The organism is Rhizorhapis sp. (genome assembly GCF_035276005.1).
Lineage (GTDB): Bacteria > Pseudomonadota > Alphaproteobacteria > Sphingomonadales > Sphingomonadaceae > Rhizorhapis.
On sequence record NZ_DATEMB010000059.1, the window covers coordinates 1 to 56338 of the forward strand.

The window sequence follows — 56338 nt, forward strand, 5'->3', positions numbered from 1 at the left end:
GATACATGCCATCCGATGAGTAATAGCCGTCGGCAATGCCGTCGCCATCCCGGTCGGCAGCTACCGAACCTGCGATGGCGCCCGGACCGACTGGCGGGGCAGGAACGACTTCTTCTTCCTGATTGGTTGCGCAGGCGCCCAGGGTCAGCGTGCCTGCCATCAAAATCGCCAGATGCTTGTATTTCATATCTCTCTCCTGGAGATTGCGGCTGGGCTCCGGCAGCCCATGCTTCGCAGATGACCGAACGAAGTTGCGGCAGAATCGTTCCACTGGAGAAACAGCACCTGAAAAACGACGGTTGCCGGATTTCCGGACGTGAATTCGGGTAGGCAACAATATTGGTTTTCATCATGATTTTTAACGCTTTTTCCGGATAAGTGGGCGACCCCGGCCGGCCTCTCCTTATCGCCGGCTGAGCGCAGGCTGCCTCATTGTGTCAATTTGTGACAGCTTCTTCTTCGATGAAGTCTTCTGGAATTGCGGTAATTAAAGGTGAGGGCGTTCACCAACTCCCGAAGCCGGGCGCTTCGCCATTTTGGCCCTGGATCAGGCGCCGGGGCCGTTTCCAACCGATGACCGGCCGCTTGCGGAGGCGCAAGGTCGGCCATTGACCATTGTCGATGCGGTCGGCCAGGCGCACGCCCTGTTTGCGGTAGGCCGACAACACCGCTTCGGCCTGCGACTGGAGCAATCCGGCAAGGATCAGCGTGCTGCCTTCCGCCAATATTGCGGACAATGCGGGAGCAAGCTCTATGAGTGGGCCCGCCAATATATTGGCGATGACCAAATCATAGGGGGCCCGCCGATCAATGGTGGGATGGTCGGCTCCCGCCGCTGCTACCAGCGTAAGCCTTCCAGGAGTCCGGCCCAGCAGGACTGCATTGGCCGCCGCATTTTCAGCGGTGACGGCCACGGCAACAGGATCGATGTCCGAAGCGGTGGCATAGGCGCGCGGCCAGAGGTGCATGGCAGCGAAGGCGAGAATGCCGGTGCCGGTGCCGATATCGCAAATATTCTCATGCCGCTCGCCCAGCCGTTTCAGGCGGTCGAGCATCAGCAGGCATCCCTCTGTCGTCTCATGCTGGCCAGTGCCAAAGGCTTGGCCTGCCCGGATCAGAAAGGCCTTCTTGCCCGGAGGAAGCGGATCATCGGGCATGTTGTGGACGAAGAAGCGGCCGGCGGTCACTGGTTCCAGCCCCTGCTGGCTCAGCGTCACCCAATCCTCGTCCGGCAGCTTCTCAAGTGTTGGCTGAGCATTGGCTGCGCTCGGGGCCAATGCGCCGACCGCCTCAATGGCTTCTTTAGAGGGCCGGCCTTCAAAATAGGCCTCTAGAAGCCATTGTGCGGGTCGGCTTTCGTCGGGCTCGCTGGTCATCAGAACGGGCGGAGGGTCAAGCTGGATCAACGGCTCCATGTCGAGCGTCAGCGCCTCGGCCTCTTCCCTCGTGCAGGGGAGGGTGAGCTTCCAGCTTTCGGTTGTCCTTGGACCGGGCGTATTCGTCATGCCGCCCGATTAGCCGAGCGGCACGCGAAGTCAAATTCGATCAGGCAACGCGCCTGCTGAACTCGGCCGATGCCTCACGCAGGCTTGCAAGCTTGCCTTCCACGCTCTTGAAGCCACGTTCCAGCTCGTCGATCTCGGATGCCACGACGTCCGTGTCCTGGCGAATTGCCGAGATGGTGGCGGACATTGAGTCCGCGGCGAGGGCCGTTTCATCCACGGCTGCGGTGATCATGGTCACGGTCTGCGCCTGAGCATCCATCGCCTTGCGGATCTTGTTGGCCGACGTCTGCACTTCGTCGACCGTTTCGCGAATGCGCTCATTGGTATCGACGGAAAGCGCCGTGGCAGACTGGATCGTGCTGATCTTGGCCGCTATGTCGTCGGTCGCGCGGGCGGTCTGGTTGGCGAGGCTCTTCACTTCCTGCGCAACGACCGCAAAGCCGCGGCCGGCATCACCCGCCCGTGCCGCTTCAATGGTGGCGTTGAGGGCCAGCAAATTGGTCTGCCCCGCAATGTCGCGGATAAGGCCAAGGATGGATTCGATCGACTGGGCGTGCTCCGACAGGGTAGCCGACATGGCCACGGCTTCGCCGGCCTGGCTGGAGGCGCGGGCGGCCACTTCAGCCGCGCTTTCGACTTCCGTCCGGGCATCTTCGATGGCGCGAATAAGACCCGCCGAAGTCTGCGCCGCTTCCCGCATGGCAAGCGCCGACTGTTCGGCGGCGGCCGCTACTTCCGACGCCTTGCCCAGCATGCCCCGCGTGGCGGCAGAGGCATCCTTGGCCTGCTCGCGAAGGCCTTCGCCCAGACTGGACGCGCCATCGATTTCGCCCATGATCTTTTGCTGGAAGAGGGCGCTGTTATGTTGCCGTTCCTGCTGTTCCTGCTCCGCCCGGTCGTCGGCCAGCGCCGAGCACATGATTTCCGATTCGACCACGGCTATGCGCATCAGGGCGGCGCTTAGCCGGCATAGTTTTGCGGCATCGTCAGGGATATGGTCGCGCAACTGGGTCAAGGTGACTTCATGCGCGACAGAGAGGCTTGAGAGTACCACGCGCAGCGAAATGCCGCGGGCTTGCGACTCACGGGCGTAGCTCCTGGCCATTTCCGCCCAACCCTCGCTTCCGAAGTCGGTATATTTTTTGCGGATATAGGCATTGCCCCGCTGGATCGCGGCTTCGATGTCGTTCGCGCCAGCAGTATATTTGAGGCCCGAACGTTCCAGAAAATGCTGCCAAAAGGTCCCGTTGGAACGAAGTGTTCCATTTTCCTCGAGCAGGGCGAACATCTCGTTCGCCTGCTGGCGAAGGCCGCCGTCAGGATCGAAGTCCTTCATACGTTCCTGCATTGAAACGTCGGATTTCACCCTCGTCGTCATCGTGTGGCTGCCCTTTGAAATGTTGGCCCGCTAGTCCGCCAACGCGAACTTTTCTTTCCGGCTATACGGCCTGGATGGTTAACTAACCCTTTCCCGGCGAGCCATTTTCTTCCCGCTGTTCAATGGGAAACAGCGTAAATTTCAGGGGAGCGGGCTTCCTGAAGGTCGGGCTGACGCAGCCATTTGCATGTTTGCGACTTTGCGCTAAACGGGCGCGGATTCGAGATTAAACAGGGGTAACATGATGGCGCGACCGCACAGCCGCCCGCTTTCGCCGCATTTGAGCATCTGGAAATGGGGACCGCACATGCTGGTGTCCATTCTTCACCGGGTTACCGGCGACGGCATGGCGATTGTGGGTGCCCTGGGGCTGGTTTGGTGGCTGATTGCCGCGGCTTCGGGGAAAGAAGCTTATGACCAGTTCGTTACCTGCGCGACTTCCATCCCCGGCTATATCGTGATGATTGGCCTTACCTGGGCCTTTTTTCAGCATCTTCTTTCCGGCCTTCGCCACTTCGTTCTCGACACGGGAGCCGGATATGAACTCAAGACCAACAAGAGCTGGGCTGTTGCGATCCCCGTTGCAGCGGTGATCGCCACGGCACTGGTCTGGCTTTACATCTTCTCAGGGAGCATCTGATGGGCACTGGCACCAGGCTCGGCCGCGTTCGCGGCCTCGGTTCAGCGCGTGCGGGTTCGCATCACTGGATCAATCAGCGGATCACCGCTGTCGGCAACCTCATTCTGGTCATCTGGCTGGTCGTCAGCGCCTTGCGTCTGCCGGGGCTGGACTATGAAACGGTTTCGGCCTGGCTGGCTCAGCCGCTGGTCGCCGTGCCGATGATTCTGATGCTGGTCAGCATCTTCTATCATCTGCGTCTGGGGCTGCAGGTGATGATCGAGGACTATGTGCATGATGACGCGCTGAAGTTCGGCGCCATCCTTCTTCTTAACTTCTACGCCATCGGCGGCGCCGCGCTCGGCATCTTCGCCGTTGCGAAAATTGCATTTTCCGGGGGCGCAGCCTGATGTTGGAAGCCTATAAGATCATCGACCACACCTATGATGCCGTCGTGGTGGGCGCGGGTGGCTCCGGCTTGCGCGCGACCATGGGCATTGCCGAAAGCGGCCTCAAGACCGCTTGCATCACCAAGGTGTTCCCGACCCGCAGCCATACGGTTGCAGCGCAGGGCGGCATTGCCGCTTCGCTTGGCAATATGGGCCCGGATCACTGGACCTGGCACATGTACGACACCGTGAAGGGGTCGGACTGGCTGGGCGACCAGGATGCCATCGAATATATGGTCCGCGAAGCTCCGGCTGCCGTGATCGAGCTTGAACATGCGGGCGTGCCTTTCAGCCGTACCGAGGAAGGCAAGATCTACCAGCGTCCCTTTGGCGGCCACATGCAGAATATGGGAGCGGGCCCGCCCGTGCAGCGCACTTGCGCGGCCGCCGACCGTACCGGCCATGCCATGCTTCACGCGCTCTATCAGCAGAGCCTGAAATATGACGCTGACTTCTACATCGAATATTTCGCGCTCGACCTCATCATGGAAAATGGGGTCTGCCGCGGCGTGATCGCGCTGTGCATGGAAGACGGCTCTATCCACCGCTTCCGCAGCCATGCAGTCGTGCTGGCCACCGGCGGCGGCGGGCGTGTGTATCAGTCGGCGACCTCGGCACATACCTGCACGGGCGACGGCAATGGCATGGCGCTGCGCGCCGGCCTGCCGCTGCAGGACATGGAGTTCGTTCAGTTCCACCCGACCGGCATTTATGGCGCTGGCGTGCTCATTACCGAAGGCGCACGCGGCGAGGGCGGATATCTGACCAATTCGCAAGGCGAGCGGTTCATGGAGCGCTATGCTCCCTCCGCCAAGGATCTCGCCAGCCGCGACGTGGTTGCGCGTTCGATGGCGATGGAAATCCGCGAAGGCCGCGGCGTCGGCAAGGAGCAGGACCATATCTTCCTGCACCTCGACCATATCGATCCTGCCATTCTCGCCGAGCGCCTGCCCGGTATCACGGAGACGGGCAAGATTTTCGCGGGCGTCGATCTGACGCGCCAGCCGCTGCCGGTGGTGCCGACCGTCCATTACAATATGGGCGGTATTCCGACCAATTATCATGGCGAAGTGGTTCATCTGAAGGACGGCAACCCGGATGCAGTGGTTCCCGGCCTGTTCGCGGTCGGTGAAGCGGCGTGCGTTTCGGTGCATGGCGCCAACCGCCTCGGTTCCAACAGCCTTATCGACCTTGTCGTGTTCGGCCGTGCCACGGGCCTGCGCCTCAAGGAGACGCTGAAGCCCAATACCCCGCACAATCCGCTGCCCAAGGACGCGGCCGATCTGGCGCTCACACGCCTCGATCATTTCCGCAATGCGAAGGGCGGTACGCCGACGGCGCGGATTCGCGCCGACATGCAGAAGACGATGCAACGGCACTGCGCCGTCTTCCGCGACAGCGCCCTTCTCACCGAAGGCGTCCAGAAGATGGCCGAGGTCTACAAGAGCTTTCAGGATGTGGGCGTCACTGACCGTTCGCTCATCTGGAACACTGATCTGGTCGAGACGCTTGAGCTCGACAATCTCATCGGTCAGGCGCTGGTGACGATCAAGGGCGCCGAGAATCGCAAGGAAAGCCGTGGTGCGCACATGCATGAGGACTTCCCCGACCGCGACGATCCCAACTGGATGAAGCACACCATCACGACCTTCGAGGGATGGGGTGGCAAGAGTGGCGCGGTGGCGATCGATTATCGCCCGGTGCACGACTACACCCTGACCGACCAGGTCGAGTATATCGAGCCCAAGAAGCGCGTTTACTGATCAATGGAATGGGGCGCGCCTCATGCGCGCCCCATTCCGGCGCTCTCTTTTTCTTTATCTTCAGGTAGACAGGGCAACATTGTTGCACCATCAGCGTTGGGCGGAGATCGTTTCGCTAACAGGATGGAGCCAAAAGATGCTCAGATGCTCATTGCCGCTTTTGGTCAGCCCCTTTCTGCTGACCGCCTGTGCCACCGCCTCCGAGGAGGCCGGACCAGCGGCTCCCGCCGTCCAAAGTGCCAAGGCGGTATTATTAGCTCCTGATGGTTCCCCTCGCGGGCAAGCCACCGCAGTGGCTGCGGGCGACGGCATCAGGCTGACAATCGAGGGCGAAGCTTTGCCGCCCGGCTCACATGGGGCGCATGTTCATATGACCGGTGCCTGCGTGGCCCCGGACTTCGCCAGCGCTGGTGGGCACTGGAATCCGACGGGGCGTCAGCATGGCAAGAACAACCCGCAAGGGATGCATATGGGCGACCTTCCCAATCTGCTGATCGGCACCGACGGCCGCGGAACGCTTGAGATTACAGTGCCGGGCGCGACCCTGACCGGCGGATCCAATCCGCTGCTCGATGCTGACGGGTCCGCGATGGTCATTCATGCGGGACCTGACGATATGGTCACGGATCCCTCCGGCAACAGCGGGGGCCGTATTGCATGCGGCGTGTTCCAGGCCAGTTGACGCCCCTCGCGCCGTACGCCAAATCGGTATCGCTCCTCCCCGTTCGGGCTGAGCTTGTCGAATCCCATTCCTTTCTTCCGGGAAATGGAGAGCTGTTGCTGTAGGCTCAGCGCAGGTCGTAGCGCTCGACCAGATGATAGACAGCGCCTTCGCGGCCAAGTTCGCTTTCAAACAGGCCGAACTGATCAACCGTGAAGGGCGCGCTGGTAAGTCCTGCATGAAGGGAAAGGAAATTGTCCGCTGGCCCTGTCGAACGGTTGAACCGCGCCAGGGTGATATGCGGCAGATAGGCTCGCTGGTCAGGCGGCACGCCGACTGCCTGGCAGGCCCGGTCGACCTTTTTGTGAAGCGCCTTTAGCTCGTCCTGCGGCGACACGCCTGCCCATAAGGCATCGATGCGCCCCCGCCGGTCGAAAACGCCCACTGAATTCAGCGAGATCGCAAATGGCGTACCGCCGATCCCTCCCAAGGCCGCTGCGATATCTTGCGCTCCGTGGCGGTCGACTTCGCCGATGAAGCGCAATGTCAGATGGATCTGCGCATCATTCTGCCATCGCGCGCCTTCGATCCCGCCCATGATGGAAAGCAGCTTCTCCCGGATCGGGGCCGGGGGCCGAATGGCAACGAATAGACGGTGCATTAAGGAAATTTAACCCAATTAACGTCACAAATCGACGAACAACATTCCGGTTTTCCTTGAAACCGTCCGATAATCCAACGATATTATGCCCAAGCCGGCGATAGGGCCGGATATTTTGTGGAGATGAGTTACGATGGCTAATTGGTCTGATCCCCGGACGACAGCAGCCGGTTTCGGCGCAACGGCCGCGACCCGGGCCGCCGAATTCGATGCGGGGCTGCGGTCCTACATGCTTTCGGTCTATAATTACATGGCAAGCGGTGTGCTGCTCACCGGCGTTGTCGCGCTGCTGTTTTCCAGCGGTGGCGTCAATTCACCGGCGGCGCAGGTGTTCATGCAGCCCGGAATTTTGAAATATGTCATCATGTTCTCGCCGCTGGCGTTCGTGATGGTGCTCAGCTTTGGTATCAACCGGCTGTCCACCGCGGCTGCGCAGGCGATCTTCTGGGCCTTTGCTGTGATGATGGGTCTTAGCCTGTCGACGATCTTCCTGGTCTATACCGGAACCTCGATTGCGCAGACCTTCTTCGCGACGGCTGCAGCCTTCGCGGGGCTCAGCCTTTTTGGCTATACGACCAAGAAGGACCTGTCGGGTCTCGGCACGTTCCTGATCATGGGCGTTGTCGGCCTACTCGTGGCAATGATCATCAACATCTTCGTGCAGTCGACGGCACTCCAACTCGCGATCAGCGCGATCGGTGTGCTGCTCTTCGCGGGCCTCACCGCCTATGACACGCAGAAGATCAAGAGCCTCTATGCCTATGTTGCCGGCACGGACATGATGGGGAAGACGGTGATCATGGGGGCGCTGAACCTCTATCTCGACTTCATCAACATGTTCACCTTCCTGCTGCAGTTCATGGGCAACCGCGAATAAGCTGACTTGAAGCAAACATCAGGGCCTGGCGCTGAAAGGCGCCGGGCCTTTTTGTTTGGGTGATCTCTCTCGTTCCAGAGGAGAGGGAAAAACAAACTGGAAATGCCGGCACAAAAAATGCTGTCCTACATCCGGTCGCTCGGGCTAAGCTGGCTCCGGCTCTTTCCATCGTGAATCTCGCGGCTGAAATTTCCGTCAAAATCAACGGTCATCAGTGTCAACTTTGTTAAGTTGGCTTTCTGGAATTTCAGCGAAACACCCATTGCCGGTTGAGCGCAAACACGGCGAAGGGCGTGACGAACAGCATGAAGGGCACTGGCACCCATGTCGGCAGATTGAGCCACAGGACGAAAATCTGCACCCAGAGCGCGTTGAGGCCAAGGCTCACCAGCGATACCAGGACAAAGCGGACGCCGCGTGCAGCCTTCTTGCCCCCCGTGCCATGCCCGCGAAAGGTAAAGGCGCTGTGCAGGACATAGCCAAGTGCCACCGCAAAGAGATAGGCAATGCCGTTCGCGATCTGGGGATGAAGCCTCACCGGCGTCGCCAGCAGCCAATAGACAAGCGCCTGGAGCGCAGTGACGGCCAGTCCGGTTGCGACATAGCGCCCCATTTGCGCCAACAGCGCCCGCATTTCCGGCTCCATCGCCGCAATCTGGTTGAGTTTCTTCATCATATTTCCCGTTGCGCTTATTGTCCGGGCCTTTAATGCCCGGTTCGCATGTTGGAAAGCGGTGCGCGGAACAGATATGGGGGGCGAGTGGGCGCCGTTTGGCTTGGCCACCGGCTTGCCGCCTGGGCTCATGTGCATTGGAAGGCTTTGACCGTCATTGCATGGGTCTGCCTTTGCGGCTGGTTCATCGTTGAACGTTGGAACGCCATATATTGGCTCGCCCTTAACGACACCGACGACAATATCCGCTTCCTTCAGGTGAAGGACTGGCTGGCCGGACAGGGCTGGTACGACCTGCGCCAGCACCGTCTCGATCCACCCCATGGCGCCAATATCCATTGGTCGCGCATTGTCGATCTGCCGCTTGCGGGTCTCATGCTGTTTTTCAGGATGTTCATTGACCATGGGCAAGCGGATCGGCTGGCGGCCGGGCTTGCGCCGATATTGCCGCTGCTGCTGACCATGCTGGCGCTGGGCTTCATCATGCGGCGTCTGATAGGCGGAAATAGCTGGATCATCGCCATCTTCGCGCCCCTGTCTGCCGGGATGGCGCTGTCCATGTATATGCCGATGCGGGTGGACCATCATGGCTGGCAACTCGCCATGACACTGGTGGCGCTGGCGGGCTTGGCCGATCACCGGCAGGTCCGGGGCGGCCTTGTGGCGGGTCTTGCGAGCGCTGTGTCCATAGCGATCGGCATGGAGATGTTCGTCTATCTGGTGGCGACGGGCCTCGTCATTGCACTGCGCTGGGTGGCGGATGGCGGGCAGGTGAAGCGGATGCAGGTCTATGCCGTGGCGCTTGCCGGAGGCGTCACCATGGGCTTCCTGCTTTTTGCCAGCTATGACAATCGCGCGCCGGTTTGCGATGCGCTCTCGCCGGTTTGGCTTTCGGTCCTGGGCATGGCGGGCGCCGGCATGGTCCTGCTCTCTCTGCTTCCGCTGCGGAGTTGGCCTGTCCGCCTTGCTGCCGGGGCTGCGCTTGCGGCGGTCCTGGGGGCGGGGGCGTGGTTGCTATGGCCGCAATGCCTGACTGGCGCTTATCAGATTTCGCCGGAGCTTAACCGGCTGTGGCTGGACAATATCCGGGAGGCAAAACCGATCTACCGGCAATCGGCGGATGTAGTGAAGCCGCTGCTCGCGCTGCCCGTGCCGGGGATGCTGGTTTCGGTCATCGCCTGCTTCATTTACCGGAGGGAACCGGGGCGCTTCTGGCCCTGGCTGGCAGTGGCGCTGCTTTCTTCTCTTTCCCTTGCATTGCTCTTCTGGCAAATCCGGGTCGGCCCCGCGGCGCAATTGCTGGCAATTCCAGGGGCAGCGGCGCTGGGCTATCTGGCGCTGACAACCCTCTTCTTCACGAAGAAGATGATAGCGCGACTGGCGGCGCTGGCCGGTATCCTCCTGCTGGTGGGGGTTTTCGGAGCCTATGAGCTAAGCCCCTATCTGGAGCCTGCCAAGCCGCAGAAGTCGGCGGTGAAGCGCAAATCGGTGCGCAGTGCCAGCGCAAGATGCCGGACGCTTCCGGCGCTCACGCCTTTGAACCGCCTGCCCGCAGCAACAATCTTCACGATGGTGGACTTGGGACCGCGCCTGCTGGCGGCGACGCATCATCGCGCGATTGCCGGTCCCTATCATCGCAATGCCGAAGCCATTCTCGACATTCACCATGCCTTTGACGGGAGCGCCGACCGCTTTCGTGCGATCGCAAGGAAGCATGGCGCCACTTACCTGCTCATCTGCCCCAATTTCCCTGAAGGCACGGTCTATCAGGCCCGGAGCCCCAAAGGCTTCTATGCGCAGATGGCGAAAGGGAAGGGGCCTGCCTGGCTTGAGCCGGTAAATCTGGGGGAAGGGCTGCCCTATAAATTATACCGGATCAGATGAGGTAAGTGCTTCAGGCAGGTGGTTCCTTCCCTCTGTTCCGTCGTCCTGACTGCGCGGGGACGACGGAATAAAGAAAATTCCACATCGCAGCGAGGGAGCGCGCAGCCGTCAATCCCGCCGCTCTGCGAAGAAAAGCCGGAGCATGTCGCCCGCTTCGCTTTCTCCGATGCCGCCATAGACTTCCGGCCGGTGCAGGCACTGGGGCTGAGTGAAGAGGCGGCCGCCATGTTCCACCGCGCCGCCCTTTGGGTCGCTGGCGCCATAATAGAGACGGGCGATCCGGGCGTGAGAGGCGGCGCCGGCGCACATGGCGCACGGTTCAAGGGTCACCCAGAGATCGCAGCCGGTCAGGCGGAAATCCCCTAATGCCCGCGCTGCTTGCCTGATGGCGACGATTTCGGCATGGGCAGTCGGATCATTGTCCCGGCGGTTGCGGTTCTCTCCCTCGCCCAGGATCACGCCGTCCCGGCTTACGACGGCGCCAATGGGGACCTCGCCCGCCGCCGCCGCCGCCTTGGCAAGGTCGAGCGCTCGGCGCATGGGAAGGGGAAGGGGGAAGGACGACATGGCGGCGCTTATAGCGATGTGCCCTTGCCGGAATAAAGGAAAAGCTTAAAAGCGCGGTTGACGATTCGCCCGATGTTCGTTATCGGCGCGGTCTTTCCGGATAAACCCGAAGAACAAGGCTTTAAGATTATGTCGCGTATTTGCGAGCTGACCGGCAAGACCCGTCAGGTGGGTCACAATGTATCCCACGCCAACAACAAGACCAAGCGCGTGTTCCTGCCCAACCTGCAGGACGTGACGCTGATCTCCGAGGCGCTGGAGAAAAGCGTGACGCTGCGCGTGTCGACGCATGGCCTGCGTTCGGTGGAGCATGTGGGCGGTCTCGACAACTGGCTGGTCAAGACCCGCGACGACAAGCTGTCGCTGCGTGCGCGCCGCTTGAAGCGGGAAATCGTGAAGAAGCAGAAGGCGGCCTGACGCCGCTGCACGGCTTTTGTGCATGAAGAGGGCGGCTCCAATCGGGGCCGCTTTTTCTTTGTCCTGTGCAGGGACGACGGAAGGGGGCAGGCCAAAATTGATGGCTATCAGTTGCCACTGAGCGATGCCGCCATATGCTCATGCTTCAGCGCAAATTTAAGCAATAGCGTTCGCTGGAAAAATTGGTGGTTGTCGTCGGACGCGATCCACACAATGTCTCGCTCCCGTTCGCGGGATATGGCCAGTGCTTCAAAATTGTCCGCCAGCAGCGGGGGACGAAGCGAGGCGATCTCTGACGCCTGAAGCACGCTGCCGGGCCTGAGATCGCGGATGTCGACCAGCGCCAGCTTGGCCGTGAAGCCATCGAAGATGGTGGCCCTGCGGTTGAGGGTGAGCAGCTTGTCCTGTCCGATCCACACGGCATCAGTGATCCGATAGCCTTGGGGCGCATGATAGCCCAGATGAACTGGCCGGGCGCCGGGCTCTACCGGATCGCCGGTGAACAACAGGACTTCCGTGCTTCCCCTGGACCCATAGGCGCTTTCGGCGAATATCAGGAAGCGGCCATCGGGCAGCCGTACAGCAGCTTCCGCGCCGCCGGTGCCTGGCCAATCCTCCATCGCCTTTGGCTCGCTGCAGGCTTCGACGCGGGCGAAAGCGGGAGAATAGCGGCAGATGCGCTGGATGAGCTCGAAGGTAACCCAATAGCGGCCACTGGCGGGGTCGTGCATCAGACCTTCGGAATCCCACTTCCATTTCGGCCAATGGCTTTCCTCCGGCCGGACGGGAAGGGGGGCTATGAATTCCTTTCCGCCAGCATCTCCAGGAAGCGGCAGACCGAAAAGGTCCCCGCTGTCATTAAGTGCAATGATGCGGCCGTCGGGCCTTAGAACCATAGCGGAAATACCGCCGAAGGAGCGATGATCGCTCTTCAGTTCCCAACCCGCGAGATATTCCAGCCGGCCTGCGGTCCTTTGGGTGGGATCAGAGGCGTTCAGGGGAACGGGTTTGGCTTTGATCAGCAAGGCCCCCGGCATTGTCCTCGCCTCCTTGGCGGACTGCGGCGCGGGCAGCAGCAGCAGGGCAACGAGCAGAATAAGGAACGGGCGGAACATCACCCCTCCCTAACGCGCCTGTGAGGCCCCTGTCATGGTTAAACTGAGCGGCCAATGTGAACGGCGGATAACTTAGGCGTTCAGTGTGGGCTCAAATCGAATCGCGCATAACGGGAGCATGTCGAAGGAAGCTGGTCTGGAAAGCAAGGCTTCGAGGTTCGGCTTTGAAGCATTTGCCATTCTGGATGAAGGAGCCGGATGATGAAGAAATTTCTACTCTCGCTGAGCGCCGCCGCTGCTGTCATGAGCGCCGCTGCGGTAGTGCCAACCGCGCCAGCCATGGCGAGCCATGGTTATGATCGCGGCGATTATTACCGCGATTATGATCGGGGCTATTATCGTGATTATGATCGCCGTTATTCCAGAGGCGACTATTACAGGGGCGACCGTTATTATCGGGGCCGCGATTATGACCGCCGCTACTACAGCCGTAAAAATCGGGGCCGCTGTGACAGCGGTACGGGCGGCACGATCATCGGCGCCATTGCGGGCGGTCTGCTAGGCAATGAAATCGTCGGGCGCCGTGGTGACCGTACTGCCGGAACCATCATCGGTGCTGGCGTAGGTGCTCTGGCCGGCCGGGCCATCGACCGGAATTGCTAAACGTCACTTCGAGTGAAGCCATGACGAAGGGCCACCCAGCCAGCTTGGCCGGGTGGCCCTTCCTTGTTCAACCCATCAATTCCGGTGTTCGCCCTTTACCCAGCGCACAGTGCCGGAACTGGCCCGCATGACCACGCTTTCGGTCGTCATCTTGCCGCCCCGCAGACGTTTCACGCCTTGCAGCAGGGAGCCGTCGGTAACGCCTGTCGCGGCGAAGATGCAGTCGCCCTTGGCGAGATCGTTGAGGTCATAGACCCGGTCGAGGTCGGTGATGCCCCATTTGCGGGCGCGAGCGCGCTCGTCATCGTTGCGGAACAGCAGGCGGCCCTTGAACTGTCCGCCGACGCAGCGCAGTGCCGCCGCCGCCAGAACGCCTTCGGGCGCCCCGCCTGAACCCATATAGATGTCTATGGTGGTGTCGGGATCGGTAGTGGCGATCACGCCCGCTACGTCGCCATCCGGGATCAGCATGATGCCGCAGCCAATTTCCCGCAATTCTGCGATAAGTTTCTCGTGGCGCGGCCGGTCGAGTACGCAGACAATGATGTCGGCGGGTTCGACGCCCTTTTCGCGGGCGACCGCCTCCACATTCTCCCTCACGGACTTGTTGAGGTCGATCAGGCCGGGGGAATAGCCGGGGCCGATCGCCAGCTTGTCCATATAGACGTCAGGCGCGTTGAGAAGGCAGCCTTCCTCGGCAATGGCCAGAACAGCAAGCGCGTTCGGGCCCGCTTTGGCAGTGATTGTCGTCCCTTCCAGGGGGTCGAGTGCGATGTCGATCTTGGGGCCCGTGCCGGCTGCATTGCCGACCTTCTCTCCGATATAGAGCATCGGTGCCTCATCCCGCTCGCCTTCGCCGATCACGACGGTGCCATCTATGGCCAGGTCGTTGAACGCTTTGCGCATGGCCTCCACAGCGGCAGCGTCAGCGGCCTTCTCATCCCCCCGTCCAATCAGCTTGGATGCGGCAATGGCGGCTGCTTCCGTGACGCGCACCATCTCCAGAACAAGAACGCGATCGAGTACGTGGCTGGCGCTTACCATTTCATTTTAGTCCTCATTTTGTCTGCACACCCGACTCCGATAGGCGAGCGATGTTGCGTTGTCGAGAATGCGCGCTGCGATCAGGCGGGCTTTTGAAGGCTCTCATCCTTTTGCGTTACTCAATAGCTGGAATGGATGGATGGGCGGAGCGGGCCTGACGCAGGCTGTCGACGGTATAGAGGACGAGGCCAGCCCAGATGAGCACGAAGCTCCATAGCTGGCCACTGTTCAGCGTCTCCCCAAAAACGAATATGCCGAGCAGGAACTGCAGCGTCGGAGCAATAAATTGAACAAGCCCCAACGTCGAATAGGCCATCCGCTTGGTAGCAACCGCAAAAAGCAGCAAGGGAACGGAAGTCACGACACCGCTCAGGGCCAGAAGACCTGTGGTCGTCACATCCGTTCCCAGGGCCAGGGACCCCGAAGCGGCAAGCCATGTCATATAGGCCAATGCAGGCGGTGTCAGGATGAGCGTTTCCGCAGCGAGGCCCTGAAGAGCCGTAGCGGCCGTCATCTTCCTGACCAGGCCATAGAAGCCGAAAGAAAAAGCGAGCGCCAGACTGATCCAGAGCGTGTCCAGGGCCGAACCTGCCATGATGGCCACGCCAATCGCCGTCAGTCCCACAGCGATCCATTGAAAGCGGCCAAGCCGTTCCTTCAATATCACGAAGCCGAGCAGAATATTGACAAGCGGATTGAGAAAATAGCCAAGGCTCGCCGCAACGACATGTTCATTGTTCACGGCCCAGACGTAGGTGAGCCAATTTATGGCGATCAGCGTTGAAGTGCCCGTCAAGGCAAGCAGTGTTTTCCCGTTACCGAGCATGCGGGTGAAATTGCCGAATGTTCCCCGCAAGCTCAGGATGAGCAGCAGCAGGATGAGGGACCACAGGATACGGTTCGCGATGACCTCGAATGGGCCGACATGGCCGACGGCGCGGAAATAGAGGGGAAGGAATCCCCATATCAAATAGCAGCCAATGGCAGCCGTAATGCCGCCACGGACGAGGTTGGCCTTTCCTGCGGTTTCGACGTTCTGGACAGCGGCGGAGGTGGACATCGTAAATCCTAAAGAGTTCACGGAAGTAGATGAAAGGCAGAAGAAATCTGCTGCCGATTTAGCCGCGTGCAGGACGGCTACGGTCTTCAATGGCTATCGAAGCGCAGGGGTTCAAGTGGCGAGGAACGCCCGCTCCCGCAAGCGTCAGATGATGCCCCCGCCTATGAACAGCCGGATTATGCCGATGCCGGCAACGATGAGGCAGAAATTGCGGCCGGTATTCCTGTCGGAGAAGGAGCCGATCGCCGCACCCAGAAGGGCGATGGGAACGATCAGCCAGTTCGCCCATCCAAGGAACGGAATGACCGTAGGAATCATCAGGATCAGGGCGACGATGCCAATAAGGGAAGCCAGCACGCTCAGCATGGCGGAATTAATGCGCCGACGGCCGGGCATCGGCAAGTGGATTTCGCGCGGCAAAGTCAGGTTTTTGGGGGCGGAAAGCCTTGCATATTGATTCCTAACCGAAATTTAACCTAGATGCGGCATGCCTGCGATCCATGTAAGGAGCATGCCGGCATGATGGCCAACAAATTCTTCCTTCTGACTATCGCGCTACCCTTGGCGCTTGCCGCATGCGGTCGAGATGAGGATGCTGAGCGCAATCTCGCATCGCTTGATGAAAGTCTCACCAATGTTTCCGATCCGGCCCTTAGGGGCGCCTTGGAGGATCAGATCATCGTTGATCCTGAACTCGCGAGCCGCGCCAATGGCGATGCCGTCCGTCCCGCCGACCGGCCGGTCAGCGGCGCGCTCCCTCCCGAGATTGTGGCCACTCAATATGAAGCACCTGTGGGCGGAAAACTGTTCCGGGCACCCAAGGCCGTCGAAGCCCCGTCCTGTCCTGGCTGTGAGGCCCAGGCGCCGGTGACATTGGGCGCTCTCGCGCGGCAGCAGGGCCAGCGCTCCACAGGGGCGAGCGGTTGCGCGGCCAATCTTCAATATGGCACGGGATGGGCGAACAGGCTTCCTGCCGCCCTCCCGCTATATCCCAAGGCCAGGCTGATGGAAGCCGCGGGCGCCGAGGACCGCAACTGCAGTTTGCGCGCCGTCAGTTTCATTGCAAGCCAGCCCATGCAGAATGTGATCGATTTCTATTACACCAAGGCGCTCCGCGCGGGTTTCGACGCCGAGCACCAGCTCCTTGACGGCCAGCATGTGCTTGGCGGGGTGCGGGCCAAGGACGATGGAGCCTATTTCATCACCTTCGCCAAGCATCCTGGGGGCGGCACGGCGGTGGACATTGTGGCCAATAACGGCCGCTAGGGTGCCTCGGTCAGGTTCATCCGGGTTGTCTCGATCTCCATTTCGCGCCGGGAGCGGCACTTAGAACGGCCAAGGATAGATTCACCAGCAAGATTTACTGGTGATCGGGCCATGCCTTTGGCTAAAACGCTCTCAAATGTTCAGGTTCGGACCGAATATTTGTCCCCTTGACGCATCCTCTTGCAATAGCCCATTATGAATATGTGGGGCATTGGTGCAGGGGCTGATGCCAGAATGATAAAAAAGCCGCAGGGATTGTTCCTGGCTGCAAATATAGGGGCGCTGATTTTCAGCAATGTGCTGGTTACCCCGGCAGTTGCTGAGGAGCCTTTTGATCTTCAGCACATGTCTATCGAGGAACTCGCGCAGGTCGAGGTTACCTCGGTTTCGAAATTCGCTCAGCCGCTGAGCGACGCGCCGGCCGCGGTCTACGTCATCAGCGATGAAGACATTCGCCGTTCTGCCGCCACATCACTGCCGGAAGTCCTGCGGCTAGCTCCGAATCTGCTGGTCCAGCGCATCGATGCGCGCCAATATTCGATCAGCGCCAGGGGCTTCAGCGGCTTTGAGACATCCAACAAGCTGCTCGGCCTGATAGACGGGCGGACGATCTATTCTCCCCTGCATGCGGGTATTTTCTGGGACCTGCGCGAGCCGCTGCTGGAAGACATCGAGCGGGTGGAGGTCATCAGCGGGCCGGGTGGAACACTCTGGGGACCTAATGCTGTCAATGGCGTCATCAACATCACCAGCAAAAGCGCCATGGACACACAAGGCGGTCTCATCCGGGGGACTGCAGGAGCGCGTGAACGGACGGTGGGCGTGCGTTATGGAGCCGCGCTTGGTGGAAGCGGGGCGTTCCGCGTCTATGCCAATGGTTTCGAGCGCGACGGACTTCCCGGCGGTTCTGCGCCGGATGTGCCCGACGGGGGCAAGGGCATCCGGGTGGGCTTCCGCGCGGACTGGAGTGGGGAGGCGAGCGACTTCACGCTGCAGGGCGATTATTTCTATAATGACCTTGACAACGATCTGATCGGAAAAGGCCGTGATACGGGCCATAATATTCTCGCCCGGTGGACCCGGAGGACCGGAGAGAATTCCACTTTTCAGGTGCAAGCCTATTATGACAAGACCGATCGCCGGGCCTTTGGCGTTGAAGATCATCTCGACACGATCGATCTTTCGGCCCAGCATAATATCGCCCTTGGATATCATCAGATTGTTTGGGGCGCGGGCCTTCGGACGACCCATGATCTCTTTATCAACAGGCTGAACGCCTTCGTCCTCGATCCGTCCAGCAAGCGGCTGTGGGTCGGCAATCTGTTCGCGCAGGACAGTTGGGCGTTGGGCCAAGGGCTCACATTGATCGCGGGCATCAAGCTGGAACGAACCTCCTTTACCGGGTTTGAGGTGCTGCCCAATGTCCGCATCGCCTGGAAGCCGGCAGAAAAAGCGCTGTTCTGGGCTGCTGTTTCAAGGGGGCTGCGAACCCCTTCCAGAATCGACCGCGACCTTATTCATCCTATTTTTTTGGAAAATGGGAGCTTTGAATCGGAGGGACTGACGACGTTCGAAATGGGCTATCGAGGCCAGCCATGGCCGGGAGGCAGCCTTTCCATTTCGCTCTTCTACAATCTCTATGACCGCCTTAGAACGACGGAGCTTCACCCTGTCACTCTGTTGCCGCTGAGGCTGGACAATGGCCTTAAGGGCCAGACTTATGGAATCGAAGCATGGGGTGGCCAGCAAATCCTGCCTTGGTGGCGTGTTAGCGTGGGCATCGCCACGCTGCACAAGGATTTTCACCTAAAGCCTGGGCATGCCGATCTGGAGAACGGCATATCGCTCGGCAACGATCCTGATTTCCATGCAAGCTTCCGGTCACAGATGAACCTTGGCGAGCGCATGGAGTTCGACTTTCTGCTCCGGGGCGTGGATAGCCTGCCTGAGCCGCAATTGGCGGGCTATGTGGACGCGGATGCCAGGATCGCCCTTAATCTCGATGACGGTCTTGAGCTTTTTGTGGTAGGTTCCAACCTGTTTCACAAGCTGCGAGATCAGAGTGGCGACACGGACAGGGGGCAAATGGTGGCGCGCACCGTTTCCGCGGGCGCAAGGTTCAGTTTCTGATGGTCTCGTCCCTTCTTCAAAGCTGCATCGCGATGGCACTGGCTGTGGCTGCAGCCCATCCGGCGGCAGAGGCACGGCAGGGCCCCCTTGATACAGATGTCAAAGCGGCGTTCCTGCCCAAATTCGCGGCCTATGTGAGCTGGCCGCCCGGCACGTTCGCGGCGGCGGACGATCCCATAAAAATTTGCGTCATCGGCCGCAGCAGCTTCGGAGCAAGCCTTGACGAGGCGGCGGCGCGCGAACGGATCGACCAGCATCCGGTGCAGGTGCGAAAATTGGTTGGCACGTCGGAAGCAGCGGGTTGCCACATCGCCTTCATTGGCGGGTCGCCTAAGGAAAGCCCCGCCGCCATGCTGGCCGCATTGCAGGGACGGCCGGTTCTGACCGTCACCGACGACCGCATTGGCGCGGACAGGGGCATTGTGCATTTCGTCCTGAAGGACGGCCGGGTCCGCTTTCACATCGACGATGCACTGGCCGGGGAAAATCGGCTGGACATAAGCGCCCGGCTCCTCAGCTTGGCGCTTAGTGTGAAGCAGAGGGGGCGCGCATGAAGCAAGCGGCGTTCACGGCGCGGGGTAGGGATTTTTCCATTGCCATTCCTCTCGCCGTGCTGCTGTTGCTGCTGGCCGGATTGTGGATCATCTATCAGAATGAACAAGCCTATCGCGAGGAGCAGGAACGCTCTGCGCATGTGCAGGCAGATATTCTGGCAGCGAGCGTAACTGCCGCCCTGGATTTCAACGACAGGATGGCGGCGCAGGAATCGGCCCAAGCCCTGGGTGTTAATCAACAGGTGCAAATGGCTGGCATTTATGATGCCCAGGGCCGGTTGTTCGCCGGTTACCATCGCGGCCAAACGGCATTGCCCGGCAGAGTATCGGAAATTGCGACGCCCGAGGCACAGGTCGGGGTCATCATCCCCGTGGCGCGGGGCGGACAGCAGATCGGGACGATCTACCTCTCGACGGCGATAGATCCTCTCTCGCGCCGGCTCACCCGCTATGCCATAGTGGCGCTTCTGGTGCTGATGACTTCACTGGTGCTGGGAGTTCTCGGCTATGGGCAGTTCGCGCTGCGCCGCGCCAACCGGGTGCTGGAGGAGCAGGCTCTGTCCCTCGCAGAAACGAATAGTCAATTGGAATTCGAGATCGAGGAGCGAAGCCGCACCGAAGAGCAACTTCGGCAGGCGCAGAAGATGCAGGCGCTTGGCCAATTGACCGGCGGCATCGCGCATGACTTCAACAACCTGTTGACGGTGATTCAGGGGTCGGCCGACATATTGCGCCGGCCCGAGATCCAAGAGGAAAAGCGCATGCGTTTCGCCAACGCGATTGCCGATGCCTCCGCACGGGCGGCCCTTCTTACCGGCCAGTTGCTGGCATTTGCCCGCCGCCAGCCGCTGCGGCCCGAAGCGGTCGATCTCAACCAGCGCATCCGCACGATGATGAACATGCTGGAAACGACGCTTGGCGCGGGGATAGCGCTTGAACCTCGTCTCGCGGACGACCTGAAGCCGGTCGAGGTCGATCCAGGCCAACTTGAGGTGGCTTTGCTCAACATCATCGTCAATGCCCGTGACGCGATGCCCGACGGCGGAACCATCACCATAAGTACCGCCAATGTGGACGAAGCTGCTCCGGATGTAGAAGGCAGGGCCGTTGCCGTCATCGTCAAGGACAGTGGCCGGGGCATTGATCCGGAATTGCGGGAGCGCGTTTTCGAGCCCTTCTTCACCACTAAGACTGTAGGCAAGGGTACCGGGCTGGGCCTTAGCCAAGTTTACGGCTTTACCGCTCAATCCGGGGGCGCTGTGAGCATCGACAGCGAACCCGGCAAAGGCACTGCGGTTACCCTGCTGTTTCCAGCGAGCAGCCGCACTCCGTTGGCGGAGGCTGATCCTGGCGCCGCTGCAGACGCGGGGCTAAGCACTGGCCGCATCCTGCTGGTGGAGGACAATGAGGAGGTCGGCAATTTCGCCGAAACGCTGTTGGGGGAACTCGGCTACACGGTTGTGCGTGCCCGGGATGGAAATGAAGCCATGGAGCGCACCGAGCGCGATGGCCGGTTCGATCTGGTCTTCACCGATGTGGTGATGCCCGGAATGACCGGTCTGGAACTGGCGAGCAAGTTGAAACAGCGCCATCCGCGCCTGCCCGTTGTACTGACTACCGGCTATAGCGACCGGATCGCGTCAACGGGGGCCGAGGATTATCCCTTGATCTGCAAGCCTTACCGCCTGGAAACCCTGGCGGCTACTCTTGAAAAGGCCCTGCCAAGCCGCGCAGGGGTAGGGTCACTCCACGGTCACTGATTTGGCGAGGTTACGCGGTTGGTCGACGTCAGTGCCCTTCGCTACGGCGACATGATAGGCGAGGAGCTGGACGGGGACGGCATAGACCAGCGGCGCAATGAGCGGGTGGACCGCTGGCATTTCGATCGTGGCCATGCAGCCTTCGCCCGCCAGCGCCTGGCCTTTGGCATCCGATATGAGAACCACTTTACCGCCCCTGGCCTGAACCTCGTGCATGTTGGAAGCCGTCTTTTCAAAAAGCGGACCTGAAGGAGCGATCACGATCACCGGCACGGCATCGTCGATGAGGGCGATGGGGCCGTGCTTCATCTCGCCTGCGGCATAGCCTTCGGCATGGATGTAGCTGATCTCCTTCAGCTTCAAAGCGCCTTCAAGAGCCATGGGATAGTCAGGTCCACGGCCAAGATAGAGCACGTCACGGGCAGGCGCGATGAGATGGGCCATCGCCTCGATGTCGGCATCATGGCCCAGCGCCTGGTTCATAGCTGCTGGAGCCTCGGTCAGGTGCTTGACGATCTCTGCCTCTTCCTCCGCCGACATGCGGCCGTTGGCGCGGGCGAGGTTGGCCGCCAGAGCGGCAAGCACCGCGAGCTGGCAGGTGAATGCCTTGGTCGATGCGACGCCGATTTCCGGTCCGGCATGGGTGGGAAGAAGCAGGTCCGCCTCCCGCGCCATGGAACTGGTGGGGACGTTCACCACCACGGCAATGATCTGCTTTTCCTTGCGGGCGTGGCGGAGCGCGGCGAGCGTGTCGGCGGTCTCGCCCGACTGGGAGATGAACAGCGCAAGGCCGCCAGGCTCGAGCACAGGATCCCGGTAGCGGAACTCGCTCGCAACATCGATATCGACAGGAATGCGCGCGAATTTCTCGAACCAATATTTGGCGACAAGCCCCGCATAATAGCTGGTGCCACAGGCAACGATGGTGACCCGCTTGATACCGCCAAGATCAAAGTCCATGTCGGGCAGGGCGACGCGGTTTTCCAGGGGACGGAGATAGCTTTGCAGGGTCTGGGCGACGACCACGGGCTGTTCGAAAATCTCCTTCTGCATGAAGTGCCGGTGATTACCCTTGTCGATCATCGCGCCTGAGACGCCGGAGCTGGTGACTGGGCGCTCCACAGGCTGGTTGTCGCGGTCGAAGATTTCCACAGCCCTGCGGCTCAGCACTGCCCAATCGCCTTCCTCCAGATAGGCAATCTTTTGCGTGAGCGGGGCGAGCGCCAGCGCGTCCGAACCCAGGTAATTTTCGCCGTCGCCATAGCCCACCACCAGGGGCGCACCAAGGCGTGCGCCGATCAGCAGGTCAGGATGCTGGCGGAACATGATGGCCAGCGCGAAGGCGCCGTGCAGCCGGGGCAGGACGGTCGCGACGGCCTGACGAGGATCGGCGCCGCGCTCGATTTCGCGGGCGAGGAGATGACCGACGACCTCCGTGTCGGTCTGGCTGGCGAAGGTCCGGCCTTCTGCAAGGAGTTCGTCGCGTAGAGGCTTGAAATTCTCGATGATGCCATTGTGGACCAGGGAGACGTCGCCGACGACATGAGGATGGGCATTATCCTCTGTGGGCGCCCCATGCGTCGCCCAGCGGGTATGGGCGATGCCGCTGCTTCCGGGCAGCGGTTCCTGGACCAGCCGGGCCGCGAGATTGTTGAGCTTCCCTTCGGCGCGGCGGCGGTCGAGCAGGCCGTCATGGACAGTGCAGATGCCAGCGGAATCATAGCCGCGATATTCAAGGCGGCGGAGGCCGTCGACCAGCCGGTCCGCTACATTGTCCTTACCCAATATACCGATGATGCCGCACATTTTTTGCTTGTCCTTGTGGATAGGTCATTGGTCGTTCCTGCGAAAGCGGAGTCCCCGCCTTCGCAGGAACGACGGATTGTTAAGGCCGACAGATGCTCAATTCTTCGCCCTTTTCTTCGCGCCCATGGCTTCGCGGAACTTGGCCGCCCAGCCGGGCTTTGCCTCCTGTTTGCTCCGTGCCAGTGCGAGTGCGTTGTTCTCGACATCGTGCGTGACCACTGAACCGGCGGCCACGATCGCGCCATCGCCGACATTCACTGGAGCGACCAGGGCGCTGTTCGAGCCGATAAAGGCTCCTGCGCCGATCTTCGTCCTATATTTGAAAAAGCCATCATAATTGCAGGTGATCGTTCCAGCACCGATATTCGCGCCGGGGCCGACCTCTGCATCGCCGATATAAGAGAGATGATTGGCCTTGGCTCCGGGACCAAGAACCGCTTTCTTCATTTCTACGAAATTTCCGACCTTTGCGCCCTGGCCAACCTCGGCCCCCGGACGGAGGCGGGCATAGGGGCCGATTTCTGCTCCCGACAGCACCTTGGCGCCTTCAAGATGGGAGAATGCGTGGATGGTAACTTTGTCTTCAATGGTCACCCCCGGACCGAAAACCACATTGGGTTCGATCAGCACGTCCCGACCGATGATAGTGTCGAAGCTGAAGAAGACGGTTGCCGGAGCGGTGAGCGTCGCGCCGTCACGCATGGCCTCGATACGGCGGCGGCTCTGCCACTCAGCTTCGACGGCGGCGAGTTCGATGCGGCTGTTCACGCCAGCCACTTCCCAATTCTCCGTCTCCACGACGGCGCTGTGGCGGCCTTCATGTGAGGCGAGCATGACGATGTCGGGCAGATAATATTCCCCGGCGGCATTATCGTTCTCGACTCTGGCGAGCAGGGTGAAGAGATCCTCCTCTCGCACCGCCATCAGGCCGCTGTTGCACAAGGTGATAGCGCGTTCGGCTTCGCTGGCGTCCTTGAACTCCACCATTTTTTCGATGACACCCCTGTCGTCAGCGATGATGCGGCCATAGGCGCCGGGATCCTCCAGGCGGAAGCCGAGCACCACTGCGACTGGCGCATCGGCTCCGTGCAGCCGTTCCAGCATCATCCGCATCGTTTCGGGGCGCACCAGGGGGACGTCGCCGTACAGGATCAGGACGTCACCGGCAAAGCCGTTGAAGCTCGCCTCCGCCTGCTGCACGGCATGGCCGGTGCCGAGCTGCTGGTCCTGAACGATGAGGGTGACGTCATGCCCGGCGACCGCTGCCTCCACCTGGTCGCGGCCGGCGCCCACCACGACGATCTTCTGCTGGGGCTGAAGCGTCTCCACGCTGGCGAGCAGGTGGAGCAGCATGGGACGGCCCGCAATCGGATGAAGGACCTTGTGGGTCGCGGATTTCATACGGGTCCCTTGCCCGGCGGCAAGGATGATGGTGGCTAGAGGACGCATCGGCTGTTCTTGTCGTTCCCTTGGCTTTTCTGAAAGCTGCCTGGCCCCTCTGCCATGTTTGGCTTGCTTATGCCACAGCGCAAAGGGCAAGGACGCTGGCCATGAAGAAGATTCCTTTCGATATTGTGGGCTTTGACCTGGACGGTACCTTGCTGGACACTAGCGGAGACCTTGCCGCGGCGGTCAATCACACGCTGCAAATCATCGGCAGGCCAGCTTTCACGGTAGAGGAAGTCAAGTTGCTGGTGGGTAACGGGGCCAGGACGATGCTGCAGCGGGGGCTGGAAAAAACGGGCGGCTGCTCGGATGAAATGATGAAGCGATATCTCCCGGTGCTGTTGAAGTTCTACGAGGAGAATCTGGCGCATCATAGCGAGGCTTATCCGGGCCTCATTGAAGCGATGGACGAATTGCATGCGCGCGGCGTGACGCTCGCCATCTGCACGAACAAATATGAACGCTTCGCAAAGGCGCTCATTGAACAAATGGGTCTTGCCGATCGGTTCGATACGATCATTGGCAGCGATACGATGGGGCCGGGCAGGTCAAAGCCGCACGCGGCACCCATCGAGGAAATGATCCGCCGGTGCGGGGGAGGGCGGGCGATCTTCCTGGGGGACAGTATCAACGACACGATGGCGGCCAAGAATGCAGGCATTCCGAGCATTGCCGTCAGCTTCGGCTTTCTGATGCAGCCGGTGGAAGATCTGGGGGCGGACCTTGTGATCCACCATTATGATGAACTGATCCCGGCGCTGGAGAATTGGCCTCAGGCTTGAGGGGATCCTCCCATGTTCCTCACATTGTCGAAGAAGAATAGCGGGCTCCCTGCCTGGCAGGGGCGACGGCAGCGAACGGCAATGCGGCGTATTCGGATGTTTGCCGAAGAATGAACCCAGACTGAACCCGGAATGGGGCAGAACGATCATTTTGCGCAAAACACGTACTGGTCTGCCACGCTTGTCTATCCTATATTGATTACAGCGCCGTTGCAGATCGTGGAGATGACATGGCGATAAATGATCTCTTTTCGGAATTCACCCGGAACTATGAAGCACGCCGTCAGGCGGAGATGACTCTTGAGGAGTATCTCCGCGGATGCCGCGGGGATCCGATGATGTATGCCAGCGCGCCCGAGCGGTTGCTGGCGGCGATCGGAGAGCCTGAGATCATCGACACCTCAAAGGATCAGAGGCTGGGCCGGATCTTCATGAACCGGACGATTCGGCGCTATCCAAGTTTTGCCGAATTCCATGGCATGGAAGAGACGATCGAGCGAATCGTGAGCTTCTTCCGTCATGCCTCGCAGGGGCTGGAAGAGCGCAAGCAGATCCTTTACCTGCTGGGCCCTGTCGGTGGCGGCAAGTCTTCGCTGGCTGAGCGATTGAAGTCGCTGATGGAAGTCCACCCCATCTATGTGCTGAAGGCGGGCGATGATTTAAGTCCGGTTTTCGAAAGCCCCCTGGCGCTCTTTGACCCCGAAACCCATGGCGCGATGATGGAGGACCAGTACGGCATACCCCGCCGCCGCTTGTCCAGCCTCATTAGTCCGTGGTGCCGCAAGCGCCTGGATGAGTTCAACGGCGATATCTCCCGCTTCAAGGTCGAGAAGATCATGCCGTCGCGGCTGCATCAGGTGGCCATCGCCAAGACCGAGCCAGGGGATGAGAATAATCAGGATATCTCTTCGCTCGTCGGCAAGGTCGACATCCGCAAGCTCGAAATGCTGTCACAGAATGATCCTGACGCTTACAGCTATTCGGGCGGCCTCAATCGCGCCAATCAGGGCATTCTCGAATTTGTCGAGATGTTCAAAGCGCCGATCAAGATGCTTCACCCGCTGCTGACGGCGACGCAGGAGGGGAATTATATCGGTTCCGAGAATATTGGGGCCATCCCCTTCACCGGCATCATCATGGCGCACTCCAACGAGTCAGAGTGGCAGAATTTCAAGAACAACAAGAACAATGAAGCCTTCATCGACCGCATTTATGTGATCAAGGTGCCCTATTGCCTGCGTGCGACCGAGGAGCGGCAGATCTATGAAAAGCTGCTGCGCGGGTCGGAATTGTCGGCAGCGCCTTGCGCGCCCGGCACGCTCGACATGCTGGCGCGCTTCTGCGTGCTTTCGCGCCTGCGCGAGCATGAGAACAGCAATCTTTATTCCAAGATGCGCGTCTATGACGGGGAAAGCCTGCGCGAGGTCGATCCCCGGGCAAAGAGCATGCAGGAATATAAGGATGCGGCAGGGGTCGATGAGGGCATGGACGGGATTTCCACCCGCTTCGCCTTCAAGGCCCTGTCGGCGACCTTCAATCATGATCCGGCCGAGGTGACGGCCGATCCGGTGCACCTCATGTATGTTCTCGAGCGGATGGTCCGGCAGGAGCAACTGCCGGCCGATACCGAGACCAAATATCTGGAGTTCATAAAGGGCGAGCTTGCCCCCCGCTATGCCGAGTTCATCGGCAATGAAATCCAGAAGGCCTATCTCGAATCCTATCATGACTATGGGCAGAACCTGTTCGACCGCTATGTTGCCTATGCCGATGCGTGGATCGAGGATCTGGATTTCAAGGACCCGGACACCGGGCAGTTATTCGATCGCGAGCTTATCAACCAGGAATTGACCAAGATCGAGAAGCCGGCCGGGATCGCCAATCCGAAGGACTTTCGGAACGAAGTGGTCAAGTTCGCGCTTCGTATGCGAGCGAGCAACAATGGCCGCAATCCATCCTGGACGTCCTATGAGAAGATCCGCGACGTCATCGAGCGGCGGATGTTCAGCCAGGTCGAGGACCTGTTGCCGGTCATTAGCTTCGGTTCCAAGAAGGACACCGAAACGGAAAAGAAGCATCATGAGTTTGTCGAACGCATGATCGACCGCGGCTATACGGAGCGGCAGGTCCGGCGGCTGGTCGAATGGTATATGCGGGTGAAGCAGGCGGGGTGATGGGGAGTGGAGCTTCTTGTTTGTTGCTTTGTTTAAGTGCCGTCATTCCCGCGAAGGCGGGAAGCCTTCTCTCGACCTTGGAATCAGGCGGAGGGGCAGGAGGTGGAGGAGGTGGCTCCCCGCCTTTGCGGCGATGACGAGATATGAGACCATGCATCAGCACGATCACTGCAACAGGAGGCCCTAGCGCACTGATATGTATGTAATCGATCGACGCCTCAACCCTGGCGGCAAGAGCCTGGTCAACCGGCAGCGCTTCTTGCGGAGGGCGCGATCATTGGTCCAGCGGGCAGTCCGGGACAGCCTGAAAGATCGCAGCATCAAGGACATCAATCAGGAAGGCGAGGTGTCCATTGTCCGCAAGGGCGTTCACGAACCGACCCTTCATCGCACGGGCAGCGGTGGCAATCGCGACCATATCTTCCCCGGCAACAAGGAATATGTCGAAGGCGACAAAATTCCCCGTCCTCCAGGCGGCAGCGGCCAAGGTTCCGGCGGTAGCGAGGCGGGCACCGGCGAGGGCGAGGACGAGTTCCGCTTCGTCCTGACGCGCGAGGAGTTTCTGGACCTGTTCCTGGACGATCTGGAATTGCCGGACCTTGCCAAGCGGCGGTTGGTAGGCGGCACTTCTTTCGAACTTCGCAGGGCTGGCTTCCAGACCACGGGTTCGCCGGCAACACTGTCGATCGGGCGGACTATGCGCAACGCCATGTCGCGGCGCATTGCCCTGAAGCGCCCCAAATCGGAGGAACTGAAGGCGCTTGAGGACGAGATCGCCCGGCTGGAGGCGTCAGGGGAGGGGGATCCCGACATCCTGCTGCGCCTCAAGGAAGAACGGGACGTGCTGGAGCGGCGGCGCAAACTCATTTCCTATATCGATCCCATCGACCTGCGCTATCGCCGCTATGAACATCATCCCAAGCCCGTTGCACAGGCGGTGATGTTCTGCCTCATGGACGTGTCGGGTTCCATGAGCGAGCATATGAAGGACCTGGCGAAGCGCTTCTATGCTCTGCTGCACTTGTTCCTGACGCGCTGCTATCGCCATGTGGAGGTGGTGTTCATCCGCCACACCGACCGGGCCGAGGAAGTGGACGAGCAAACCTTCTTCTACAGCCGCGAAACCGGAGGAACGCTCGTGTCCAGTGCGCTCGACAAGATGCTGGAGGTGGTGAAGGACCGCTACAATCCCGAGGACTGGAACATCTATGTCGCCCAGGCTTCGGACGGCGACAATATGTCGAGCGACAATCCCAGGACCGTGAGCCTGATGGAGGATGAGATCATCCCCATCTCGCAATATGTCGCCTATCTGGAGGTCGGGCGGGAGGAGGACCCCATGGTCGGCGGGACTATCTCCAGCGGCAGCGAACTTTGGCAAGCCTATGAGCGGGTGGCTGCGGCGCCTGGCCGCTTCGTCATGCGCAAGGTGCATCACCGCCGCGAAATCTATCCAGTGTTCAGAGAGTTGTTCCAGAAACGCGGTGTGGGGGTGAGTTCGGCATGATCGACCGGGTGGGCACCCCCTTGTTCGAAGGTGGCGACTGGAGCTTTGATCTTATCCGCCGGATCTATGACGCGGTTGAAGACATAGCCATCAATGAGATGAAGCTGGACGTCTATCCCAACCAGATAGAGGTCATAACGGCAGAGCAGATGCTGGACGCCTATTCGTCGACCGGCATGCCGCTATTCTACAAGCATTGGTCGTTCGGCAAGCAGTTCCTGGCGAACGAGATGATGTACCGCAAGGGGATGCGGGGCCTGGCTTATGAGCTGGTGATCAATTCCGATCCCTGCATCAGCTATATCATGGAAGAAAACACCGCGATGATGCAGACGCTGGTCATCGCGCATGCGGCCTTTGGCCATAACCATTTCTTCAAGAACAATTATCTGTTCAAGCAATGGACGGATGCGGAAGGCATTCTGGATTATCTGGAATTTGCCAAATCCTACATCATGAGCTGCGAGGAGCGGCATGGGCAGCAGGCGGTTGAGCGGCTGCTGGATGCGGCCCATGCGCTGATGCACCAGGGGGTCCATCGCTATCCCCGAGCAAAGGTTCGCGATCTGAAGGCAGAGGCCGCGCGGGAGGCCGAGCGGCATGCCCATCAGGAGCGGATCTACAATGATCTGTGGCGGACCTTGCCGCGGGCGGAAACCCAGGAGCGTGAGCCGTCGGACGACCGGCGCGCGGCGCTGAATCTCCCGCAGGAAAATATCCTCTATTTCCTTGAGAAATCAGCGCCGCTGCTGAAACCCTGGCAGCGGGAGGTATTGCGCATCATCCGGCTGATCGCACAATATTTCTATCCCCAGATGCAAACCAAGGTCATGAATGAGGGGTGCGCGACCTATGTGCACTATCGCATCATGACGCGCCTGCATGAAAAGGGGCTGATCAATGACGGCGCCTTCATGGAATTCCTGCAGTCGCATACCAATGTGACGCATCAGCCGATGTTCGATTCCGGTCATTATGGCGGCTTCAATCCCTATGCGCTGGGGTTCGGCATGATGATGGACATCAGCCGCATATGCACTGAACCCACGGCGGAAGATCGCATCTGGTTCCCGGATATCGCGGGCTCAGGAAATCCCGACGAGGTGATGAAGCACATCTGGGCCAATTACCGGGATGAAAGCTTTGTCGGCCAGTTCCTTAGCCCGCATCTGATCCGTAGCTGGAAGCTGTTCAAGCTGCAGGATAATGAGAAAGAACCCGCGCTGACCGTGGACGCGATCCATAATGAACGCGGCTATCGGGAGATCCGCCGCACGCTTGCGCGTCAATATGATATCGGCTGGATCGAGCCGGACATACAGATTGTCGATGTCGATATGGCGGGCGACCGGCATCTGATGCTGGAGCATAAGGTGACCAACGGCATTCAGCTTGCTGCCTCGGATGCAGAACAGGTGCTGCAGCATCTGGCAAGCCTGTGGGGGTATGACGTTGTCATGAAAGAGAAAAGTTCGGAGGGCGGAAAGCTGCTGAAAGAATATCGCGCCAGTCCGCGACCGGCGGAGAGCTGACCCGGACGAACGTTACGCCCCGCTATTTCCTTTTGAGCGAAATTGCGCTAAGGAAATCAGGTTGTACTTTTTGAGGATCGGAGCAGCATAGGCTATCAGAAGGCCAGCGTCCGGAAAAAGGCGCCGCTAAGTCCTGCCTGAAAGCCAATCATTGAAATGACGGAAAGATAGAGGGCCGCCGGGAAGGCAGGCAAGACGGGACGCGTCTCTCCGGATTTCGCATGATGGTGCTTCGAAACCGCAAAGCAGCAGGAGTTGCCTTCATGCTCAATACAGATGACCCGGCCATCTATCTGGAACGCGCGGAAATGCACGAGCAACTCGCGGCGGGAACCGATGACCTCCCGGCCCGGAAGATGCACCTGGCAATGGCAGCGGAATACCGGCGCAAGGCGGCCGAAATCGGCGCTATTTCCATCGAACGTACCCGTATGGACAATATGGTGAGGTTGCACGCCGCGGCTGGCTGAACCGGGTTTACCAACAATCCTGATCCCTTGGCGCTTCGCCGTCGTGCCCGTCCTCGGGCGCGGCGTGGCGTTGTTTGTTTCTGGGACGGCATCATATTTTGCAGATGCCCTACACCTCTCCCAGAAGGAGAGGGATACGCAGACTTAGGCCGACGTAGTCGGTCTTTGGTCGCAGTTGGGTGAGGGGTTCCGAAACTGCCGGTAGGGCACAACCCCTCACCAACTCCGGCTAGGCTGCAAGCCGCCAAGCCTTCAAATCCTGTCCCCAAGGGAGAGGGTACCTGAAATGCCGGAAAAATGGTGCCGCTTGTCAGACTCGAACTGACGACCTACCGCTTACAAGGCGGTTGCTCTACCAACTGAGCTAAAGCGGCGCTGCCTTGCCCTTTACAGTCACAATACCCCAAAGGTCCAGCCCTCCGTGCGGGCAATTTCATCGGTCAGGGAGGGCGGAGACCAATGAGCCGCGTCACCAGCATGGCGGCGCATCCAGGCCGCGGTCAGGATGGCGTCCGTGGCATGATCCTCATAGGCGGCAAGAGGCCGGTGCGGGGCGCTTTCCACGCGGGCGAGCGCTTCGTCCAATATAGCGGCGTCCCTGATCTTTGTGCGGCCCTTTGGGCGGCCAGCGGACCGGGCCGCGATGCTGGTGTAGATCTCGACGATGGCTGAGCCGCGCTCAGGCAGGGAATCGAACGGCCAGATGGGCAGATGCTGGCCAAGATGATGGAGAAGGCGCATGCCCGCGAAGCTTGCCTTGGCGACCTGCGCCGCGCCGATGGCGTCATATACGGTGGAGGGCTTGCCGCCGCCGCCCAGATTGTAATGCGCCTCGCAGCGGCGGAAGTGCATATAGCTGGCCTTCGTCCCGTCGGCCTTGCCGAAATAGAAATGGCGGCGGTGATGCTGTTCAAGGAAACTCGCGGCTCCAAGGTCGGCGTCGGCGCAGACATGGTCGACATAGGCCCAAAAGGCTCGGGCAGTGACGGGGACATTATCGCCGGGCAGGTAGGAGCGGCGCTCGACGAGCGGTGGGGCAAAGCTGAAGTCGAAGCCGAAAAGAGTGGGGGAGGTCTGCGCCTGCGCCAGGACCCAGTCGGCGACATCGGCTCTGGACCAATGACGGGAGGGCGGGGTGACGATTTCAGGGGCTTTGTTGCCCTCGCTGCACAAAGCGACCGCAATGCCCTTGTGGCGGGTGCCCTTGGCGCCGGACCAGTCGATAGCGGCAAAATGGGTGAAGCGGGGGTTGGCCACTGGCTAACTCAACTGTCGTCCCTGCGAAGGCAGGAAGCCCGCTTTTCTTCGCTAAAAGCCGCCACGACGGCGGATGGAATATCACTAAAAATCATCGGCCCGCATTGCGTTCTGACCGGAGTTCATTCCACCAGGCGATGCGTTCCGCTATGCGTTTTTCAAAACCTCGGTCGGCCGGTTGGTAGAAGGTCTGTGGCTCCATCTCTTCGGGCCAATAATTGTCGCCGGAAAAACCCTCTGCCATGTCATGATCATAGGCATAGCCCTTGCCATAGCCGATGTCCTTCATGAGCTTGGTGGGCGCATTGAGGATGTTCTGCGGCGGCATGAGGGAGCCGGTATCGCGAGCGGACTTCCAGGCCGCCTTTTGCGCCACATAGGCTGCGTTGGACTTGGGCGCTGTGGCGCAGTAGAGGCACGCTTGCACGATGGCGAGTTCGCCCTCCGGGCTGCCGAGGAAATCATAGGCGTCCTTGGCGGCCAGGCACTGGATGAGTGCCTGCGGATCGGCAAGGCCGATATCCTCGCTCGCGAAGCGGACGATCCGGCGGAGTACATAGAGCGGTTCTTCGCCCGCGACCAGCATGCGCGCCAGATAATAGAGCGCTGCCTGCGGGTCGGAGCCACGCAGCGATTTGTGCAGGGCGGAGATGAGGTTGTAATGGCCTTCCCTGTCCTTGTCGTAAACGGCAACCCGGCGATGGAGCAGAGCGGAGAGGCCGGCCGGGTCCAGCGATTTGTCGATATCAACCGAATAGAGGGTTTCCGCCTGATTGAGGAGGAAGCGGCCGTCGCCGTCGGCACTGGCGATCAGCGCTTCGCGAGCCTCGGCGGTTAGCGGCAGCGGCCGTTCCATCAGGACCTCGGCACGGGAGAGGAGTTGCTCCAGTGCAACGCTGTCGAGGCGGTGGAGGATCAGCACCTGCGCGCGGGAGAGGAGCGCCGCATTGAGTTCAAAGCTTGGATTTTCTGTCGTCGCGCCGACGAGCGTGACGGTGCCGTCCTCGACATAGGGCAGGAAACCATCCTGCTGCGCGCGGTTGAAGCGGTGGATCTCGTCCACGAAAAGGAGCGTCTTCTTGCCCATGCGAGCATGTTCGCGGGCGGAGGCGAAGACTTTCTTGAGATCGGCAACACCAGAGAAGACCGCGGAAATGGCTTCGAAGCGAAGGCCCACTGCATCGGCCAGCAGGCGGGAAATGGTCGTCTTGCCAGTTCCTGGCGGCCCCCAGAAGATGATGGAGCTCAAACGCCCCGCCGCGACCATGCGGCCGATGGCGCCTTCCGGGCCAGTCAGATGTTCCTGGCCTACGACTTCGGCGAGCGATCTCGGCCGCAGCCGGTCAGCCAGCGGAGCGTCCTTCGCCGGTTCGGGCAGCCTGGCTTCGTCTTCGCTGCCAAACAGGTCAGTCACGATTTGGCCTCGGGTCATTGGTCATCACGCCTTATATGGTGACTTCCTTTGAATGCGATAGTGGCAGGAGCAAGCACGGCTTGGGTATAAGCTTTCGTTCGCCCTCAGGTCCTCGAAGGGCCTTCAGGGGAATAAAGGAAAAGCTTCGACAAGCTCAGCCCGAACGGAGATGAGGAGTACCGCTAGGGCACTGGGCTGTGCCTGGGCGGCCCGAAGCCGGAATTGCGGTGCAGCACCACCCGTAAATAGGTTTCGGCGAGCGTCTGGTTCACCTGGTCCCAGCCATGATGGTCGGCCCTTAACCGGCCCGCCTTTCCGGCGGCACGGCGGGCGTCGAGGTCTTCGCAATAATGCGCAAGAGCGTCTGCGAACTGAGTTATGGCGCCCGGGCGGATGAGACGGCCCGTAACGCCGTCGCATACCAGGCTTTCGCTTCCGGTCGCCTTTGCAGCGATCACCGGCAGGTTGCAGGCCATGGCCTCCAGCGTCACATTGCCGAAGGTTTCAGTGACCGATGGATTGAACAGCATGTCCATCGAGGCCACGGCCCGGCCGAGCGCGGTTCCGGTCTGGAACCCGACAAAGCGCGCGGAGGGAAGGCGGTTCTGGAACCATTCGCGAGCAGGGCCGTCGCCGACCACTAGCACCCGGTGCTTGACCCGCCTGGCCAATAGGCGGTCGATCGTATCGGAAAAGACGTCCAGCCCCTTTTCCATCACTAGCCGTCCAATGAAGCCGATCACCGGTTCGTCATCCGCTATCCCATGCTCGCGCCGCCATTCCAGGTCCCGGCGATTGGGATTGAAGATGTCCTGATCGATCCCCCTGGACCAGATGCCGACATTATAGCTCATGCGCTGCTCGCGGAGCAGCTGCGCCATGCTTTCGGAGGGCGCGAAAATGGCGTCGCAGCGCCGGTAGAAGCGCCGTAGCAGCGCTTCGATCAACGGCTCCATGAAGGCAAGGCCATAATAGCGGGGATAGGTTTCAAAGCGGGTGTGGACCGAGGCCACCGCTGGCAATCCGCGCTTGCGGGCAAAGGCGACGGCGGCGTGGCCAAGCGGATCGGGGCTGGAAACATGGATGAGATTGGGGTTGAAACTTTCGATGTCCCGCCGGACCTTACCGGACATCCGCAGCGGAATGCGGTATTCGCCGCGCCCTGGAATGGCGAGCGAGGGAGCCCCCACCAGATCGCCCGTCGGCGCAAAAGCCGGTTCCGCGACCACTGGTGCATAGATTCTGACCTGGACACCCTGGCGCAGCAAATAGCCGACCAGCCGGTTTAATGCCTGGTTCGCGCCATCGCGCACATAATTATAATTGCCGCTGAACAGAGCGATGCGGAGACTGGTGATGTCCATCCAGCCCCCATTAGAAGCGAAACGAGCCGAGGACAAGAAAGGCGTTGGCTTTGCAAAGCGGCTCTGGCAAGGGCGAATGACCATGACGGAACTGAGCATGCATGTCGATGCGCTGCTAGCAGGCAGGGCCAGCCCGTTCCGCGGTGTCGAGACAAGCGCCATCGCCAAGCAGGCGGTGAAAGGCCGCGTAGAAATCGGCTTCCTGGGTTTGAAGGGCGATGAGCAGGCCGACCAGGTAAACCATGGCGGCCCCGACAAGGCGGTTCATCTTTATTTTCAGGATCATTATCACTTTTGGCGGGAGTTCACCGGTGGTCATGCACTGCTGGAGGCACCCGGCGCCTTTGGCGAGAATATTGCCGCATCGGGCCTGGACGAAGAGGGGATATGCCTGGGCGACCGGTTCCGGTTGGGAAGCGCCCTGCTGGAAGTCAGTCATGGCCGTCAGCCCTGCTGGAAACTGGATCATCGCTTCGGACGCAAGGATGTCATGGCCACCGTTGTCCGCACCGGCAAATGCGGAGTCTATTTCCGGGTGCTGGAAGAAGGTGAAGCCGAAGCGGGCGATGAAATGCTGCTTCTGGAGCGCCCTTCCCCCGAATGGACGGTGGCGCGGCTGTTTGGCTTGCTGATCGGTGGCGGAGCGAAGGCGGATATGGCTGCGATCAAGGCTGTGGCCGATATGCCGTTGCTGGCGGAAGCATGGCGTTCAAGGGCCAGGAAATTGAGCGGAGGCTGATCCCGGCCGACCCGGCTCAACGCTCTTTGCCGCCGGACTGGTTCAGCTCGCCAAAAGCTTCCTTTCCGCGGGAAGCGTGCGGGGGACGCGATCGGCGGGCTGGGTTTCCGCGTGCAGATAGCGTCCGTCAAACAGGGCGACCTGCCTCAGCCTATTGATGTCCGGTATGCGGAGCCAGCGCGAACGCAGTTCAATCAGGCCAAGGGTCCGCATTTCCTGGAGCGTGCGGTTTACATGCACCGGGGTAAGGCCGGTGATGTCGGCAAGGTCAAGCTGCGTGAGCGGCATTGCGCACTGGTCTCCACAGGTGAGCTTCGCCGCTTTCAGCCGGTAGTAAAGTTCGCAAAAGAGATGGCTCAGCTTTTCAAGGGCGCTCTTGCGGCCAAGGTTCACGATCCATTCGGTCTGCATGTCGGCGCTGACCCGCACGTCATGCAGCAGGAAGTCGTGGACTTCGGGATCGTTTACCGCCTTTTGCCGAAGGTCGCGGCAGGGCAGGCGCACGGTCCGTACATTGGTGAGGGCTACCACATGCTGTGAAGCCGCTGCATCGCAGGTCCACCCCAACTCGCAATAATCCCCCGGCAGGAACAGCGCAGTGATCTGGCGGCGGCCATCGGGGAGCAGCTTATATCGGCATGCCCAGCCTTCGCTGATAAGGTGGACATGATGCTGCAGTTCGCCCTCGCGTGCCAGACTTTGATGGGCTCGTACATAATGGAGGCTCTTCCGTCCGGCCCGTACATCCGATGCGGGCGGTCCAGCTTGAGCTGCTAAGCTTTGAATGAACATTCTGGTCCTTCCCTGTTGGGCTCACGCCCCGCTGGCCGGCAGAACAACCTGCACCTCAAATGCGCGAGAAGGGAGTTGGCTCCATCCCGTCTGCGAATGTACGGCGAATTGAAGAATGGCCGGCTCTTATGTCCGAAAGCGTACAGATAAGGGCCCAATCAATGTACGAACTGGAACAATCATGGAGCAAAGTTGAGGCTCATGCGTCCAATATTCTGTAGTTGTTGATCCAGAACAATGCTTCGGGAGCGGGCGGCGACCATGAAGGTTCGCTGGCATTGATGCCGGCGAGGAGTGGGATGAAATGGCCAGCCACGATCATGAGCGTTATTTCGCGAGGCGTGAACAGGAATGCCGCTCGCTTGCTGAGACGCATTGCGATCCTTTCTTGAGACGCGTTTATCTGAAGTTCGCGGATAATTATGCAAAAGCGCTGCGGGACAAAGAGCATAGCAGGATGCAGCCGCCGTCGACGCCAGCGGCCGCCCCCACTGCGGCGCCCAATGTTGCTACTTCGATGGGAAACCGGCGGGGACGTTCGGCCGCCTGAGAACAGGCGCACGCCCAGTTGCCGGAAGGAGACGATAGCGCTGCACCATGCGGGCGCAGAACTCGGCATATTCCATAGGCTCTATGGGAGCGCTGCTATGATGCGCCTCCAGCCCGGCAGCAGCGGAACTGCGGCTTTCCTTGGCCGTTTCACAAGAGGGCATAAGGAGAGAAGATATGCTGCGTTGGGCCCTCATTTTTCTGATCGCAGGCGTGGTCCTGGCCGTACTGGGTTTCGGCGGGATCGGCGGCGCATTTGTGGAGATCGCCAAGATCCTGTTTTTCGTCGCGATCGCCGTGTTCGTACTGCTGCTCATCATGGGCGCACTGGCAGGGCGCAGGGCACCATAGCCGGCTCACCTCCATCAGGGCGGAACACCGAAGTGACCAGAGTGGCTTGTAGCTCTTGGTGATCCCCATCCGTCCGTGTCGAGCGAAGTCCAGACACGTTCGCGCCATTTCAACGCCCTTCGACTTCTCGGGGTGAACGGTCAAGGGAACGTGTTTTGATCTCGTTGCTCAGAGTATTTCGAACAGCCCTGCAGCGCCCATGCCGCCGCCCACGCACATGGTAACGACGGCATAGCGAACGCCGCGCCGCTTTCCCTCGATCAGTGCATGGCCGACGAGGCGGGCCCCGGACATGCCATAGGGATGGCCGAGGGAGATGGCTCCGCCATCGACGTTGAGAATGTCATTGGGAATGCCGAGCTTGTTCTGACAGTAGAGCACCTGCACGGCGAACGCTTCATTGAGCTCCCAGAGCCCGATATCATCCATGGTGAGGCCGAAGCGGTTCAGGAGCTTGGGGACGGCGAAAACCGGTCCGATCCCCATTTCGTCGGGTTCGGTCCCCGCCACCGCCATGCCCAGATAGCGTCCGAGTGGGGCGAGGCCGCGCCTGGCGGCAAGTTCCGCCTCCATCACCACGCAGGCAGAGGCGCCGTCGCTTAGCTGGCTTGCATTGCCGGCCGTGATGAAGCCCTTTTCGCCAATGACCGGCTGAAGCGATGCAAGCCCCTCCAAAGTGGTGCCGGGCCGATTTCCTTCATCCTTGGCGATGGTGATATCCTGCGCGGTGACTTCGCCGGTCTCCTTGTTGGCAACCGTCATTTTCGTGGAAACGGGAATGATTTCGTCGTCGAACTTGCCGCTTTCCTGGGCCGCCGCCGTCCGCTGTTGGGACTGGAGGGCATAAGCGTCCTGGCGTTCGCGGCTGATGCCATAGCGGTTGGCGACAACCTCGGCGGTCTGCAGCATGGGCATGTGCACCGTTGGAACCATGGCAAGCAGCTCTGGATCGGGAGCGATGCGGAGCTCCTTGGTCTGGACCAGCGAAATGGATTCAACGCCGCCTGCGACGCAAACGGCCATTCGATCCACCATCACCTGCTTGGCGGCAATGGCGATCGCCATCAGTCCCGAAGCGCATTGCCGGTCGACCGACATGGCAGCGACTGTCGCGGGAAGCCCCGCCCGAAGCGCGGCGGTGCGCCCGATCGTTGTCTGAACGCCTTGCTGAAGCGCCGCGCCGATAACAACATCGTCGATTTCAGCCGGATCGACGCCCGCCCGCTCCACGGCTGCACGGATCGCATGGGCCGCGAGGGTGGGCGAGGGCGTGGCGTTGAATGCGCCCCTATAGGCGCGGCCAATGGGCGTGCGGGCGGTAGAAACTATGACGGCGTCACGCATGATCCTGTCCTATCGCTCTACGGTTGCAGTGTGCATACCCTATATTCGAAATGTGTCGTTGGCAATTCAACCCGCCATTCCATTTCCAAACATGCCGAATGCTATGGTGGAAGCGTAGATTTCCTTTGCCTTTTCAGGCGGAAGCCGTTTTGCCCAGGTTCGCCCATCATAGGCCGAGTTCAGCATCGACATCACCATTTGTGCGGCGATCAGCGAGTCTACGGGACGGACCGTTCCTTCCGCGATGCCATCCATCATCATTCCGGCATAACGGCGGGCGAGCCGCGTGGATTCCTCGAAAATCAGCGTCCGCAGCGCAGGCGGAAGCGATTGCCGCGCGGTGCCGTGCAGCAGCGGACTTGCATGGAAAAACTGTACTTCAAGCAGGGTGGAGATGGAGGAGGAGAGGTGTTGCCAATAGCTGCCCGCGCTTTCGTCGGCTGCGTGCTGGGACCGGGCAATGATATCGAAGCTGCGCCGGAAACAGGTGAGGACCAGATCGTCTTTCGCATCCAGATGATGATAGAAGCTGCCCTTGGTGACATTGAGTTCCGAGGCGATCCGCTCCACCGATGCCCCTCCGTATCCCCGATCATTGATCAATATGGTGGCGGCACGCAGAAAATTTTCGAGCGAGTTTTTGGAACCTGCCTCCGGGATCACGGCGTCGAGTGATATGGGATGAGGTTCCCAAGCTTGTTCCGGGGCCGAAATGCCATTTTCGAATATGTCGAATGTTCTGATCTTTACCCGTTCAAAATCCTCAATGTCATAGCGCTCCAGCCAGATTGGCAGCCAAAACATGTTTTCCAGCAGCACGCTGGTTCGGGCGGTAAAGGCAGCTTGCTCCAATGCATTGGCGGGCGCCCCGAAAAGAGTGCGCAGGCGCCTGAACATGGCCCGATACCTTTCCATCGTCGCCCGCTGGGTCTCCTCGTCCAGCGTGCGTAACTCCGAAAGAACGGCGTAAGGAGTGGCTTTGCCCTTGCGGATTTCGAGCAGGTCGTCGAAATTGGCGCTTATAAAGGCGCGAACGCGTTCCTTCGGGGTTTTGTGGGCCTCCCCCTTGGCAATGAAGCTTTCCAGCCGCTCAATCGAACGATCATAGCAGGCGGCGGCGAGCAGTTCCTTGCGCTTGAAATAATAGGTGACGCTGGTGGTGTTGAGGCCGACTTTCTGAGCCACATCGGCGAACGTCATGCCCTTCGCCCCGCGGTCGTTGATCAGCACCGACGCGGCTTCCAATATCCGCTCATATTTCGCTTGATAGCGGCTCGTCCGTTCGGCGTCCGCGATCATCCCCTCTGTCATTTTCATCCGCTCAACCTAACAGGTCCTGCCGATTCAGTCACCCCGCCGCCGGTTGCTTCGCGCTTTACCGAATATTGGGTATGGAGTAAGTCTAGAGGACTGGAAATATGGGCCAAGCTGCCCTCGTTCCCACCGGAGGAGGCGCGCCGTTACGTCAATCCGCGTCGGTCACCGGACCATTTAGGGTCGAATCATTACAGATGAGCTGGTGGCCAGCGGCGAACTCAAAGCGGGAGAATAATATGTCTGTCATCTCCTTCCGGAAACAGGACGGAATCCTGATCGTCACGTCCAATAATCCCCCCGTCAACGCTTTGAGCGCACCGGTCAGGCAGGGCTTGATGGAAGCCATGGCGGAAGCGTCACGAGATGACACGGTAAAGGCCGTCGTGATCCGATGCGATGGCTCGACCTTCTTCGCTGGAGCCGATCTCACCGAATTTACCAAGCCGCCTATCGAGCCGCTGCTGCCGGCTGTGGTCGAGGCGATTGAGGCTTGCCCCAAACCCGTCGTGGCGGCGGTTCACGGAACAGCCCTGGGGGGCGGATGCGAGATCGCCATAGGCTGTCATTACCGGATCGCGGTCCCCTCAGCGGCCTTCGGCGCTCCCGAGGTGAAGCTGGGCCTGTGTCCCGGGGCGAGCGGAACGCAGCGCCTGCCCCGGCTCATCGGTGTCGAGGCCGCACTGGAGATGACGACGAAGGGGGACAATGTTCCGGCGCGAAAGGCGCGGGAAATCGGCCTGGTGGATCGCATCTCGGGCGAGGAGACTCTGACGGAGGAAGCCATCGCCTTTGCCAGGGAAGTCGCCAATATGCGGCCCATTCCGCGCACCAGCGAAAAACCTGTCGGCGCTGATCCCGCCATTTTCGATGCCTTTCGGCAGGCCAACGCCAAACGGTTCAAGGGGCTGGAAGCGCCGGAGGAGATCATCCGCTGCATTGAGGCAGCAACCAGGCTGCCCTTCGCGGAAGGCTTGGAACGCGAACGCCAGGGGTTCATCAAACTATTCTTCAGCCCTCAATCGGCGGCGCAGCGGCACATCTTCTTTGCGCAGCGAAAGGCGTCGCACATTGAGGGCATTGCGGAGGATGTGAAACCGCGTGAGATCCGCAAGATCGGCGTCGTTGGTGCAGGAACCATGGGCGGCGGCATTTCAATGAATTTCCTTTCCGCAGGCATCCCGGTGACGATCGTCGAGCAGCAGGCCGAGGCGCTGGAGCGCGGCATCGGTGTGGTTCGGAAGAATTTTGAAGCAAGCGCCGCCAAGGGCCGCATGACCGCCCGTCAAATTGAGGCGGCAATGGGCCTGCTGACACCGACGCTCGAACTGGAGGACCTTGCCGACTGCGACCTCATCATTGAGGCGGTGTTCGAGAATATGGAGGTAAAGAAGGACGTGTTCCGGCGGCTTGATGGCATTGCCAAGCCAAGCGCGATCCTTGCCTCCAACACCAGCTATCTCAGTATCGATGAGATTGCTGGCGTGACGGGTAGGCCGCAGGACGTGCTCGGCCTCCATTTCTTCTCTCCGGCCAATATCATGAAGCTGCTGGAGGTTGTGCGGGGGGAAAGGACGGCTGACGACGTGCTCGTGACGGCCATGGCGGTGGCCAAGATGATCAAGAAGACCGCCGTGGTTGCGCGCGTCTGTTACGGCTTCATTGGCAACCGGATGCTGCTCCCGAGGCAGATCGAGGCTGAAAAGCTGCTGATCGAAGGGGCGACGCCGGAGCAGGTCGACCGGGTGCATGTCGAGTTCGGTATGCCGATGGGTCCCTTCCAGATGGCCGATCTGGCCGGGACCGACATTGGGTGGCACCGCGATCCCAAGCGGATCGACAATATTCGCGACGCCCTTTGTGCCGAAAATCGTCTGGGGCAGAAGGCAAAGGCGGGCTTCTACGATTATGATGAGAAGCGGAACCCAAGCCCGTCGCCCAGGGTGGCTGAAATCATTCAGCAATTCCGGTCGAAGGCCGGAGTGGAGCGGCGGGACATATCCGACGAGGAGATCGTGCAGCGGACGCTCTACCCAATCGTGAATGAGGGCGCGCTCATTCTTGAGGAAGGGATTGCGCAGCGGGCGTCCGACATCGACGTGGTGTGGGTGTTCGGCTATGGCTGGCCCGTCTATCGTGGCGGGCCCATGTTCTGGTGCGATCTTGAAGGAGCGAAGAAGATCGTCGAGGGCCTTGAGCGGCAGCGGGACAAGTTCGGACCGGCGTTCAAGCTCTCAGCTCTGCTGAAAGAGAAGGCGGAGACGGGTGGCCGCTTCAATAGCTGAAGTCAGTCCGCCTCCACCATTTCCGATGCCGCCGTTGAGATGCCAAGGCCCGGCAGACCGATGGACCGCTTTCCTGCGAAATCGATACGGGTGACGATCAGTCCCTGCGTTTCCATGAAGGCAAGCAACCGGCGGACACGGCCCGAGGAGCGGGTGCCGTAGCTTTCCGCAAGCGCATCGTCGGGCGGGCAGGGCGCCCCATCAAGCGCGGCGCGGGCGATGAGCAGGAATGGCGCCAGCATATCCTCGGGCAGGCTCGCCCCGATCCCCATGACGGGACTGAGCCGATCTTCGTTTTCGTCGAAAAACCCGGCCCGGGCCATGGCGAGGCGGCGGCGAAAGGCGGGCAGGTCGAGTGCTGCGCCCAACAGACGATGCATTCGGCAGCGGACCTGAAAATCCTGGAAGAGCACTGGGGCCGGACGATAGGAGCAATCCGGGTCGGCAACCATTTCCTGAAGGACGGTAATGATGACCGCCTCTCTCTCCCCGTCTGTCGGCGGCGGAGGGGATTTGGGTCCGCTTGCGGGTTGGCTGAGATCGGGTCCGGCGATTGTGCGGATAAGGTCCTCGGCAGCGACGGGAGCGGGCTTGGGGTCGGGCAGCGGCGGCTGATCTTCGCCAGAAGGCGCGAAGAGCAGGCCCTGCAGGTCCTGGGGCTCGTTGCTGGGAAGGGGCAGGAGCGAGTGGCCACCGCTGCGGGCAGCAGTCTCCACCGCCCCGATCTTCACCGCGACCGGCCGGCGGCAGATGGCAGGCCCCAGGGCGAGGAAGCGGCCGCGCTCAAGGTCGCGAATGGTCTCAGCCTGCCGCCGCTCCATGCCAAGGAGGTCGGCCGCCCGGGCCATATCGATGTCAAGGAAGGTCCGGCCCATCAGGAAATTGGAGGCCTCCGCCGCGACATTCTTGGCGAGCTTGGCAAGGCGCTGTGTGGCGATCACTCCAGCAAGTCCGCGTTTGCGTCCCCGGCACATGAGGTTCGTCATGGCGCCCAATGAGGCGCGGCGCGCTTCGTCCGACACTTCGCCAGCAGCGACCGGGGCAAACATCTGAGCCTCGTCGACCACGACAAGCGCCGGATACCAATGATCGCGCGGAGCATCGAAGAGAGCATTGAGGAAAGCCGCGGCGCAGCGCATCTGCGATTCAAGCTCAAGGGATTCGAGATTGAGCACCACTGAGGCACGATGTTCGCGGATACGGGCGGCGATGCGGGCAATCTCCCGCTCATTATAATCACCGGCTTCCACCACCGCATGGCCGAAGACCTCGGCGAGGGTGACGAAATCGCCTTCGGGATCGATGACGACCTGCTGCACCAGCTTTGCGCTGCCTTCGAGCAAGCGGCGCAGAAGGTGCGACTTGCCCGACCCGGAATTGCCCTGGACAAGCAACCGGGTGGCCAGCAGTTCCTCTATGTCCATGAGCACGGGCTTCCCCGTGCCGTCGGTTCCCATTTCGATTCTGACAGTCACGGATCGTCTTTGGACGAAGGGGCGGGGCGGGAGCAAGGGGATTGGTAAAAGGAGCTATCGTCACCAGCTTCTTCAGCCTCGCCCAAAAAGAAGCGGGGTCTCTGCCTGCGCAGGGACGACGGATCGGCTTTGTTAACGCCTTGCTTGTCCTATTTCTTCATCAACCTGCCGGGCCAGGATTCCCTCCACATCGGCCGAAGCCGGAAGCACGCCGAAGCTGCGGCCGCCCTTATCGCCCAGCCGTGTGGCGCAGAAGGTATCGGCGATTTCCGTTGGGGCGTAGCGGGCGAGTAGGCTGGCCTGGAGGATGAGCGCCAGCCGCTCCGCTATGAAACGCGCATCCTGTTCCTCAACCTTTCCGGCGCGGAGGCTGGCAAGGAGCGATGTCGCGGCTTTGTCGAGCAGCACATTGGCGCCCTTGGCTGCGGCAATTTCATCGGCATAGATGTCGAGAGCGTCAGGCTCGCGGGCGAGGGTGCGCAATATGTCCAGCGCTATCACATTGCCTGACCCTTCCCATATGGCATTGACAGGCGCTTCCCGGAAAAGGCGCGGCAAAGGGCTTTCCTCGACATATCCGTTGCCGCCAAGGCATTCCATGCATTCATAGACGAAATTGGGGCAACGCTTGGTGAGCCAATATTTGGCGGCAGCGACGGCAAGGCGGGCAAAGGAGCGGCCCTGATCGTCTTCCGCATCGAAGGCGCGGGCGACCCGCATGACAAGGGCGGCGGCGGCCTCATATTCAAGTGCCAGATCAGCGATCACCGCTCGCATCAGCGGCTGGTCGATCAGCAGCTTGCCGAAGGCTGCCCGGTGCTGCGCATGATGTACCGCCTGGGCAAGCGCCATGCGCATGATACCCAGGGTGCTCGCAATCGTGCCGAGACGGGTGTGATGCACCATTTCGATGATGACATTGATGCCGCGCCCCTCCTCGCCGATCAGCAGCGCGAAGGCGTCCTGATATTCGATCTCGGCCGAGGCGTTGGAGCGGTTGCCGAGCTTGTCCTTGAGGCGCATCAAGTGGATGGCGTTGCGCTTGCCGTCCGGTGTGACTCGCGGGACGAGGAAGCAGGATAGGCCAGCGTCACTGTGGGCGAGCGTCAGGAAGGCGTCGCTCATCGGGGCCGAGCAAAACCATTTATGGCCGATCAGACGGAAGGCGCGCTCGCTGTCGCCCAAGGGAAAGGCGCGGGTGGTGTTGGCGCGGACGTCGCTGCCGCCCTGCTTTTCGGTCATTGCCATGCCAATGCTGATCCCGCTCTTGTCAGCGATCGGCTTGATGTCGGGATCATATTGGCCGCCGATCAGCCGTTTGAGCCAGGGTCCCGCCAAATCCGGTTCCTTGCGGAGCGCCGGCGCTGAAGCATAGGTCATGTTGATAGGACACATGACCCCCGCCTCCGCCTGCGAAAAGAGAGCCAGGAGGGCGGCATGAGCGACATGACCGCCGGGTCCTTTGTGCATCCAGGCTATGTCGTGGATGCGATGCTGCATGGCGAGGCCCATGAGTTCATGCCAGGCGGGGTGAAAGCGGACCTCGTCGATGCGATGGCCTTGCGGATCGAAAATGGCGAGTTCCGGAGGGTAGCGGTTGGCCTGAAGACCGAGCCGGAGCACATGTTCGGAACCAGCGAGTGCGCCGAGGCTCGCCAGGGGTTCGTCCAGCCATTCGCCCCCTTCCCGCCGGGCGGCTTCCTTGAAGGCGACATCGCTGGCGTAGAGGTTGCGGCCCGCAAAGGGTGGCGGCTGGTTGGCGACCTCGTGCGTGCCGAGATGGTTGGTCGGAGCGAATGGGGGCATGGCTGCACCTGCGGCTTTTGGCCGATGGGAGTTTAGCGCGGATTTTGGGGGAAGCCAAATGGGGGACAAGGATGTTAACTATACAGACCCTGTTGTCTCTGCGAAGGCAGGGACCCAGCTATTTCGTCAGCATCATATAAAAATAAGCGTCGCCCTGCCCTCGCAGGGACGACAGAAAGTTACTTCCGCTTCCCCCTGGGGTTGCTTTGATGCCGGATGTTTGCGGGTCTGCCGCGGCGCTTGATCGGACGGGGGCGGCCCGGCTTTCGGGGGCCGCGCTCAAGGGGGAGGTGGTTGACGCCGTCAAGCAGTTCGAAGCGTAGGGCGCCGCTGATGGGGTTGGCTTCGACCAGGCGGAGTTTCAGCCGCTGGCCGAGTTCGTACCGGTCCCCGCTTTCTTCTCCTTCCAGCGCATGGCCCGCCTGGTCGAAGAAGAAACGCTCCGCGCCGAGCGTTGAAACCGGGACCAGGCCGTCGCCGCCCAGGCCCTCCACAGTGGCGAAGAAGCCGAAATTCTGGACGCCGGTGATGCGCGCATCGACGATCTCGCCGGTTTTTTCAGCGAGATAGGCCGCGACATAGCGGTCGACCGTTTCGCGCTCGGCCTCCATGGCGCGGCGTTCATATTGGCTGATGAGCTCGCCAATGCGGCCCAGATCCTCGCTATCCTCGCGGCTGAGGGTCGTGGTTGGCGGGATTGAAGGATCCTTGGGCTTTGGCATTTCCAGGCTGTAGCTGCCGACCAGCGCGCGGTGGACGAGGAGGTCGGCATAGCGGCGGATGGGCGAGGTGAAATGGCCGTAGCTGCCAAGTGCGAGGCCGAAATGGCCAACATTGCGCGGCCCGTAATAGGCCTGGGTCTGGGTGCGGAGGATCTGCTCCATGATCTGCGGGCGGTGGGCGACATCGCCGACGCGCTCCAGCAAGCGGTTGAAGGTCGCTGGCTTGATGACCTGCCCCAGCGTGAACTCGATATCGAAAGTACCGAGATATTCCTTGAGTGCGGCCAGCTTTTCCCGGGAGGGCGGCTCGTGGATACGGTACATGATGGGAGACTTCTTCGCTTCCAGCGCCTTGGCGGCGGCGACATTGGCGGCGATCATATAATCCTCGATCAACCGGTGGGCGTCGAGCCGTTCGCGCACGGCGACGCTCAGAATGCGGCCTTCCTCGTCCAGCACGACACGGCGTTCGGGCAGATCGAGTTCAAGCGGCTCGCGCTTGCCGCGCGCCTTGGCAAGCAGGGACCAGCAGGCCCAGAGGGGCTTGAGCGCCGCTTCGACGAGGTCGAGGCCACCGGCTTCAAGATGATGGCCCTGGCCGTGGGTGGCGGCGTCGATCGCGGCCTGTGCCTGTTCATAGGGGATGTTGGCGGCAACGCGGATCAGGGCGCGCGTGAAGCGCCAGTCCTTGACCTTGCCGGTCTTGTCGATGCTGAGGTGACAGGCAAGGGCCGCCCGATCCTGTCCTGCTTTCAGCGAGCACATGTCCGACGAGAGGCTGTGCGGCAGCATGGGGACGACGCGGTCGGGGAAATAGACGCTGTTGCCGCGCTTCCTGGCCTGTTTGTCGAGCAGGCTGCTGGGACGGACATAATAGGAAACATCGGCAATAGCGACTATGGCATTGAAACCGCCGGGATTATCCTCATCAGGCGCAGCCCAGACCGCATCGTCGAAGTCGCGCGCATCGACAGGATCGATGGCGACGATGGGCAGGTGGCGCAGGTCCTCGCGCCTGTCCGGGTGGAGGGGCAGGGCGGCAACCTTTTCCGCTTCGTCCTCGGCTTCGTCTGGAAACTCGAAGGGAATGCCGAATTTGTGGATGGCAATCAGGCTGAAGCTCTTGGGCGCGAAGGGATCGCCGAGAATGTCCGTCACCCGCGCACTGATGCGAGGCGGCCTGCCGGAGGGCTCGGCGAGGACGAGGTCACCGGGCTGGGCGTCCCCACCATCGCTGATGCGGATGTCGCGCCGTTCCTTCTTGTCGATGGAGCGGAGCCAGAGCTTGTCCTCCGGGTCCTTGTCGACCACCCCCATCAGCAACTCGGCTGACCGGGCGAGCTTCTTCATCGGGTGGGCGAGCCAGCCATTCCCCTTTTCCTCGGTCCGCGCGAGGATGCGGTCGCCAAGGCCAAGCGCGTTGCGGCGGCCACGCTCAATGACGCGCAGGCGGGGCGGGGGCTTTCCTTCAGCTTCCCATCGTTCAGGAACGGCAATGGGGTCCTTGCCGTCAATGTCGACGATGCGCAGGACCGTCACTTTGGGAACGCCGCCCATCTTGTGGAAAGCGCGGCCGGGCGCGCTGTCGATCATGCCCTCATCAGTCATGTCCTTCAGCAGGGCCTTGAGCGCGATCTTCTCCGCGCCGTGGAGACCGAAGGCGCGGGCGATTTCCCGTTTGCCCGCCGGCTGGTCGGAGGTGGTGATGAAGTCCATGATCTGCTCCCGCGTGGGGAGGCCGGCAGGTTGGGATTTTTTCGGGCGCGCCATGGATGAGCTATAGGGGCTGCTGCGGGGCCCCGCAATGTCCTGTCAATTCTGTGAAAGCGTGAATTTTTCGGAGCGGATTTCTTCCCCTCTCCAGAGGCAGAGGGATACGGACACTTGGACCGCGCAGTCGGTCCTAGTCGCAGTCGGGTGAGGGGTTCCAACGCTATTTGTAGGGCACAACCCCTCACCAACTCCGGCCAGGCGGCACGCAGCCAAGCCTTCATATCCTCTCCTCACGGGAGAGGAAAAATAGCGGAATTCCCCAAGCGTGTAATTTCGTTCCGTTCATGGCATAAAGCGCTGGTGATACATGATTTGCTCATCATTGGGGGCGGTATCAATGGCGCTGCTCTTGCACGCGAGGCGGCGATCAATGGGCTTTCAGTGGTGCTGGTGGAGCGGGGGGACCTGGCCTGTGCCACATCATCGGCATCCACCAAGCTGATCCATGGCGGGTTGCGCTATCTGGAATATGGCGATTTCGGGCTGGTGCGGGAGGCGCTGCACGAACGCAGGCGGCTTCTGGCTGCAGCGCCGCACGTCATCAGGCCGATGCGTTTCGTGCTGCCCTATGCGCTTTCGGTCCGGCCCAAATGGATGATCCGGCTGGGGCTGCGGCTTTATGACTTTCTGGGCGGCAAAAGCCGGTTGCCGCGTTCATGCAGCCTGCGGCAGTCGGACAGGCGGTTGCAGGCGCCGCTGAAACGGCCGTTTGGCGGCTTTGTCTATACCGATTGCGTGACGGACGATAGCCGCCTGACGCTGCTCAACGCCATTGATGCGGCCAAGCATGGGGCGGACATTCGGACCAGGACCGAGATGCTGTCCGCCGAGCGCGACAAGGATGTATGGCGAGTCCGGCTTTCTGACGGCAGCGAGGCACGGGCGCGGGTTCTGGCGAATGCCACTGGTCCATGGGTCATGGAAACGCTGAAGCGGCTTGGCAAGAAGAGCACGGCGCATGTGCGGCTGGTAAAGGGCAGCCATATCGTCGTGCCGCAGCTTTATGACAGCGACCATGCCTATGTCCTGCAGCAGCCGGACCGGCGGATTGTTTTTGCCATCCCCTATGAGCAGCGCTTCACCCTGATCGGCACGACGGAGATCAGCGTGCGTTCGCCCGAGGCTACGGCTCCATCCGATGATGAGGTGGAATATCTTTGCGAAGCCGTGAACCGATATTTCGCCAAGTCCATTTCGCCTGCCGATGTGGTGCAGAGCTTTGCCGGTGTGCGGCCGCTTTATGATGATGGCGCGACCGACGCGCGGCAGGTGACACGCGGCTATGTGCTGGAACTCGACGAAACGGGGGCGCTGCTGCTGTCGATCTTTGGCGGAAAGGTCACGACCGCCCGCTGTCTGGGGGAGGAGGCGCTGGCGCTGCTGGCAGGGCCGGCCGGCTGGCAATTCTACCGCAGCAGCCGGGCGCTGGTGTTTCCGGGCGGAGCGATAGCCGATTTCGACGAGTTCCTGTCGCATGTGCGGGCCTTCTGGCCTTTCCTTGGCACCGACCGGTCGCTTCGCATGGCGCGCGCCTATGGCAATTTGTTGCATGAGATGCTGGGACAGGTGCGTGAGGAAGCGGATATGGGGCGTCATTTCGGCGCTGGCTTCACCGAGATAGAGGCGCGGTGGATGCGGGGCTGCGAATGGGCGACGACGGTGGAGGATTGCCTCTGGCGGCGAAGCAAGCTCGGGCTGCACATGACTGAGAATGAACGGTTGGCTTTTGAACAGTGGTGGGGGACCCCAGATTGAATCGCATAGCTTATGTGAATGGCGAATGGGTGCCGCTCAACGAGGCACGCATCTCCGTGCTGGATCGCGGCTTCCTGTTTGCGGACGGTATCTATGAGGTCTGGGCCGTGCTTGAGGGGCGGCTGGTGGACCGCGCGGCGCATCTGGACCGGCTGACCCGTTCGGCGCGCGAGATCGGCTTGCCGCTGCCCGATGGAGTGGCGGCGCTCATTGCCGGGGCGGTGGAACGGAATAGGCTGTCGAACGGCCTTGTCTATCTGCAGGTGACGCGTGGCGCTGCTGAGCGGGACTTTGCCTTTCCAGCCGCGGCGCATCCAAGCATCGTCATTTTCACGCAGCACAAGGAGATATTGAACGCGCCCGCAGCGGCAACGGGTATCAAGGTGAAGACGGTGCCCGATCTGCGCTGGGTGCGGCGGGATATCAAGAGCGTGGCTTTGCTGGCGCAGGTGCTTGCCAAGCAAGAGGCGGCGGAGGCGGGGTGCCAGGAGGCTTGGCTGGTGCAGGACGGGCTGGTGACCGAAGGGGCGTCGTCCTCTGCCTTCATCGTGACGGCGGAGGGCGCGCTGATCACGCGGCCCAATTCGAAGGACATATTGCCGGGCTGCACGCGCAAGGCAGTGCTGGCACTGGCCGACGAAACAGGCATTACCGTCGAAGAGCGCGCTTTTTCAGTAGAGGAAGCGCTTGATGCCCGGGAGGCGTTCATCACCAGCGCCTCGAACTTCGTGCTGCCGGTGGTGGAGATCGATGGCCGGGTGCTGGGCGATGGTAGGCCCGGACCAGTGGCGAGACGGTTGCGGGAGATTTATATCGCTGCGGCCTTGGCTGGCGATTGAGCGAGCGGGTTGTTGGGTTTTTTTTGTGGTCATTGAGAAACTGAGCCGTCGTCCCTGCCTGCGCAGGGACGGCGGAATTAGGATCCTGCTTTAACCCTTTCGGGTCTACTCCAACACTCCCACAACCAGCACGCCTTCGCTGACGCCGGTAACCTGCGCCGCCGCGCCCTTTGGCAGGTCGGGGCCGGTGGCGGGCCAGACGCTGTCGCCGACGGTTACGCGTCCGCGTCCATGAACGATTGGCTCAGCGACGGTGACCGTTCGACCGATCAGCCGCGCGGCGCGGTCATTGAGGAGCGGGTCGGCGGATTGCACGGGATTGCCCAGATACCAGCGCCGGCCGAACCATGCAGATACCAGCGACGTGGCGGCAAATATCAGCAATTGGGCTGCTGGCGGGACTCCGGTCAAAATCGTGACCAGGCCTGTAAAAGCGGCAGCGGCGGCGACCCAGATGAGGAAGACGCCCGGACTGATGATTTCTCCAATGCCCAGCAGCACGGCCAGGATGAGCCACCACCACTGCGCCTCCAACTGTAGCTGATTGAGCCAATCCACGGCCTTTACTCCGCCGGTTCGAAGGGACCGCGCCGCCGGGGTTGGGGCGCGGGGGCGGAGGGCGGCGGCGTGGCGGCGCCATTGCCAAGCGCTTCCTTCGCAAGTTCGCCGATGCCACCAAGCGTGCCGATAAGCTGTGTCGCTTCCACCGGGAACAAAATCGTCTTGGCATTGGGAGAAGAGGCGAACTGGCCGACAGCGTCCACATATTTCTGTGCGATGAAATAGTTGATGGCCTGGGTATTGCCGCTCGCAATGGCATCGGAAACCATTTGCGTCGCCTTGGCTTCGGCCTCGGCGGCGCGTTCGCGGGCCTCGGCGTCGCGGAAAGCGGCTTCGCGGCGGCCTTCGGCCTCCAGGATCTGGGACTGCTTGGCACCTTCGGCTCTCAGGATCTCCGCTGCACGAAGGCCTTCGGCTTCAAGCACGTTGGCGCGCTTTTCGCGCTCTGCCTTCATCTGCCGGGCCATGGAATTGACGATGTCCTGAGGCGGGCGGATGTCCTTTACCTCAACGCGCGTGATCTTGAGGCCCCATGGCGTCGTGGCATCGTCCACCACATGCAGAAGCCGGGCGTTGATCTCGTCGCGCTTGGACAGCGTTTCATCAAGGTCCATCGAGCCCATGACGGTGCGCAGGTTGGTCGTCGCCAGATTGAGGATCGCGACATGCAGGTCAGAGACCTCATAGGCGGCCTTCGCAGCGTCGAGCACCTGGAAGAAGACGACGGCGTCCACGGCGACCATGGCATTGTCGCGGGTGATGATCTCCTGGCTCGGCACGTCGATCACCTGCTCCATCATGTTCACCTTGCGGCCGACCTGATAAAAGAAGGCGGGAAAGAAATTGAAGCCCGGCTGCGCCACGGTCGTGAAGCGGCCGAAATATTCTATGGTGTAGTGATAACCCTGCCGGACGATCTTGATACTGGCGGCCAGATAGATGAAGACCAGCAAGACAATGAAAAAGGCAACAGCCACGCCCATGCTTCTTCTCCCCCTTGTCGATGGGCGGGAGTATGGCCGCTAAAGGGCTGGCAGCAAAGCGGAATCGGACATATGCCCCCCATGAAGCTTGAATATGCGCGTTCGCTCCTGTTTCTCCCCGCCTCCAATGCGCGGGCGATCGAAAAGGCGCGGGGGCTTTCCTGCGATATGGTCATACTCGACCTTGAGGATTCCGTCCCCGATGCGCTGAAGGCGGGTGCCAGGCGCGCGGCGGTGGCGGCCATCAATGAAGGGTTTGGAAACAAGCTGGTCGGCGTCAGGATCAATATGGCTGGGACGCGCCTGCATCAGGAGGATGTTGCGGCCTTTTCCGGTACTGCGGCGAATTATCTGATATTGCCCAAGGTGGAAAGCGCGGCGCAGGCAGAGCGGGTCTATCGTGAATGCGGACGGCCCGTCATCGCGATGATCGAGTCGGTAAAGGGCCTGGTCGAAGCCAATGCGATTGCCGCTGCGGCAGGGACGGCGGGGCTGTTTGTCGGGACGAATGACTTGCGAAGCGACCTGCGCATTCCAGAAGGCGTGGGAAGGGCGGGGCTGACGACCGCCCTGCAGATGATCGTGATGGCCGCGCGCCTTTCGGGCAAGGCTGTGTTCGACGGGGTTTACAACCGGCTGGATGATGCGGACGGCTTGATGGCGGAGTGCCGCGAGGGCCATGAATTTGGTTTTGACGGCAAGACGCTCATCCATCCCAATCAGGTCGGCCCCGCAAATATGGTGTTCGGCCCCTCCCTGCCGGAGGTGGAGGATGCCTACCGGCTGATTGCCGCGGCGAGCGGAGGGGCCGAACGGTTCGAGGGCCGGATGATCGAGGCAATGCATGTGGCCGCTGCCCGGGCGCTGATTGCGCGCGCGGAGGCTTGCGGGATGGGGCGGTGAATGGCGCCCCTTCCGATTGCGGGAGGGGAATGCCCAATCCCACCCTCCAGCCACCCAAGAAAATATCCCCGCCCGCGCACTAGCGCCCTTTAGGGGAAATGGTTACATGGACCGCCACGAATCCTCCGTGAAAGAAAGTGGCGCAATCCATGGACATCCGCCTAGGCCTTACCTTTGACGACGTACTCCTCCAGCCGTGCGAGTCCGACGTCTTGCCGAGCCAGGCAGACACCCGGACGCGAGTGACGAAGGAGATCGGGCTCAACATTCCGATCCTGTCCTCTGCCATGGATACGGTGACTGAAGCCGACATGGCGATAGTCATGGCGCAACTCGGCGGTCTTGGTGTGCTTCACCGCAATCTGACGATCGAGGAACAGGCGGATGCGGTGCGGGCCGTGAAGCGCTTTGAATCGGGAATGGTCGTCAATCCCATCACCATTGCCCCCGACCAGACGCTCGCCGAAGCACAGGCGCTGATGGACCGGCACAGAATCTCCGGCATCCCGGTGGTTGAAAATAGCGGCAAGCTGGTGGGTATCCTTACCCATCGTGATGTCCGCTTCGCCGAAAATCCCTCTCAGCCAGTGCGCGAGCTGATGACCAAGGATAATCTTGCCACAGTAAAGCCCGGTGTCAGCCAGGACGAGGCTCGCCGGCTGCTCCACCAACGGCGGATCGAAAAGCTGCTGGTCGTCGACGATGATTATCATTGCATCGGCCTCATCACCGTCAAGGATATTGAAAAGGCAGTTACCTATCCGCAGGCGACCAAGGATGGCTCCGGCCGGCTGCGCGTGGCGGCGGCGACCACTGTTGGCGACAAGGGATTGGAGAGGACCGAGGCGCTGATCGATGCGGAATGCGACCTGATCGTGGTCGATACCGCCCATGGCCATAGCAGCATGGTTCCCGAGGCGGTCGAGCGGATCAAGAAGATTTCCAACAGCGTGCAGATCATCGCTGGCAATGTGGCGACGGCAGAGGCGGCGCGGGCGCTGATCGATGCGGGCGCAGACGGCGTGAAGGTCGGTATTGGACCTGGATCAATCTGCACGACGCGGGTGGTGGCCGGCGTCGGTGTGCCACAGCTCACCGCCATTTTGGAAGCAGCGGAAGAGGCCGCGAAATCAGGAATTCCGGTGATTGCGGACGGCGGCCTTCGCACCTCGGGCGATGTCGCCAAGGCGCTGGCGGCGGGCGCAGGTGCGGTGATGATCGGATCGCTGCTCGCGGGTACGGCCGAAGCACCGGGCGAGACGTTCCTCTACCAGGGACGCGCCTATAAGAGCTATCGCGGCATGGGCAGCGTGGGCGCCATGGCGCGCGGGTCCGCCGACCGCTATTTCCAGCAGGACATCAAGGACCAGATGAAGCTGGTTCCCGAGGGTATCGAAGGGCAGGTGCCCTATAAGGGTCCCGCCAAGGACGTCATCCACCAGCTCGTCGGCGGCGTGCGGGCGGCCATGGGTTACACCGGCGCGCGGACGATCGAGGAACTTCAGAAGCGCGCACGGTTCATTCGCATCACTAATGCGGGCCTCAGCGAGAGCCACGTGCATGACGTCACGATCACGCGTGAGGCACCCAATTATCCGACACGGTGACGTTAAGCCCCTCCCGCTTGCGGGAGGGGTTTGGGGAGGGAGTGCAATGGTCGAGGGAATTTACAGGCCCTCCCCCGACCCCTCCGGCAAGCGGGAGGGGAGAGGATGACGCCCCCCGCTCGGGTCCAGGCAGCCATTGAGCTGCTTGACGGGATCATCCTTGCCGCCCGCGACAACGGCCCCGCGGCCGACACGCTGATCGCCGCCTATTTCAAGGCGCGCCGCTATGCAGGGTCCAAGGATCGCAGGGCGGTGCGCGATCTGGTCTATGCCGCCATTCGCCGGTCTGGGGAGCTGCCGGAAAGCGGCCGGGCAGCCATGCTTGGACTTGCTTCGGAGAATGCTGAGCTTGCGGCGCTGTTTGATGGTTCTCCTCATGGGCCTTTGCCTTGGGATGGACGAGAGCCGGTCGCTTCGGCTGCGGCTGTTCCGTCCTGGCTCACACCCTTGATCGCCGCTCCCCTCGACAAGGACGAACAGGCGGCGCTGCTGGCGCGGGCTCCGCTCGACCTGCGCGTCAACCGGCTGAAGACGGGGCGCGAGGAAGTGCTGGCTCAACTGCCGGAGGGCGTGCCGGCATCCTTGTCGCCGGACGGGGTTCGTCTGCCCGAGGGAAGCCCAATCGAGCAAAGCCCGCTTTGGCGCGAGGGGCTGGTAGAGGTGCAGGATGAGGGCAGCCAACTGATCGCCCGCCTTTGCGAGGCACAGCCGGGGCAGACCGTGATAGACCTATGTGCGGGCGCTGGCGGCAAGACGCTCGCGCTGGCTGCTGACATGCAGGCCAGCGGCCGCCTGATTGCATCGGACACGATCCGCAGCCGGCTCGCCCGCCTTGAGCCGCGCGCGGAGAGGGCAGGGGCGTCCTTTATCGAAACCCTGCTGCTCGATCAGGGGCATGAGGCGGAGAGGTTGGAGCCCCTGGCAGGCATGGCGGACTGCGTGCTGGTTGATGCGCCCTGCTCCGGCACCGGTACATGGCGGCGCAATCCGGAGGCGCGGTGGCGGCTCAATCCAGTGCGGCTCGAACGGCTGGTTGCAGAGCAGGCCAGGATCATGGATAGTGGGGCCGGTCTGGTGAAACAGGGCGGAACCATGGTCTATGCAGTATGTTCCTTGCTTGACAGGGAAGGACGGGACCAAGTCGACGCGTTCTTTCGTCGCAATCCCGGCTGGGCGGCTGATCTTCCGCGCGATATGCCCGGCCGCCGCTGGGGTGCGGGAATATTGCTGAGTCCGGCGCACGACCGGACCGACGGCTTTTTCTTCGCACGGATGAAAAAGTCATGCTAATAGTCAAGGACCAAGTTCCGGCCCAAGCCGAGACGCTGTTGGAGAAGATTATGCGGTTTACCCCTGCTTCCATTGCTTTAGCTTTGGCTCTGGCAACGGTTTCAAGTGCGGGAATAGGGCAGAAGCCGGATGCGCAGATCGACCCTATGTCAGTTGCATGGCTGGAAAAAGGGGAAGCCTCCCAGAAGGCAGGCGATCTTCAGGGCGCCAATGACGCTTATGAAACCTCCTTGGCGATTGATCCCAGAAATCGGAAGGCATTCTCGGCGCTGGGCGAAGTGGCGCGGCTTCAGGGGCTGACCGGCAAGTCGATCCGCTTCTATCGCGAGGCGCTGCTGCTTGATCCCACCGATCTTGATGCGCTGGCGGGACAGGGCGAAGCAATGGTCGACAAGGGAGCCATTGCAAAGGCCAAGGAAAATCTCGCCAAGATGAAGAATATCTGCCGCTCCACCTGCGGGGAGATCGCCATGCTTTCAGCGGCGATCGAGAAGGGCGGGGCTGCTCCGCAA

50 protein-coding genes and 1 tRNA gene (1 of these 51 cut by a window edge) are annotated in these 56338 nt (G+C 61.0%); 26 read left to right on the forward strand and 25 right to left on the reverse strand.

Annotated elements, in window-relative coordinates; genetic code table 11:
• The 3 genes from VJS46_RS13005 to VJS46_RS13015 all read right to left on the reverse strand — a co-directional run.
• A partial coding sequence (locus tag VJS46_RS13005) for a hypothetical protein (protein WP_324060491.1) occupies window positions 1–187 on the reverse strand: 187 nt, incomplete at its 3' end.
• Between the two features lie 316 nt (window positions 188–503).
• Entirely contained in the window at window positions 504–1505 is a 1002-nt protein-coding gene (locus VJS46_RS13010) for a 50S ribosomal protein L11 methyltransferase (RefSeq protein WP_324060492.1), read from the reverse strand.
• Window positions 1506–1545: 40 nt separating this feature from the next.
• The gene (locus VJS46_RS13015; protein WP_324060493.1) at window positions 1546–2883 is read right to left on the reverse strand and encodes a methyl-accepting chemotaxis protein; all 1338 of its coding nucleotides are present in this window, start codon (window positions 2881–2883) and stop codon (window positions 1546–1548) included.
• A 244-nt stretch (window positions 2884–3127) separates the two neighbouring features.
• On the opposite strand from VJS46_RS13015, the gene sdhC reads away from it, so the two are divergent.
• The 4 genes from sdhC to VJS46_RS13035 all read left to right on the forward strand — a co-directional run bounded on the left by sdhC (window position 3128) and on the right by VJS46_RS13035 (window position 6396).
• Window positions 3128–3523 (forward strand): succinate dehydrogenase, cytochrome b556 subunit, encoded by a 396-nt coding sequence (gene sdhC, locus VJS46_RS13020; RefSeq protein ID WP_324060585.1) that lies wholly within the window; start codon window positions 3128–3130, stop codon window positions 3521–3523.
• Window positions 3523–3912 (forward strand): succinate dehydrogenase, hydrophobic membrane anchor protein, encoded by a 390-nt coding sequence (gene sdhD / locus VJS46_RS13025; protein ID WP_324060494.1) that lies wholly within the window; start codon window positions 3523–3525, stop codon window positions 3910–3912. The genes sdhC and sdhD overlap by 1 nt, the downstream gene beginning before the upstream one ends.
• Entirely contained in the window at window positions 3912–5714 is a 1803-nt protein-coding gene (gene sdhA / locus VJS46_RS13030) for a succinate dehydrogenase flavoprotein subunit (RefSeq protein WP_324060495.1), read from the forward strand. The genes sdhD and sdhA overlap by 1 nt, the downstream gene beginning before the upstream one ends.
• A gap of 136 nt (window positions 5715–5850) precedes the next feature.
• Window positions 5851–6396, forward strand: a complete 546-nt coding sequence (locus tag VJS46_RS13035) for a superoxide dismutase family protein (protein ID WP_324060496.1) — start codon at window positions 5851–5853, stop codon at window positions 6394–6396.
• Between the two features lie 106 nt (window positions 6397–6502).
• Here the strand turns inward: VJS46_RS13035 and thpR are convergent, their stop codons facing one another.
• A complete protein-coding gene (thpR, locus tag VJS46_RS13040; protein ID WP_324060497.1) occupies window positions 6503–7036 on the reverse strand; it encodes an RNA 2',3'-cyclic phosphodiesterase in 534 nt (177 codons plus the stop codon).
• Window positions 7037–7169: 133 nt separating this feature from the next.
• On the opposite strand from thpR, the gene VJS46_RS13045 reads away from it, so the two are divergent.
• The gene (locus VJS46_RS13045; RefSeq protein WP_324060498.1) at window positions 7170–7913 is read left to right on the forward strand and encodes a Bax inhibitor-1/YccA family protein; all 744 of its coding nucleotides are present in this window, start codon (window positions 7170–7172) and stop codon (window positions 7911–7913) included.
• Between the two features lie 247 nt (window positions 7914–8160).
• On the opposite strand, the gene VJS46_RS13050 is transcribed toward VJS46_RS13045, so the two are convergent.
• Complete coding sequence (locus tag VJS46_RS13050; RefSeq protein WP_324060499.1) at window positions 8161–8589, reverse strand: GtrA family protein; 429 nt, start codon at window positions 8587–8589, stop codon at window positions 8161–8163.
• Between the two features lie 45 nt (window positions 8590–8634).
• Between VJS46_RS13050 and VJS46_RS13055 the strand changes: the two genes are divergently transcribed.
• Window positions 8635–10470 (forward strand): hypothetical protein, encoded by a 1836-nt coding sequence (locus VJS46_RS13055; RefSeq protein WP_414708019.1) that lies wholly within the window; start codon window positions 8635–8637, stop codon window positions 10468–10470.
• Between the two features lie 108 nt (window positions 10471–10578).
• Here VJS46_RS13055 and VJS46_RS13060 read toward each other — a convergent pair whose 3' ends face one another.
• Window positions 10579–11010, reverse strand: coding sequence for a nucleoside deaminase (locus VJS46_RS13060; RefSeq protein ID WP_414708020.1), 432 nt, complete (start codon window positions 11008–11010; stop codon window positions 10579–10581).
• A gap of 156 nt (window positions 11011–11166) precedes the next feature.
• Here VJS46_RS13060 and rpmB point away from each other — a divergent pair, with 156 nt between their 5' ends.
• Window positions 11167–11454 carry a 50S ribosomal protein L28 gene (rpmB, locus tag VJS46_RS13065; protein WP_324060502.1) on the forward strand — a complete coding sequence of 96 codons (288 nt, stop codon included), beginning with the start codon at window positions 11167–11169 and terminating at the stop codon, window positions 11452–11454.
• A gap of 107 nt (window positions 11455–11561) precedes the next feature.
• Here rpmB and VJS46_RS13070 read toward each other — a convergent pair whose 3' ends face one another.
• Complete coding sequence (locus VJS46_RS13070; RefSeq protein WP_324060503.1) at window positions 11562–12569, reverse strand: esterase-like activity of phytase family protein; 1008 nt, start codon at window positions 12567–12569, stop codon at window positions 11562–11564.
• 198 nt (window positions 12570–12767) lie between these two features.
• On the opposite strand from VJS46_RS13070, the gene VJS46_RS13075 reads away from it, so the two are divergent.
• Window positions 12768–13172 carry a glycine zipper 2TM domain-containing protein gene (locus VJS46_RS13075; RefSeq protein WP_324060504.1) on the forward strand — a complete coding sequence of 135 codons (405 nt, stop codon included), beginning with the start codon at window positions 12768–12770 and terminating at the stop codon, window positions 13170–13172.
• Window positions 13173–13247: 75 nt separating this feature from the next.
• On the opposite strand, the gene glpX is transcribed toward VJS46_RS13075, so the two are convergent.
• From glpX to VJS46_RS13090, 3 genes are all read right to left on the reverse strand, one after another.
• Window positions 13248–14216: a class II fructose-bisphosphatase gene (glpX, locus tag VJS46_RS13080; protein ID WP_324060505.1), complete on the reverse strand. Its 969-nt coding sequence runs from the start codon at window positions 14214–14216 to the stop codon at window positions 13248–13250.
• A gap of 115 nt (window positions 14217–14331) precedes the next feature.
• A complete protein-coding gene (gene rarD / locus VJS46_RS13085) occupies window positions 14332–15276 on the reverse strand; it encodes an EamA family transporter RarD (protein ID WP_324060506.1) in 945 nt (314 codons plus the stop codon).
• 144 nt (window positions 15277–15420) lie between these two features.
• A complete protein-coding gene (locus VJS46_RS13090) occupies window positions 15421–15642 on the reverse strand; it encodes a hypothetical protein (protein ID WP_324060507.1) in 222 nt (73 codons plus the stop codon).
• A 153-nt stretch (window positions 15643–15795) separates the two neighbouring features.
• Here VJS46_RS13090 and VJS46_RS13095 point away from each other — a divergent pair, with 153 nt between their 5' ends.
• From VJS46_RS13095 to VJS46_RS13110, 4 genes are all read left to right on the forward strand, one after another.
• Window positions 15796–16542: a hypothetical protein gene (locus tag VJS46_RS13095; RefSeq protein WP_324060508.1), complete on the forward strand. Its 747-nt coding sequence runs from the start codon at window positions 15796–15798 to the stop codon at window positions 16540–16542.
• 234 nt (window positions 16543–16776) lie between these two features.
• Complete coding sequence (locus VJS46_RS13100; RefSeq protein ID WP_324060509.1) at window positions 16777–18672, forward strand: TonB-dependent receptor plug domain-containing protein; 1896 nt, start codon at window positions 16777–16779, stop codon at window positions 18670–18672.
• Complete coding sequence (locus tag VJS46_RS13105; protein ID WP_324060510.1) at window positions 18672–19226, forward strand: YfiR family protein; 555 nt, start codon at window positions 18672–18674, stop codon at window positions 19224–19226. Before VJS46_RS13100 ends, VJS46_RS13105 begins: the two co-directional genes overlap by 1 nt.
• Window positions 19223–20986: an ATP-binding protein gene (locus VJS46_RS13110; RefSeq protein ID WP_324060511.1), complete on the forward strand. Its 1764-nt coding sequence runs from the start codon at window positions 19223–19225 to the stop codon at window positions 20984–20986. The genes VJS46_RS13105 and VJS46_RS13110 overlap by 4 nt, the downstream gene beginning before the upstream one ends.
• Here the strand turns inward: VJS46_RS13110 and glmS are convergent.
• On the reverse strand, window positions 20969–22792 hold the full coding sequence (glmS, locus tag VJS46_RS13115) for a glutamine--fructose-6-phosphate transaminase (isomerizing) (RefSeq protein WP_324060512.1): 1824 nt from the start codon (window positions 22790–22792) through the stop codon (window positions 20969–20971). The genes VJS46_RS13110 and glmS overlap by 18 nt on opposite strands.
• A 96-nt stretch (window positions 22793–22888) precedes the next feature.
• Window positions 22889–24241, reverse strand: a complete 1353-nt coding sequence (glmU, locus tag VJS46_RS13120; protein ID WP_324060513.1) for a bifunctional UDP-N-acetylglucosamine diphosphorylase/glucosamine-1-phosphate N-acetyltransferase GlmU — start codon at window positions 24239–24241, stop codon at window positions 22889–22891.
• Window positions 24242–24342: 101 nt separating this feature from the next.
• On the opposite strand from glmU, the gene VJS46_RS13125 reads away from it, so the two are divergent.
• The 5 genes from VJS46_RS13125 (at window position 24343) to VJS46_RS13145 (ending at window position 30703) form a co-directional block, all read left to right on the forward strand.
• A complete protein-coding gene (locus tag VJS46_RS13125) occupies window positions 24343–25020 on the forward strand; it encodes an HAD family hydrolase (protein ID WP_324060514.1) in 678 nt (225 codons plus the stop codon).
• 230 nt (window positions 25021–25250) lie between these two features.
• Window positions 25251–27194, forward strand: a complete 1944-nt coding sequence (locus tag VJS46_RS13130) for a PrkA family serine protein kinase (protein WP_324060515.1) — start codon at window positions 25251–25253, stop codon at window positions 27192–27194.
• A gap of 196 nt (window positions 27195–27390) precedes the next feature.
• On the forward strand, window positions 27391–28701 hold the full coding sequence (locus VJS46_RS13135; protein WP_324060516.1) for a YeaH/YhbH family protein: 1311 nt from the start codon (window positions 27391–27393) through the stop codon (window positions 28699–28701).
• Entirely contained in the window at window positions 28698–30233 is a 1536-nt protein-coding gene (locus tag VJS46_RS13140) for a SpoVR family protein (RefSeq protein ID WP_324060517.1), read from the forward strand. Before VJS46_RS13135 ends, VJS46_RS13140 begins: the two co-directional genes overlap by 4 nt.
• A 263-nt stretch (window positions 30234–30496) precedes the next feature.
• Entirely contained in the window at window positions 30497–30703 is a 207-nt protein-coding gene (locus VJS46_RS13145; RefSeq protein WP_324060518.1) for a hypothetical protein, read from the forward strand.
• 298 nt (window positions 30704–31001) lie between these two features.
• On the opposite strand, the gene VJS46_RS13150 is transcribed toward VJS46_RS13145, so the two are convergent.
• From VJS46_RS13150 to VJS46_RS13165, 4 genes are all read right to left on the reverse strand, one after another.
• A tRNA-Thr gene (locus VJS46_RS13150) sits at window positions 31002–31077 on the reverse strand.
• Between the two features lie 19 nt (window positions 31078–31096).
• Complete coding sequence (locus tag VJS46_RS13155) at window positions 31097–31960, reverse strand: hypothetical protein (protein ID WP_324060519.1); 864 nt, start codon at window positions 31958–31960, stop codon at window positions 31097–31099.
• Window positions 31961–32051: 91 nt separating this feature from the next.
• Window positions 32052–33374: a replication-associated recombination protein A gene (locus tag VJS46_RS13160; protein WP_414708023.1), complete on the reverse strand. Its 1323-nt coding sequence runs from the start codon at window positions 33372–33374 to the stop codon at window positions 32052–32054.
• A 182-nt stretch (window positions 33375–33556) separates the two neighbouring features.
• On the reverse strand, window positions 33557–34738 hold the full coding sequence (locus tag VJS46_RS13165) for a glycosyltransferase family 1 protein (protein WP_324060521.1): 1182 nt from the start codon (window positions 34736–34738) through the stop codon (window positions 33557–33559).
• A gap of 82 nt (window positions 34739–34820) precedes the next feature.
• On the opposite strand from VJS46_RS13165, the gene VJS46_RS13170 reads away from it, so the two are divergent.
• Complete coding sequence (locus VJS46_RS13170) at window positions 34821–35477, forward strand: MOSC domain-containing protein (RefSeq protein WP_324060586.1); 657 nt, start codon at window positions 34821–34823, stop codon at window positions 35475–35477.
• Between the two features lie 42 nt (window positions 35478–35519).
• On the opposite strand, the gene VJS46_RS13175 is transcribed toward VJS46_RS13170, so the two are convergent.
• Together VJS46_RS13175 and VJS46_RS13180 are read right to left on the reverse strand one after the other, a co-directional pair.
• Window positions 35520–36269, reverse strand: a complete 750-nt coding sequence (locus VJS46_RS13175) for a Crp/Fnr family transcriptional regulator (protein ID WP_324060522.1) — start codon at window positions 36267–36269, stop codon at window positions 35520–35522.
• 199 nt (window positions 36270–36468) lie between these two features.
• Window positions 36469–36645 carry a hypothetical protein gene (locus VJS46_RS13180; RefSeq protein WP_324060523.1) on the reverse strand — a complete coding sequence of 59 codons (177 nt, stop codon included), beginning with the start codon at window positions 36643–36645 and terminating at the stop codon, window positions 36469–36471.
• 350 nt (window positions 36646–36995) lie between these two features.
• On the opposite strand from VJS46_RS13180, the gene VJS46_RS13185 reads away from it, so the two are divergent.
• Window positions 36996–37169 (forward strand): DUF1328 domain-containing protein, encoded by a 174-nt coding sequence (locus tag VJS46_RS13185; RefSeq protein ID WP_184475685.1) that lies wholly within the window; start codon window positions 36996–36998, stop codon window positions 37167–37169.
• Between the two features lie 168 nt (window positions 37170–37337).
• Here the strand turns inward: VJS46_RS13185 and VJS46_RS13190 are convergent, their stop codons facing one another.
• Together VJS46_RS13190 and VJS46_RS13195 are read right to left on the reverse strand one after the other, a co-directional pair.
• The gene (locus VJS46_RS13190; protein ID WP_324060524.1) at window positions 37338–38513 is read right to left on the reverse strand and encodes an acetyl-CoA C-acyltransferase; all 1176 of its coding nucleotides are present in this window, start codon (window positions 38511–38513) and stop codon (window positions 37338–37340) included.
• A gap of 66 nt (window positions 38514–38579) precedes the next feature.
• Complete coding sequence (locus tag VJS46_RS13195) at window positions 38580–39830, reverse strand: TetR/AcrR family transcriptional regulator (protein ID WP_324060525.1); 1251 nt, start codon at window positions 39828–39830, stop codon at window positions 38580–38582.
• 236 nt (window positions 39831–40066) lie between these two features.
• On the opposite strand from VJS46_RS13195, the gene VJS46_RS13200 reads away from it, so the two are divergent.
• Window positions 40067–42112, forward strand: a complete 2046-nt coding sequence (locus VJS46_RS13200) for a 3-hydroxyacyl-CoA dehydrogenase NAD-binding domain-containing protein (RefSeq protein WP_324060526.1) — start codon at window positions 40067–40069, stop codon at window positions 42110–42112.
• 2 nt (window positions 42113–42114) lie between these two features.
• On the opposite strand, the gene VJS46_RS13205 is transcribed toward VJS46_RS13200, so the two are convergent.
• The 3 genes from VJS46_RS13205 to rnr form a co-directional block, all read right to left on the reverse strand.
• The gene (locus VJS46_RS13205) at window positions 42115–43587 is read right to left on the reverse strand and encodes a helicase HerA domain-containing protein (protein WP_414708021.1); all 1473 of its coding nucleotides are present in this window, start codon (window positions 43585–43587) and stop codon (window positions 42115–42117) included.
• A gap of 132 nt (window positions 43588–43719) precedes the next feature.
• Window positions 43720–45393 carry an isovaleryl-CoA dehydrogenase gene (locus tag VJS46_RS13210; protein ID WP_324060527.1) on the reverse strand — a complete coding sequence of 558 codons (1674 nt, stop codon included), beginning with the start codon at window positions 45391–45393 and terminating at the stop codon, window positions 43720–43722.
• Window positions 45394–45572: 179 nt separating this feature from the next.
• Window positions 45573–47885 (reverse strand): ribonuclease R, encoded by a 2313-nt coding sequence (gene rnr / locus VJS46_RS13215; RefSeq protein WP_324060528.1) that lies wholly within the window; start codon window positions 47883–47885, stop codon window positions 45573–45575.
• A 303-nt stretch (window positions 47886–48188) separates the two neighbouring features.
• Here rnr and glpD point away from each other — a divergent pair, with 303 nt between their 5' ends.
• Together glpD and VJS46_RS13225 are read left to right on the forward strand one after the other, a co-directional pair.
• Window positions 48189–49643, forward strand: coding sequence for a glycerol-3-phosphate dehydrogenase (gene glpD, locus VJS46_RS13220; RefSeq protein ID WP_324060529.1), 1455 nt, complete (start codon window positions 48189–48191; stop codon window positions 49641–49643).
• Window positions 49640–50482, forward strand: coding sequence for a D-amino-acid transaminase (locus VJS46_RS13225; protein WP_324060530.1), 843 nt, complete (start codon window positions 49640–49642; stop codon window positions 50480–50482). The genes glpD and VJS46_RS13225 overlap by 4 nt, the downstream gene beginning before the upstream one ends.
• A gap of 105 nt (window positions 50483–50587) precedes the next feature.
• Here VJS46_RS13225 and VJS46_RS13230 read toward each other — a convergent pair whose 3' ends face one another.
• Window positions 50588–51040 (reverse strand): NfeD family protein, encoded by a 453-nt coding sequence (locus tag VJS46_RS13230; RefSeq protein WP_324060531.1) that lies wholly within the window; start codon window positions 51038–51040, stop codon window positions 50588–50590.
• A 5-nt stretch (window positions 51041–51045) separates the two neighbouring features.
• Window positions 51046–52026 (reverse strand): SPFH domain-containing protein, encoded by a 981-nt coding sequence (locus tag VJS46_RS13235; RefSeq protein ID WP_324060532.1) that lies wholly within the window; start codon window positions 52024–52026, stop codon window positions 51046–51048.
• 81 nt (window positions 52027–52107) lie between these two features.
• Between VJS46_RS13235 and VJS46_RS13240 the strand changes: the two genes are divergently transcribed.
• The 4 genes from VJS46_RS13240 to VJS46_RS13255 all read left to right on the forward strand — a co-directional run.
• Window positions 52108–52929: a CoA ester lyase gene (locus VJS46_RS13240; RefSeq protein WP_324060533.1), complete on the forward strand. Its 822-nt coding sequence runs from the start codon at window positions 52108–52110 to the stop codon at window positions 52927–52929.
• Window positions 52930–53078: 149 nt separating this feature from the next.
• Window positions 53079–54536: an IMP dehydrogenase gene (guaB, locus tag VJS46_RS13245; RefSeq protein ID WP_324060534.1), complete on the forward strand. Its 1458-nt coding sequence runs from the start codon at window positions 53079–53081 to the stop codon at window positions 54534–54536.
• A 105-nt stretch (window positions 54537–54641) separates the two neighbouring features.
• Complete coding sequence (locus VJS46_RS13250; protein WP_324060535.1) at window positions 54642–55826, forward strand: RsmB/NOP family class I SAM-dependent RNA methyltransferase; 1185 nt, start codon at window positions 54642–54644, stop codon at window positions 55824–55826.
• A gap of 50 nt (window positions 55827–55876) precedes the next feature.
• Window positions 55877–56338, forward strand: partial view of a tetratricopeptide repeat protein gene (locus VJS46_RS13255; protein WP_414708024.1) — the 5' portion only. 66 nt of this gene lie beyond the right edge of the window; 462 of the gene's 528 nt are visible here — the first part of the coding sequence; its start codon is at window positions 55877–55879; its stop codon lies beyond the right edge, outside the window.

What these genes read in the sequence shown, in the direction of transcription:
- rnr (WP_324060528.1), bottom strand. Translation starts at nt 47,885, where the DNA reads ATGGCGCGCCCGAAAAAATCCCAACCTGCCGGCCTCCCCACGCGGGAG.
- VJS46_RS13250 (WP_324060535.1), top strand. Translation starts at nt 54,642, where the DNA reads ATGACGCCCCCCGCTCGGGTCCAGGCAGCCATTGAGCTGCTTGACGGG.
- VJS46_RS13015 (WP_324060493.1), bottom strand. Translation starts at nt 2,883, where the DNA reads ATGACGACGAGGGTGAAATCCGACGTTTCAATGCAGGAACGTATGAAG.
- VJS46_RS13240 (WP_324060533.1), top strand. Translation starts at nt 52,108, where the DNA reads ATGAAGCTTGAATATGCGCGTTCGCTCCTGTTTCTCCCCGCCTCCAAT.
- VJS46_RS13010 (WP_324060492.1), bottom strand. Translation starts at nt 1,505, where the DNA reads ATGACGAATACGCCCGGTCCAAGGACAACCGAAAGCTGGAAGCTCACC.
- VJS46_RS13050 (WP_324060499.1), bottom strand. Translation starts at nt 8,589, where the DNA reads ATGATGAAGAAACTCAACCAGATTGCGGCGATGGAGCCGGAAATGCGG.
- VJS46_RS13145 (WP_324060518.1), top strand. Translation starts at nt 30,497, where the DNA reads ATGCTCAATACAGATGACCCGGCCATCTATCTGGAACGCGCGGAAATG.
- VJS46_RS13045 (WP_324060498.1), top strand. Translation starts at nt 7,170, where the DNA reads ATGGCTAATTGGTCTGATCCCCGGACGACAGCAGCCGGTTTCGGCGCA.
- rpmB (WP_324060502.1), top strand. Translation starts at nt 11,167, where the DNA reads ATGTCGCGTATTTGCGAGCTGACCGGCAAGACCCGTCAGGTGGGTCAC.
- thpR (WP_324060497.1), bottom strand. Translation starts at nt 7,036, where the DNA reads ATGCACCGTCTATTCGTTGCCATTCGGCCCCCGGCCCCGATCCGGGAG.
- VJS46_RS13200 (WP_324060526.1), top strand. Translation starts at nt 40,067, where the DNA reads ATGTCTGTCATCTCCTTCCGGAAACAGGACGGAATCCTGATCGTCACG.
- VJS46_RS13235 (WP_324060532.1), bottom strand. Translation starts at nt 52,026, where the DNA reads ATGGGCGTGGCTGTTGCCTTTTTCATTGTCTTGCTGGTCTTCATCTAT.
- VJS46_RS13105 (WP_324060510.1), top strand. Translation starts at nt 18,672, where the DNA reads ATGGTCTCGTCCCTTCTTCAAAGCTGCATCGCGATGGCACTGGCTGTG.
- glmS (WP_324060512.1), bottom strand. Translation starts at nt 22,792, where the DNA reads ATGTGCGGCATCATCGGTATATTGGGTAAGGACAATGTAGCGGACCGG.
- VJS46_RS13180 (WP_324060523.1), bottom strand. Translation starts at nt 36,645, where the DNA reads ATGCGTCTCAGCAAGCGAGCGGCATTCCTGTTCACGCCTCGCGAAATA.
- VJS46_RS13060 (WP_414708020.1), bottom strand. Translation starts at nt 11,010, where the DNA reads ATGCGCCGAGCGCTCGACCTTGCCAAGGCGGCGGCGGCGGCGGGCGAG.
- sdhD (WP_324060494.1), top strand. Translation starts at nt 3,523, where the DNA reads ATGGGCACTGGCACCAGGCTCGGCCGCGTTCGCGGCCTCGGTTCAGCG.
- sdhC (WP_324060585.1), top strand. Translation starts at nt 3,128, where the DNA reads ATGGCGCGACCGCACAGCCGCCCGCTTTCGCCGCATTTGAGCATCTGG.
- VJS46_RS13210 (WP_324060527.1), bottom strand. Translation starts at nt 45,393, where the DNA reads ATGCCCCCATTCGCTCCGACCAACCATCTCGGCACGCACGAGGTCGCC.
- VJS46_RS13170 (WP_324060586.1), top strand. Translation starts at nt 34,821, where the DNA reads ATGACGGAACTGAGCATGCATGTCGATGCGCTGCTAGCAGGCAGGGCC.
- glpX (WP_324060505.1), bottom strand. Translation starts at nt 14,216, where the DNA reads ATGGTAAGCGCCAGCCACGTACTCGATCGCGTTCTTGTTCTGGAGATG.
- VJS46_RS13165 (WP_324060521.1), bottom strand. Translation starts at nt 34,738, where the DNA reads ATGGACATCACCAGTCTCCGCATCGCTCTGTTCAGCGGCAATTATAAT.
- VJS46_RS13185 (WP_184475685.1), top strand. Translation starts at nt 36,996, where the DNA reads ATGCTGCGTTGGGCCCTCATTTTTCTGATCGCAGGCGTGGTCCTGGCC.
- glmU (WP_324060513.1), bottom strand. Translation starts at nt 24,241, where the DNA reads ATGCGTCCTCTAGCCACCATCATCCTTGCCGCCGGGCAAGGGACCCGT.
- guaB (WP_324060534.1), top strand. Translation starts at nt 53,079, where the DNA reads ATGGACATCCGCCTAGGCCTTACCTTTGACGACGTACTCCTCCAGCCG.
- VJS46_RS13175 (WP_324060522.1), bottom strand. Translation starts at nt 36,269, where the DNA reads ATGTTCATTCAAAGCTTAGCAGCTCAAGCTGGACCGCCCGCATCGGAT.
- sdhA (WP_324060495.1), top strand. Translation starts at nt 3,912, where the DNA reads ATGTTGGAAGCCTATAAGATCATCGACCACACCTATGATGCCGTCGTG.
- VJS46_RS13095 (WP_324060508.1), top strand. Translation starts at nt 15,796, where the DNA reads ATGATGGCCAACAAATTCTTCCTTCTGACTATCGCGCTACCCTTGGCG.
- VJS46_RS13070 (WP_324060503.1), bottom strand. Translation starts at nt 12,569, where the DNA reads ATGTTCCGCCCGTTCCTTATTCTGCTCGTTGCCCTGCTGCTGCTGCCC.
- rarD (WP_324060506.1), bottom strand. Translation starts at nt 15,276, where the DNA reads ATGTCCACCTCCGCCGCTGTCCAGAACGTCGAAACCGCAGGAAAGGCC.
- VJS46_RS13135 (WP_324060516.1), top strand. Translation starts at nt 27,391, where the DNA reads ATGTATGTAATCGATCGACGCCTCAACCCTGGCGGCAAGAGCCTGGTC.
- VJS46_RS13130 (WP_324060515.1), top strand. Translation starts at nt 25,251, where the DNA reads ATGGCGATAAATGATCTCTTTTCGGAATTCACCCGGAACTATGAAGCA.
- VJS46_RS13125 (WP_324060514.1), top strand. Translation starts at nt 24,343, where the DNA reads ATGAAGAAGATTCCTTTCGATATTGTGGGCTTTGACCTGGACGGTACC.
- VJS46_RS13075 (WP_324060504.1), top strand. Translation starts at nt 12,768, where the DNA reads ATGATGAAGAAATTTCTACTCTCGCTGAGCGCCGCCGCTGCTGTCATG.
- VJS46_RS13055 (WP_414708019.1), top strand. Translation starts at nt 8,635, where the DNA reads ATGTTGGAAAGCGGTGCGCGGAACAGATATGGGGGGCGAGTGGGCGCC.
- VJS46_RS13195 (WP_324060525.1), bottom strand. Translation starts at nt 39,830, where the DNA reads ATGAAAATGACAGAGGGGATGATCGCGGACGCCGAACGGACGAGCCGC.
- VJS46_RS13035 (WP_324060496.1), top strand. Translation starts at nt 5,851, where the DNA reads ATGCTCAGATGCTCATTGCCGCTTTTGGTCAGCCCCTTTCTGCTGACC.
- VJS46_RS13190 (WP_324060524.1), bottom strand. Translation starts at nt 38,513, where the DNA reads ATGCGTGACGCCGTCATAGTTTCTACCGCCCGCACGCCCATTGGCCGC.
- VJS46_RS13090 (WP_324060507.1), bottom strand. Translation starts at nt 15,642, where the DNA reads ATGCTGAGCGTGCTGGCTTCCCTTATTGGCATCGTCGCCCTGATCCTG.
- VJS46_RS13100 (WP_324060509.1), top strand. Translation starts at nt 16,777, where the DNA reads ATGATAAAAAAGCCGCAGGGATTGTTCCTGGCTGCAAATATAGGGGCG.
- VJS46_RS13140 (WP_324060517.1), top strand. Translation starts at nt 28,698, where the DNA reads ATGATCGACCGGGTGGGCACCCCCTTGTTCGAAGGTGGCGACTGGAGC.
- VJS46_RS13110 (WP_324060511.1), top strand. Translation starts at nt 19,223, where the DNA reads ATGAAGCAAGCGGCGTTCACGGCGCGGGGTAGGGATTTTTCCATTGCC.